At 62.7% G+C, this 57671-nt stretch carries 50 protein-coding genes (2 of these 50 running past the window's edge); 20 read left to right on the top strand and 30 right to left on the bottom strand.

All coding sequences use genetic code 11. The annotated features are described in order from the left end of the window. Together ACO550_RS14725 and ACO550_RS14720 are read left to right on the top strand one after the other, a co-directional pair. A protein-coding gene (locus ACO550_RS14725) for a response regulator transcription factor (RefSeq protein WP_315598391.1) crosses the window boundary here: on the top strand, positions 1–370 show its 3' portion. 77 nt of this gene lie to the left of the window's left edge; only the last 370 of its 447 coding nucleotides appear in the window; the start codon falls outside the window, past its left edge; its stop codon occupies positions 368–370. Beyond that, positions 367–1026, top strand: coding sequence for a response regulator transcription factor (locus ACO550_RS14720; RefSeq protein WP_315598392.1), 660 nt, complete (start codon positions 367–369; stop codon positions 1024–1026). Before ACO550_RS14725 ends, ACO550_RS14720 begins: the two co-directional genes overlap by 4 nt. A 14-nt stretch (positions 1027–1040) precedes the next feature. Here ACO550_RS14720 and ACO550_RS14715 read toward each other — a convergent pair whose 3' ends face one another. From ACO550_RS14715 to ACO550_RS14705, 3 genes are read right to left on the bottom strand one after another with little or no spacing between them, the layout of a single operon-like run. Next, complete coding sequence (locus ACO550_RS14715; protein WP_315598393.1) at positions 1041–2441, bottom strand: efflux transporter outer membrane subunit; 1401 nt, start codon at positions 2439–2441, stop codon at positions 1041–1043. Continuing rightward, positions 2438–3628, bottom strand: a complete 1191-nt coding sequence (locus ACO550_RS14710; RefSeq protein ID WP_315598394.1) for an efflux RND transporter periplasmic adaptor subunit — start codon at positions 3626–3628, stop codon at positions 2438–2440. The genes ACO550_RS14715 and ACO550_RS14710 overlap by 4 nt, the downstream gene beginning before the upstream one ends. Next, complete coding sequence (locus ACO550_RS14705; RefSeq protein WP_315598395.1) at positions 3625–6825, bottom strand: efflux RND transporter permease subunit; 3201 nt, start codon at positions 6823–6825, stop codon at positions 3625–3627. The genes ACO550_RS14710 and ACO550_RS14705 overlap by 4 nt, the downstream gene beginning before the upstream one ends. A 184-nt stretch (positions 6826–7009) precedes the next feature. On the opposite strand from ACO550_RS14705, the gene ACO550_RS14700 reads away from it, so the two are divergent. From ACO550_RS14700 to ACO550_RS14690, 3 genes are all read left to right on the top strand, one after another. Further along, positions 7010–7684 carry a heavy metal response regulator transcription factor gene (locus ACO550_RS14700; RefSeq protein ID WP_315598396.1) on the top strand — a complete coding sequence of 225 codons (675 nt, stop codon included), beginning with the start codon at positions 7010–7012 and terminating at the stop codon, positions 7682–7684. A gap of 5 nt (positions 7685–7689) precedes the next feature. Then, positions 7690–9078, top strand: a complete 1389-nt coding sequence (locus ACO550_RS14695; protein ID WP_315598397.1) for a heavy metal sensor histidine kinase — start codon at positions 7690–7692, stop codon at positions 9076–9078. Positions 9079–9282: 204 nt separating this feature from the next. Then, positions 9283–9747, top strand: a complete 465-nt coding sequence (locus tag ACO550_RS14690; RefSeq protein WP_315593058.1) for a YaiI/YqxD family protein — start codon at positions 9283–9285, stop codon at positions 9745–9747. A gap of 191 nt (positions 9748–9938) precedes the next feature. On the opposite strand, the gene ACO550_RS14685 is transcribed toward ACO550_RS14690, so the two are convergent. The 7 genes from ACO550_RS14685 to ACO550_RS14655 all read right to left on the bottom strand — a co-directional run bounded on the left by ACO550_RS14685 (position 9939) and on the right by ACO550_RS14655 (position 17175). Beyond that, positions 9939–11327 (bottom strand): aldehyde dehydrogenase family protein, encoded by a 1389-nt coding sequence (locus ACO550_RS14685; RefSeq protein ID WP_315593059.1) that lies wholly within the window; start codon positions 11325–11327, stop codon positions 9939–9941. Between the two features lie 21 nt (positions 11328–11348). Further along, positions 11349–11651, bottom strand: a complete 303-nt coding sequence (locus tag ACO550_RS14680) for a putative quinol monooxygenase (protein ID WP_315593060.1) — start codon at positions 11649–11651, stop codon at positions 11349–11351. Between the two features lie 12 nt (positions 11652–11663). Continuing rightward, the gene (locus ACO550_RS14675; RefSeq protein WP_315593061.1) at positions 11664–12719 is read right to left on the bottom strand and encodes an Ldh family oxidoreductase; all 1056 of its coding nucleotides are present in this window, start codon (positions 12717–12719) and stop codon (positions 11664–11666) included. A 62-nt stretch (positions 12720–12781) separates the two neighbouring features. Beyond that, positions 12782–14245, bottom strand: coding sequence for a citrate:proton symporter (locus ACO550_RS14670; protein WP_315593062.1), 1464 nt, complete (start codon positions 14243–14245; stop codon positions 12782–12784). A 174-nt stretch (positions 14246–14419) separates the two neighbouring features. Beyond that, positions 14420–14839 carry a cupin domain-containing protein gene (locus ACO550_RS14665; RefSeq protein ID WP_315593063.1) on the bottom strand — a complete coding sequence of 140 codons (420 nt, stop codon included), beginning with the start codon at positions 14837–14839 and terminating at the stop codon, positions 14420–14422. 318 nt (positions 14840–15157) lie between these two features. Then, on the bottom strand, positions 15158–16057 hold the full coding sequence (locus tag ACO550_RS14660; protein ID WP_315593064.1) for a GntR family transcriptional regulator: 900 nt from the start codon (positions 16055–16057) through the stop codon (positions 15158–15160). Between the two features lie 122 nt (positions 16058–16179). After that, positions 16180–17175, bottom strand: coding sequence for a tripartite tricarboxylate transporter substrate binding protein (locus ACO550_RS14655; RefSeq protein WP_315593065.1), 996 nt, complete (start codon positions 17173–17175; stop codon positions 16180–16182). 271 nt (positions 17176–17446) lie between these two features. Here ACO550_RS14655 and ACO550_RS14650 point away from each other — a divergent pair, with 271 nt between their 5' ends. Then, positions 17447–18514 (top strand): beta-propeller fold lactonase family protein, encoded by a 1068-nt coding sequence (locus tag ACO550_RS14650; protein ID WP_315593066.1) that lies wholly within the window; start codon positions 17447–17449, stop codon positions 18512–18514. A 145-nt stretch (positions 18515–18659) separates the two neighbouring features. Here ACO550_RS14650 and ACO550_RS14645 read toward each other — a convergent pair whose 3' ends face one another. The 3 genes from ACO550_RS14645 to hppD form a co-directional block, all read right to left on the bottom strand. Beyond that, entirely contained in the window at positions 18660–19856 is a 1197-nt protein-coding gene (locus ACO550_RS14645) for an amino acid aminotransferase (protein WP_315593067.1), read from the bottom strand. Positions 19857–19920: 64 nt separating this feature from the next. After that, positions 19921–21309 carry an amino acid permease gene (locus ACO550_RS14640; RefSeq protein ID WP_315593068.1) on the bottom strand — a complete coding sequence of 463 codons (1389 nt, stop codon included), beginning with the start codon at positions 21307–21309 and terminating at the stop codon, positions 19921–19923. A 189-nt stretch (positions 21310–21498) separates the two neighbouring features. Further along, positions 21499–22572 carry a 4-hydroxyphenylpyruvate dioxygenase gene (hppD, locus tag ACO550_RS14635; RefSeq protein WP_315593069.1) on the bottom strand — a complete coding sequence of 358 codons (1074 nt, stop codon included), beginning with the start codon at positions 22570–22572 and terminating at the stop codon, positions 21499–21501. A 213-nt stretch (positions 22573–22785) separates the two neighbouring features. Between hppD and ACO550_RS14630 the strand changes: the two genes are divergently transcribed. Next, the gene (locus ACO550_RS14630) at positions 22786–23259 is read left to right on the top strand and encodes an Lrp/AsnC ligand binding domain-containing protein (protein WP_315593070.1); all 474 of its coding nucleotides are present in this window, start codon (positions 22786–22788) and stop codon (positions 23257–23259) included. 10 nt (positions 23260–23269) lie between these two features. Here ACO550_RS14630 and ACO550_RS14625 read toward each other — a convergent pair whose 3' ends face one another. The 4 genes from ACO550_RS14625 to ACO550_RS14610 all read right to left on the bottom strand — a co-directional run bounded on the left by ACO550_RS14625 (position 23270) and on the right by ACO550_RS14610 (position 27811). Further along, positions 23270–23611: a thioredoxin family protein gene (locus tag ACO550_RS14625; protein ID WP_315593071.1), complete on the bottom strand. Its 342-nt coding sequence runs from the start codon at positions 23609–23611 to the stop codon at positions 23270–23272. 108 nt (positions 23612–23719) lie between these two features. After that, positions 23720–25519: a dihydrolipoyl dehydrogenase gene (gene lpdA / locus ACO550_RS14620; protein ID WP_485994884.1), complete on the bottom strand. Its 1800-nt coding sequence runs from the start codon at positions 25517–25519 to the stop codon at positions 23720–23722. A 101-nt stretch (positions 25520–25620) separates the two neighbouring features. After that, positions 25621–26349, bottom strand: a complete 729-nt coding sequence (locus ACO550_RS14615; RefSeq protein WP_315593072.1) for an SDR family NAD(P)-dependent oxidoreductase — start codon at positions 26347–26349, stop codon at positions 25621–25623. Positions 26350–26707: 358 nt separating this feature from the next. Then, complete coding sequence (locus tag ACO550_RS14610) at positions 26708–27811, bottom strand: nitronate monooxygenase (protein ID WP_315593073.1); 1104 nt, start codon at positions 27809–27811, stop codon at positions 26708–26710. Positions 27812–28030: 219 nt separating this feature from the next. On the opposite strand from ACO550_RS14610, the gene ACO550_RS14605 reads away from it, so the two are divergent. Beyond that, positions 28031–28447: a PAS domain S-box protein gene (locus ACO550_RS14605; protein WP_315593074.1), complete on the top strand. Its 417-nt coding sequence runs from the start codon at positions 28031–28033 to the stop codon at positions 28445–28447. A gap of 81 nt (positions 28448–28528) precedes the next feature. On the opposite strand, the gene rpoD is transcribed toward ACO550_RS14605, so the two are convergent. Further along, positions 28529–30490, bottom strand: coding sequence for an RNA polymerase sigma factor RpoD (gene rpoD / locus ACO550_RS14600; protein WP_315593075.1), 1962 nt, complete (start codon positions 30488–30490; stop codon positions 28529–28531). 418 nt (positions 30491–30908) lie between these two features. On the opposite strand from rpoD, the gene ACO550_RS14595 reads away from it, so the two are divergent. Both ACO550_RS14595 and ACO550_RS14590 read left to right on the top strand, forming a co-directional pair. Then, complete coding sequence (locus tag ACO550_RS14595) at positions 30909–32090, top strand: ATP-binding protein (RefSeq protein ID WP_315593076.1); 1182 nt, start codon at positions 30909–30911, stop codon at positions 32088–32090. Between the two features lie 155 nt (positions 32091–32245). Next, on the top strand, positions 32246–32809 hold the full coding sequence (locus tag ACO550_RS14590; protein WP_315593077.1) for a lipocalin family protein: 564 nt from the start codon (positions 32246–32248) through the stop codon (positions 32807–32809). Positions 32810–33008: 199 nt separating this feature from the next. Here the strand turns inward: ACO550_RS14590 and ACO550_RS14585 are convergent, their stop codons facing one another. The 4 genes from ACO550_RS14585 to ACO550_RS14570 all read right to left on the bottom strand — a co-directional run bounded on the left by ACO550_RS14585 (position 33009) and on the right by ACO550_RS14570 (position 36556). After that, a complete protein-coding gene (locus tag ACO550_RS14585; protein WP_315593078.1) occupies positions 33009–33998 on the bottom strand; it encodes a tripartite tricarboxylate transporter substrate-binding protein in 990 nt (329 codons plus the stop codon). Between the two features lie 86 nt (positions 33999–34084). After that, positions 34085–34843, bottom strand: coding sequence for an SDR family NAD(P)-dependent oxidoreductase (locus tag ACO550_RS14580; RefSeq protein ID WP_315593187.1), 759 nt, complete (start codon positions 34841–34843; stop codon positions 34085–34087). Positions 34844–34890: 47 nt separating this feature from the next. After that, positions 34891–35571, bottom strand: a complete 681-nt coding sequence (locus ACO550_RS14575) for a fumarylacetoacetate hydrolase family protein (protein WP_315593079.1) — start codon at positions 35569–35571, stop codon at positions 34891–34893. 31 nt (positions 35572–35602) lie between these two features. Further along, complete coding sequence (locus ACO550_RS14570; protein ID WP_315593080.1) at positions 35603–36556, bottom strand: NAD(P)-dependent oxidoreductase; 954 nt, start codon at positions 36554–36556, stop codon at positions 35603–35605. Between the two features lie 125 nt (positions 36557–36681). On the opposite strand from ACO550_RS14570, the gene ACO550_RS14565 reads away from it, so the two are divergent. After that, positions 36682–37824, top strand: coding sequence for a citrate/2-methylcitrate synthase (locus ACO550_RS14565; RefSeq protein ID WP_315593081.1), 1143 nt, complete (start codon positions 36682–36684; stop codon positions 37822–37824). A gap of 6 nt (positions 37825–37830) precedes the next feature. Here ACO550_RS14565 and ACO550_RS14560 read toward each other — a convergent pair whose 3' ends face one another. Beyond that, positions 37831–38328 carry a hypothetical protein gene (locus ACO550_RS14560; RefSeq protein ID WP_315593082.1) on the bottom strand — a complete coding sequence of 166 codons (498 nt, stop codon included), beginning with the start codon at positions 38326–38328 and terminating at the stop codon, positions 37831–37833. A gap of 386 nt (positions 38329–38714) precedes the next feature. Between ACO550_RS14560 and cqsA the strand changes: the two genes are divergently transcribed. Beyond that, positions 38715–39974, top strand: a complete 1260-nt coding sequence (gene cqsA, locus ACO550_RS14555; RefSeq protein ID WP_315593083.1) for an alpha-hydroxyketone-type quorum-sensing autoinducer synthase — start codon at positions 38715–38717, stop codon at positions 39972–39974. 49 nt (positions 39975–40023) lie between these two features. Further along, complete coding sequence (locus ACO550_RS14550) at positions 40024–41325, top strand: ATP-binding protein (RefSeq protein ID WP_315593084.1); 1302 nt, start codon at positions 40024–40026, stop codon at positions 41323–41325. A 66-nt stretch (positions 41326–41391) separates the two neighbouring features. Here ACO550_RS14550 and ACO550_RS14545 read toward each other — a convergent pair whose 3' ends face one another. Then, positions 41392–41925, bottom strand: coding sequence for a fumarate hydratase (locus ACO550_RS14545; RefSeq protein WP_315593085.1), 534 nt, complete (start codon positions 41923–41925; stop codon positions 41392–41394). A 162-nt stretch (positions 41926–42087) separates the two neighbouring features. On the opposite strand from ACO550_RS14545, the gene ACO550_RS14540 reads away from it, so the two are divergent. Further along, the gene (locus ACO550_RS14540) at positions 42088–42798 is read left to right on the top strand and encodes a glutathione S-transferase C-terminal domain-containing protein (protein ID WP_315593086.1); all 711 of its coding nucleotides are present in this window, start codon (positions 42088–42090) and stop codon (positions 42796–42798) included. A gap of 160 nt (positions 42799–42958) precedes the next feature. Continuing rightward, positions 42959–43654 carry a phosphatase PAP2 family protein gene (locus ACO550_RS14535; protein ID WP_315593087.1) on the top strand — a complete coding sequence of 232 codons (696 nt, stop codon included), beginning with the start codon at positions 42959–42961 and terminating at the stop codon, positions 43652–43654. 33 nt (positions 43655–43687) lie between these two features. Here ACO550_RS14535 and ACO550_RS14530 read toward each other — a convergent pair whose 3' ends face one another. From ACO550_RS14530 to ACO550_RS14520, 3 genes are all read right to left on the bottom strand, one after another. Then, on the bottom strand, positions 43688–45190 hold the full coding sequence (locus ACO550_RS14530; RefSeq protein WP_315593088.1) for a phospholipase D-like domain-containing protein: 1503 nt from the start codon (positions 45188–45190) through the stop codon (positions 43688–43690). 225 nt (positions 45191–45415) lie between these two features. Next, entirely contained in the window at positions 45416–47017 is a 1602-nt protein-coding gene (locus tag ACO550_RS14525) for a GMC oxidoreductase (RefSeq protein ID WP_315593089.1), read from the bottom strand. Continuing rightward, a complete protein-coding gene (locus ACO550_RS14520) occupies positions 47014–49002 on the bottom strand; it encodes a preprotein translocase subunit YajC (protein WP_315593090.1) in 1989 nt (662 codons plus the stop codon). Before ACO550_RS14520 ends, ACO550_RS14525 begins: the two co-directional genes overlap by 4 nt. Before the next feature lie 220 nt (positions 49003–49222). Here ACO550_RS14520 and ACO550_RS14515 point away from each other — a divergent pair, with 220 nt between their 5' ends. The 3 genes from ACO550_RS14515 to ACO550_RS14505 all read left to right on the top strand — a co-directional run bounded on the left by ACO550_RS14515 (position 49223) and on the right by ACO550_RS14505 (position 52649). Next, the gene (locus ACO550_RS14515; protein ID WP_315593091.1) at positions 49223–51631 is read left to right on the top strand and encodes a xanthine dehydrogenase family protein molybdopterin-binding subunit; all 2409 of its coding nucleotides are present in this window, start codon (positions 49223–49225) and stop codon (positions 51629–51631) included. Further along, positions 51613–52071: a (2Fe-2S)-binding protein gene (locus tag ACO550_RS14510; RefSeq protein WP_315593188.1), complete on the top strand. Its 459-nt coding sequence runs from the start codon at positions 51613–51615 to the stop codon at positions 52069–52071. Before ACO550_RS14515 ends, ACO550_RS14510 begins: the two co-directional genes overlap by 19 nt. 122 nt (positions 52072–52193) lie before the next feature. Further along, a complete protein-coding gene (locus ACO550_RS14505) occupies positions 52194–52649 on the top strand; it encodes a hypothetical protein (protein ID WP_315593092.1) in 456 nt (151 codons plus the stop codon). Positions 52650–52657: 8 nt separating this feature from the next. Here the strand turns inward: ACO550_RS14505 and ACO550_RS14500 are convergent, their stop codons facing one another. Further along, on the bottom strand, positions 52658–53101 hold the full coding sequence (locus tag ACO550_RS14500) for a thioesterase family protein (protein ID WP_315593093.1): 444 nt from the start codon (positions 53099–53101) through the stop codon (positions 52658–52660). Positions 53102–53171: 70 nt separating this feature from the next. Continuing rightward, a complete protein-coding gene (locus tag ACO550_RS14495) occupies positions 53172–54137 on the bottom strand; it encodes a helix-turn-helix domain-containing GNAT family N-acetyltransferase (protein WP_315593094.1) in 966 nt (321 codons plus the stop codon). A gap of 261 nt (positions 54138–54398) precedes the next feature. On the opposite strand from ACO550_RS14495, the gene ACO550_RS14490 reads away from it, so the two are divergent. Next, complete coding sequence (locus ACO550_RS14490) at positions 54399–56255, top strand: hypothetical protein (protein ID WP_315593095.1); 1857 nt, start codon at positions 54399–54401, stop codon at positions 56253–56255. Between the two features lie 45 nt (positions 56256–56300). Here the strand turns inward: ACO550_RS14490 and ACO550_RS14485 are convergent, their stop codons facing one another. Then, positions 56301–57008: an FCD domain-containing protein gene (locus tag ACO550_RS14485; protein ID WP_315593096.1), complete on the bottom strand. Its 708-nt coding sequence runs from the start codon at positions 57006–57008 to the stop codon at positions 56301–56303. A gap of 91 nt (positions 57009–57099) precedes the next feature. Here ACO550_RS14485 and ACO550_RS14480 point away from each other — a divergent pair, with 91 nt between their 5' ends. Beyond that, on the top strand, positions 57100–57671 hold the start of the coding sequence (locus ACO550_RS14480) for an aminotransferase class I/II-fold pyridoxal phosphate-dependent enzyme (protein ID WP_315593097.1). 655 nt of this gene lie beyond the right edge of the window; only the first 572 of its 1227 coding nucleotides appear in the window; it begins with the start codon at positions 57100–57102; its stop codon lies beyond the right edge, outside the window.

Genomic DNA, 57671 nt, shown 5'->3' with positions numbered 1-57671 from the left:
CATCCGCGCTGCGACTTCCCGACTGGTCCGTTCGCTGGGTTGGGAGGCGCATACCTATGCGTCCGCACAGGCATTTCTGGACACGGCGAGCGACGTCACCGTAACGTGCATCGTGTCGGACGTCCAGATGCCCAGAATGAGTGGGCTCCAGATGCTGCGCGCGCTGAACGCGCAGGGTAGCGAGGTTCCGGTAATATTCATCACCGCGTTCTGCACTGAAGCCATCCAGCGCGAGGCAATGCGTGCGGGCGCCATGGCGTGCCTGAGCAAGCCGGTGGACGGCGCGAAGCTCCAGGTTTTCCTGGAGGAGGTGGCGTCGGGTTCCTTTTCCCATCGCCAGCAGACGCCCCGGGACGAAAGCGAAACATGAATACAGCAAGCTCATCCGGCAACGGGCAATCGATGGTCTATGTGGTTGACGATGATGAATCCATGCGCCGCGCGGTGTCCATGCTGCTCCGCTCGGTCGGCTACCAGGTCGAGGCGTTCGCGTCGGCGACGGAATTCCTGGCGGCGCCACGGCCGGAGTTGCCCAGTTGCCTGATCCTCGATGTGCGCCTCAAGGGCCAGAGTGGACTGGCCGTGCAGGAGCAGTTCGCGGCGAGCCGGATGCAGATCCCCATTATCTTCATGACCGCCCACGGCGATATCGCCATGTCGGTCAGGGCCATGAAGGCTGGTGCGATGGATTTCCTGGCCAAGCCGTTTCGCGACCAGGACATGCTCGACGCCGTGGAAAACGCGCTCGCGCGTGACGAGGCCCGCCGCCAGTCAGATCGTTACGAGGCCGATTTGCGGGTCCGCTATGACGAACTCACGCCGCGCGAGAAAGAGGTCATGGCGTACGTGGTGCGCGGCTTGCTGAACAAGCAGATTGCCGGGGAACTGGCATTAAGCGAGATCACCATCAAGATCCACCGCGCCCAGGCCATGAAGAAGATGGGGGCGCGCTCGCTGGCGGATTTCGTGCTCAAGGCCGAGGCGCTGGGCATCGTGGACTCGGCCCGGCATGACGCCGGGGCATAGTCTCTCCGTGGCGGCTAGTTTCCGGGTGGTTCGGATGCCGTCCAACCACCGCCCAGTGCGCGAAACAGCGAGACACTGGCTGCCAGCTGCCGGCGATGCACGGCTTCGAGTGCGCGTGCGTTGCCCAGCGTGGTGGCTTCCACCACATTGACATCGAGGTAGGCCGCGGCGCCCTTGCGGTAACGGTCGGTGGCCTGTTGCAGCGCACGCTGCGAAGCATCGACCGCCGCTTGCTGGCTGGCCGCTTCAGTGCCGAGTATGCGGGTGGCGGCGTAGTTGTCTTCCACATCCTGTACCGCCTTGAGCACGGTCTCGCGATAGTCGGCCGCGCTGGCATCGAAGCGGGCGCGCGCACTGTCCACCCCGGCCTGGCGCTTTCCGCCGTCGAAGATCGTAGCCGCGATGGCCGGCCCGACCGCCCAGAAGCGGCTTGGCGCGGTCAGCCATCCGGCCAGCCCGGAACTCTCCAGTCCACCGTTCAGGTTGAGCATCAACGTTGGGAAGAATGCAGCGCGTGCCACGCCGATCTGCGCATTGGCGGCGGCCACGCGCCGTTCCGCCGCGCTGATGTCGGGGCGCCGTTGCAGCAACGCGGACGGCACCGCGGCGGGTATCGGCGGTAGCTGCATGACGGTATCGGCGGTGGCGGCAGGCACCTCGAAGGTGGTGGCCGGTTCGCCAACCAGCGTGGCCAGTGCGTGAAGCAACTGGGTGCGCGCAAGCTGCAGGTCGGCCAGTTGCGCGCGCGTGCTGTCAAGCTGCGCCTGTGCCTGTGCGACATCACCCTCGGCGGCAATGCCGCCCCGATAGCGGTTGGTCACCAGTTGCAGCACCGACGCATAGGCCTCCACGGTGCGCTGCAGTAGCGCCGCCTCGCGATCGAGCGAGCGGATCCCGAAATAGTCGATCGCAGCCTCCGCCTGCAGGCTCAGCCGCACCGCGCCCACATCGTCGGCGCTGGCCTGCGCGCGGGCCTTGGCGGCATCAACGTTGTTGCCGATGCGCCCGAACAGATCGGGTTCCCATGTGGCACCGAGCCCGATCAGGTGATCCGGCGTGGTCTTGCCCGCCAGCGAGCGACCGACCACGTTGGCCGACACATGCGTGCTGGTGACACTGGCCGAGGCCCCGATGGTCGGAAAGTAATCGGCCCGCGCGGCATCTACCTGGGTGCGGGCATCACGTAGCAGCGCGACAGACCGGATCAGCGTCTGGTTGGAGACGTCGATGCGGTCGAGCAGGGCATCGAGCGTAGGGTCCTGGTAGGCGCGCCACCAGTCCGGGGCAACCGCCTCGTGTCCGGCACCGTGCGCTTCGTGATAGGCGGCCGGCAGCGGAAGCTCCGGGGTCTGATACGGGACAGTGGCGCACCCGGCCAGCCATGCACAGGCCAGAAATATCGCGGCACGCTTCATGCTGCATCTCCCTTGCCGGATGCCGGCGCTGCCACGCGCACCACAGTGCCTGGCACCAGCGCGTCGTCGGGATTGACGACCACGCGCTCGTTGTCGCCCAGTCCGCTCAAGACCTCGACATGCGAGCCATAGTCGCGCCCCAGCGTGATATGGCGCAGCGCAAGCTTGCCATCGGTGCCGACCACGGCCACGGTCGGGCCGCCTGCGGGGAACATCAGCGTATTGGCGGGCAGGTCCAGCCCGGTGCGGGCACTGCCGATATCGAGATGCACTTCGGCGTAGGCGCCAGGCAAGATTCGTCCGTCCTGGTTGTCGACATCGAGCTCGACGCGCAAGCTGCGCGTGACCGGATCGATGGCGCCGGCGGTGCGCGAGACTGTCGCGGGGTAGCGCTGGCCCGGTGTCTGTGGCAGGGTCAGCCATGCCTGGGTGCCGGGACCGATCGCCGCGCTGGCATTCTGTGGTACTTGCGCAAATACGCGCAGACGGGCACCGGCCGAGATATGAAACAGCTCGCGGCCCTGGTTTGACGTACTACCAGCGTCGATCAACGCGCCCGTATCGACGTTACGCGCGGTGATCACGCCGTCGAACGGGGCACGAATCTGCGTGTAGCTGGCCAGCTGGGCCAGTCGCGATGTATTGGAGCGCGCGGCGGCCAGCAGCGCGGCCTTGGCCTCCATGTCCGCGACTTTCTGGTCGGTTTCCTGCTGGGCCACCGAATTCGATGCCTGCAGGTCCTTCCAGCGTTGTGCCGTGGTCCGGGCCAGCGCATAGTTGGCCGCCGCCGTGGCTTCGTCTGCACGCGCCTGGCGCAACTGGTCGGCGACCTCGGGCGCATCGATCTCGGCCAGCAATTGCCCCGCCTTGACCGAGGTACCGATATCGGCGTACCAACGGCGCAGGTAGCCGCTGACGCGCGCGTGAATGGCGGCATCCTCGAACGCGCGCACATCGGCCGGCAAGGCGATGTCATGGACCGCCGAGGCGGCACGGGGTTGCACCACGCTGACCAGCGGAATCTGCGCGGCCTGTGCGCGTTGCTGCAACACCGTGTGGCTACGCCAGCGTGGCACGATGCCGGCGGTCAGGGCCAGTGCCACCAGTACGCTGGCCATGGCCAGTACCGCGATACGCGGGTTGCGGCGCGGTGCGCGCGTGGTGATGTCGGAATCGGTGCGGGTCATACCAGACCTTCGTGAAGTGGAGGGTGTTGTGGGGTGGGTTGGCTACGTTTGGCCAGCCACGCATGCAGCGCGGCAAAGAACACCGGCACCAGGACCAGCGTGGCCACCGTGCCGAATGCCAGCCCACCAATCACGGTGCGGCCCAGCGGTGCATTCTGTGCGCCGGCACCGCCCGATCCCAGCGCCATCGGCACCATGCCGAACAGCATGGCCAGCGCCGTCATGGCTACGGGCCGGAAACGATCGCGGCCAGCCTGGTATGCCGCATCGAGCGCGGATTTGCCCTCGGCCAGCAGTTCGCGCGCGTGGCTAACCACCAGGATGCTGTTGGCCGTGGCAATGCCCACGCACATGATGGCGCCGGTCAGGGCCGGGACACTGATCGTGGTATCGGTCGCGAACAGCATCCAGGCCATGCCGGACAAGGCAACCGGCAACGCACCGACAATGGCCAGCGGGTCCAGCCATGACTGGAAGTTCACCACCATCAGCAGGTAGACCAGCACGATCGCGGCGGCCAGGCCCATGATCAGTCCCGCAAACGATGCGTGCATGGTTTGCACCTGGCCGCGCACCACGATGTCCGAGCCGGCCGGCAGCGACGGACGTACCTGATCGACAATGCGCTGGACGTCGCCGGCCACGGCACCCAGGTCCCGGCCGCGCACGGCGCCAAACAGGTCGAGCACCGGCTGCACGTTGTAGTGCGACACCACGCCTTGCTGGTTGGCCCGCGCGATGGTGCCGAACTGCCCCAGTTGGCCGGACCCACCTTGGCTGGTGGTGCTGGCGCCGAGGCCCAGTGGGATGTTCGCGAGGGTTTGCAGCGAGTTCATCGCGTATTGCGGGACCGAGACCGCCAGCGGATAGCTGACACCGTTCTTCGGGTTGAGCCAGAAGTTGGGTGTGGTCTGTCCGCTGCCCGACAGCGCGATCAACAGGTTCTGCGCCACCTCGCGTTGCGACAGTCCGGCTTGCAAAGCCCGCGTGCGGTCGATACTGAAGGTCAGTGCCGGCTGGTCGGCTGGCTGCTGTATATGCAGGTCAGCCAGTCCCGGCACACCGGCCAGGCGGCGCAGCAACTGGTCGGCCACCTTGCGGTTGCCTTCGACATCCTTGCCCACGATCTGGATATCGATTGGCGCGGGCAGGCCGAAGTTCAGGATCTGGCTGACCATGTCGGCCGGCAGGAACGAGAAGCTGACGCCGGGGAATGCCTTCTGCAGTGAGGTATCGAGCTGGTCGACCAGCACGCTGGAGCGTCCGGCATCGGGCTTCAGGGATATCAGGATCTCGGCGTCGCCGGGGCCGATCGGGAGTGCGGAGTCATACGTCAGGTTGATACCGCTGACCGGCAGGCCGATATTGTCGACGATGCTGGCCACGTGGTCGGGACCCACCACGCGCCGGATCTCGCTTTCCACCTGATCGGTGATGCGTGCGGTTTCCTCGATGCGCGTGCCGGTACGTACGCGCATATGCAGGCGTATCTCGCCGCTGTCGACCGATGGAAAGAAGTCCTGGCCCAGGAATGGCACCAGCGTCAGCGAGCCGGCGCAGGCCAGCGCGAAGATCACTACGGTCCGGCGCGGCGCGGCCAGTGCGGCTGCCAGCAAGCGCGAGTAGCCGTTGCGCACCTGCTCGAAGCCGTGCTCGAAGCGGGCATGTGCGGCGCTGAACCAGCGCGCCACAGGCCCGCGCGCACGCGGTGCCGAACCCTCGCCACGCAGCAGGTAATGCGCCAGCGTGGGAATCAGCGTGCGCGACAGGAAATAGGACGCGATCATCGAAAACACCACCGCTTCGGCCAACGGCACGAACAGGTAGCGCGCCACGCCGCTGAGCAGGAACATTGGCAGGAACACAATGCAGATGCAAAGTGTGGATACCAGCGTCGGTAGGGCGATCTGCCCCGATCCGTCAAGGATGGCCTGTTCCAGTGGCTTGCCCATTTCGCGGTGGTGGGCAATGTTCTCGATGGCCACGGTGGCGTCGTCCACCAGAACGCCAACCGCCAGTGCCAGGCCGCCCAGCGTCATGATATTGAGCGTCTCGCCCAGCGCCGCCAGCGCGATCAGCGCGGCCAGCACCGACAGGGGAATCGTGACGGCAATGATCAATGTGGCGCGCCAACTGCCCAGGAACAGCAAGATCATGGTGGCGGTCAGGCAGGCCGCGATCAGCGCCTCGTGCAACACGCCGTCGATGGCCGACACCACGAACACCGACTGGTCGGACAGCGGCTGCACCTGCAGCGACTTCGGCAGGCCGGCGGTGATATGCGGCAGCAGGGCGTTGATCTGCGATACCACGGTCAGCGTGGACGCGTTGCCGGTCTTCTCGACTTCCAGCAACGCGGCGCGCTTGCCATCGTGCCGCACCACATTGGTCTGCGGCGCATAGCCATCGCGTACCTGCGCCACATCGCGTACGTACACGGTGCCATTCGGGCCGCTGCGCACGGGCAGGTCGTTGAGGGCCGCCACGGTCTGGGTGCTGCCGTTCAGGTCCACGCGGTACTCCAGCGCGCCAATCTTGGCAGTACCTCCGGGCAGGATCAGGTTTTGCGCATTGATGGCATTGACCACATCGAGCGGCGCCAGACCGCGTGCCTGCAGTGCGGGAACATTGAGGTCCACCATCACCTGGCGCACCTTGCCGCCATAGGGCAATGGTACCGATGCGCCCTGTACCGTGGCCAACTGGGTACGGATAAAGCTGTTGCCAAGGTCGTAGAGCTCCTGCTCGGGCAGCTTGTCGCTGCCGAGCGCCAGGCGCAGGATCGGTACCGTGGACGCGTTGTAGCTCAGGATCAGTGGCGGTGTGGCGCCCGGCGGCATCGCTTTCAGCAGCGATTGCGCACCGGCGGTGGCCTGGGCAATGGCGCGATTGATATCGGCGCCCGGGTGGAAGAAGACCTTGATCACGGCCACGCCGGCCAGCGATTGCGACTCGATATGCTCGATGTTGTCGACGTCGGTGGTCAGCGAACGCTCATAGCCGGTGACGATGCGTTGCGCCATGTCCTGCGCGGACAGGCCGTTGTAGGTCCACACCACACTGACCACGGGGATATCGATCGACGGAAAAATGTCGGTGGGCATGCGCAGGATGGCCACCGGACCACCCAGCAACAGCAGGATCGCGAGCACCACGAAGGTATAGGGCCGGCGCAGGGCGAGCCTGACAATCCACATTCTTTACTCCTCACGCCCGGCGGCGCATTGATAGTTCGGCAATGAAGCGGATTCTAAAAAGTGGCCCCTCAGTGCAATGGGGTCAAAACGATTACAGTCTTGTCATCCAGGCGGACCGTCACGGTCGCTAATATCGTGACGGCAACAAGGCCGGCGGCACCGCTGGTGGTTGAGGAATGGACCCATGAAGATTCTGGTGATTGAAGACGAGCCCAAGACGGGCGAATACCTGCGCAAGGGGCTGACCGAGTCGGCCTTCGTGGTCGACCTGGCCGTGACCGGCGCAGACGGTCTGCACCACGCCATCGAGGGCGACTACGACCTGATCGTGCTGGACGTGATGTTGCCGGGCATGAGCGGCTGGGATGTTCTCAGCAAGCTGCGCGAGCGCAAGGACACGCCGGTGCTGTTCCTGACGGCCCGCGACGAGGTGGAAGACCGCGTGCGTGGACTCGAATTGGGCGGCGACGACTATCTGGCCAAGCCGTTCGCATTCGTTGAGTTCCTGGCGCGGGTGCGTACGCTGCTGCGCCGGGGGCCGGTCCGCGAGGCCGACCGCATCGAGGTGAGCGACCTGGAGATCGACCTGATCCGCCATCGCGTGATGCGTGCCGGCCAGCGCATCGACCTGACGCCGCGTGAATTCGCGTTGCTGCATTTTCTGGCCAGGCGCAATGGCGAAGTGCTCAGCCGCACGCAGATTGCATCGCATGTCTGGGATATGAACTTCGACAGCGACACCAATGTGGTGGACGTTGCGATCCGCCGGCTGCGCGCCAAGATGGACGATCCGTTCGCCCCGAAGTTGATTCATAGCGTGCGCGGCATCGGCTATGTGCTGGAGATCCGGCAATCGTGAACCCGATGCGTTCACTGACGGCGCGGCTGGCGCTGGCGTTCGCATTGATCGCGGGTTGTGCATTCGCGGGCGTCGGCTTCTATCTCTATCGCGCGCTGGCCATGCAGATCATCGAGCGCGACGACTCCGAACTGCTGCGCAAGGCGGTGCGCACGCGAGGCGAACTGGCAGAGTTGGTGACGCCACCTTCGACGCAAGGCGACCCGTGGCAGGAAATCCGCGGCATCGTGGCGGGCAATGAGGAATTTGGCCTGCGGCTGCTTGACGCCAACGGCGCCGTGCTGACAGGCGCTGGCCCGGCAGCCGGGGCGATACCGGACCTGCCAGTGCTTGCAACCGGAGTCGTGCCCGACCAGACCGGCATCCGCACCTGGAGCAATGGCCGCGACATTCCGGTACGTGGGCTGGCCATGCTGGCGCGGACCGGCTCCAGCGCAACGCCGCTAAGGGTGGAGCTCTATCAGGTGGCCGCGTCACGCGTGGCCTTGCTGCGCGACTATCGGCTCAAGCTCTGCCTTGCCGTGGCGCTCGGCGCGCTCGGTGCGGGTTTGCTGGGCTACGCGGCATTGCACGCCGGCATGGCGCCGCTGCGCCGGATTGCGGCTGGGACCGCGGCCGTCACGTTTGCGAGCGGCGTGCTGCCGGTGGACCCCGCGAGGCTGCCGGCCGAACTCGATGAACTGGCGCGCGCGCTACAACGGATGATCGACCGCCTGCGCGAGCGCTATGAGCGCCTGTCGCAGTTCTCGGCGGACCTGGCCCATGACTTCCGTACACCGATTGGCAACCTGCTTGGCCAGACGCAGGTGGCGCTGTCGAGCGACAGGTCGGCCGAGGAATACCAGACGCTGCTGGCGTCGAATGTCGAGGAATATGAGCGGCTGTCGCGCATGATCGAAAACATGCTGTTCCTGGCGCGCGCCGACAATGCACGCGTGGCGATGAAGGTAACGGAACTCGATCTGCGCGACGAACTGGCCCGCCAGGCCGACTACTTCGAACTGCTGGCCGACGCGCGCCAGATCTCGATCCGGGTGGACGCGCATGGCATGCTAGGCGCCGATGCCACCTTGTTCAGGCGTGCGCTGGGCAATCTGCTGGCCAACGCCGTCAGCTATTCGCCAGACGGCGCCACCATCGCACTGCGAAGCCGGCAGGTTGGTGCGACGGTGGAAATCGAAGTCACCAACCCCGGCCCGGGCATCGCGGCCGAGCATCTGCCCCGGCTGTTCGACCGCTTCTTCCGCGGCGACCCGGCACGCGCGAATTCAGGTGAGTCGTCGGGCATCGGCTTGTCCATCGTCAAGACCATCATGGACCTGCACAATGGTGACGTACAGGTCGAATCGGTGCCAGACGGGTTGACGACGTTTCGGCTGGTGTTTCCGGGGTAGTTGATGTTCTCCCCTCTCCCGCGTTTGCGGGAGAGGGGCGGGGGAGAGGGCCAGCGGCTCAAAATGCGATCAGCGGCAAGCAGAACCTCATGCCCTCTCCCCCAACCCCTCTCCCGCGCGCGGGAGAGGGGAGCAGGTTTGCGGATTGGCCGCGGGCAGCGCGGTAATATACGCCGTCCCGCTCTTAGAACTGGAAATACCGCAATGCAAGTACTGGTTGACGCAGACGCCTGCCCGGTGGTCGTCAAGGAAATGTTGTATCGGGCCGCGCAACGTGTCGGCGTTTGCGTCACGCTGGTAGCAAACCAATACCTGCGCACGCCGCCTTCGCGATTCATCAAGTCATTGCAGGTGCCGGCAGGCTTCGACGCCGCCGATAACCGTATCGTCGAACTGGTCGACATCGGTGACCTCGTGATTACGGCCGACATCCCGCTTGCCGCCGCCGCGATCGAAAAGGGCGCCCAGGTGCTTGACCCACGTGGCACATGGTTTAGCCGCGAAAACATCCAGGAGCGGCTGACGATGCGTGACGTGATGGACCAGTTGCGCGCGTCCGGCATCGATACCGGCGGCCCGGCGCCGTACTCGCCCCAGGACAGCAAGGCATTTGCTGGCCAATTGGACCGTTTCCTGGCGCGCCATGTGTCGCCGGGGGCGGGTGCCTAGTTGTTTGCCGAAATCGCGATGGTTGGCCAGATCTGATTGCAAGTCAGAAAATCCGCTCAAATCCGCTCAAATCCGCTCAAATCCAAGCGAATCCGCTCAGGAATCCGGGAATCCGCTCAGTATCCGCTCAACTTGAGCGGATACTGAGCGGATACTGAGCGGATTCAGGTGTCAGTATCAAGGCCTGACCTTCAGATCACCGCCGCCCAATAGGTCCGCGTATTCGTAAACTCGCGAATCCCGGCGGATGCCAGTTCACGCCCGTACCCTGACTTCTTGGTCCCGCCGAACGGCAGGCGCGCGTCGGAAGCTGTGATGGCGTTGATGAATGCGGCGCCGCTTGTCACGCTCCGGGCCACGGCCAGCGCGCGCTGGGTCGACCCCGCCCAGACGCTCACTGACAGCCCGAATGGCGTGGCATTGGCCAGGCGCACTGCGTCGGCATCGTCCCTGGCTACCGCGATCGCGGCCAGCGGGCCGAACGTCTCTTCATCGAACGCGGCCATGCCCGGTTGCATATTGCCGAGGACCGTCGGCGCGTAGAAGTTGCCGGGGCCATCCATGGCCTTGCCGCCTGCCAGCAGCACGGCGCCGGCATCGAGCGAGCGGCGGACCTGCTGGTCCAGCGCGTCACGCAGGTCGGGGCGCGCCAGCGGTCCCATCTGTGTGGCAGCCTCATTCGGATTGCCGACGACCAACGCCTTGGTGGCCTGGACGAACCGCTCGGTAAATGCCTTGGCGATGCCCTCCGAGACAATGAAGCGCTTGGCGCAGACACAGCTTTGGCCTGCGTTATGGAAGCGTGCCTTGACGGCGGAGGCAACGGCGGTATCGAGGTCGGCATCGTCGAGTACGACAAAGGCGTCGGACCCGCCCAGCTCCAGCACGGATTTCTTCGACGCCCGGCCGGCGGCCGCGCCCACGGCAGCGCCAGCGCGGTTGGAGCCGGTCAGCGTGACTGCGGCAATCCGGTCATCGTGGATCAGTCCGTCGATCACCTGCGGCACCTGCGGTTCGGCCACCACCAGCGTCGTGACCAGGTGCCTGGGCAGGCCCGCATCGACGAACAGTTTTTCGAGTGCCAAGGCACAGCCGGTGACATTGGGCGAGTGCTTGAGCAGCACACCATTGCCGGCGGTAATGGCGGGGATGGCAAAGCGCATCACCTGCCAGACCGGGAAGTTCCACGGCATCACGGCCAGTACCAGGCCGATGGGCTCGTAGCTGACCCACGCGTCCACGCCGTCGATGCTGGCCTTCTCGTCGGCCAGGATCTGTTCGGCGTGGTCGGCATAGTAAATGGCCGTGACCGCGGACTTTTCCAGTTCACCGGCCGCTTCGGCACCCACCTTGCCCATTTCGGTGGTGATCAGTTCGGCAAACGGTTTGCTCTGGCGACGCAGTTCGTCGGCCAGGCGGCGCACCGCGGCAACGCGTTCCGCGAGCGGTTGCTGGCCCCATGCCAACGCGGCGGCATGGCCAGTGCTCACAGCGGCTTCGATTTGCGCGGTCGTCCAGCCTTCGTAGGTCTGGAGCGTGGCGCCGGTGCTCGGATCATAAGTCGTGATGGTGTTCGTCATGGTCGTGGCTATCCTCGGTTCTCAGGCGTGATGGAAGAGCTGGTTGCAGATCGTATTGACCTGGCTCCCCTTGACCACACAGCGTTCGGCTGCCTCGCGCCATTTCGCGAAATGAGGCGCGGCGCGATGGGCGTCGATGGCGGCCGCATCGTCATACAGTTCGTAAAACATGAAGTGATGCGGATTCTTCGAATCCTGCGTCACGTCAAAGTACTTGCAGCCAGCTTCGTCCTCGAAGGTACGCGTGGCGTTCTCCTTGATGGCCGCCAGGAATTCTTCGAGGCGTTCCGGATAGACATCGAGGGAAACAATCAGGGCGATCATCGCGGGTCCTTGTCAAACGTTAAGAAGGGCAGGCAGGTCCGTGCCCGTTTCGGTGCCGAGCTTCACCATGCTCTGCCACGTGTTGTCAGCCAGCGAGATGCCTGCCTCGCTGTAGAGGGCGGTATTACGGTCTTCCAACTCGCCCGGGAAGAAGATCTCTTCGATGCCGTGCGCGGTTGGAACCGCCTTGATCTCATCGATCAGCGCTTCCATGCGCTGTTCGAACTCGGCAAGCGGCATGGTCGACTTGATGTCGATGGTGATCAGCAGGTGGCCACAGCCGCTCGGACGGTCAGCCTCATAGGGACCCGCGACATGCGATCCGAACTGGCTGCCGGTCAGCACACCCGCGAGCACATCCATCATGAATGAGATGACATAGCCCTTGTGGCCAGCCATCGGCAGGATCAAGCCATGAATGGCGTCCTTGGCATTGGTCGTCGGGACGCCGTTCTCGTCGGCGGCCCATGTGTCCGGAATCTCGACGTCGCGTTCCGCCGCAAGATAGATCTTGCCGCGCGCGACCGCGGTATTGGCAATGTCCATCACGGCAACGCCACGGCGTCCCCCGGGGGCGGCGATCGACCACGGGTTGGTGCCGACGGTCTTGGTCTTGCCACCCCATGGCGCCATGGCCGGGCTCGCGTTGGTGGCAAGGATCGCCACGCAACCCTGCTGGGCCGCCATGCGCGTGAAGTAGGCGGCGGTGCCGAAGTGATTCGAGTTGCGAACGCCAACGGCGCTGATGCCGTGCTGGCGGGCGCGCTCGACGCCAAGCTCGACGGCCTTGGCGGACAGCACCTGCCCAATGCCGTGACGACCATCCATCACGGTCACTGCGCCGCCATCCATGACGATCGCGGGTTCGGTCACGGCGGTCATCACGCCGCTGCGCAGGCGTTCCACGTACCAGGGCAGCCGCAGCATGCCGTGCGAGGAATGGCCCCATAGTTCCGCCACGACCAGGCTATCGGCCAGAAGATGCGCGTCAGCGGCGGGAACGCCAAGGGTTTCGAGGACCGCTGTACCGAAACGGGTCAGTTCCTCGGCTTGAATGGTAGTAGGCATGTCAATCTCCAGGTCATGCAATGTTTGGTGTGCGACGGGTGTGCGGCAAGTGGCCGGGCGCATCAGATCGGATAGGCGCCGGTGAGACCTCCGGCGACCAGCATCACCACCCCGACAAGAACCGCGCGCCAGATCGTCTTGCGGGCGTGTTCGCCAAGCTCGACCTTGGCCAGGCCCGCCAGCAGCAGGAACGAAGGCACCAGCGGGCTCGACTGATGCAGCGGTTGCCCTACGATGGCCGCACGGGCCATCTCGACCGCCGAGATGCCATAGTGCGAAGCGGTCTCCGCCAGGATCGGCAACACACCGAAGAAGAACGCGTCGTTGCTGGTAAAGAACGTCATCGGGATGCTGATCACGCCGGTGACGATGGCCAGATGCGGTCCCCACGATGCCGGTATGATTGCGACCAGCCATTTCGCCATGGCTTCGACCATGCCGCTGCCGCTGAGGACACCGGTCAGCACCGTAGCGGCGAATACCATTCCCACCACGCCAACAATGCTCGATGCGTGGGACTTGATCTGATCGGCCTGGTCGGCCACGCGCGGAAAATTGATGACCAGCGCGATCGACACGCCCAGCAGGAATACCACCGGCGAGGGAATGACTTCGACCACCAGCAGGGCCATCACGGCGAGCGTCAGCAGCGCATTCACCCAGGTCAGACGTGGCCGGGCGTGAGGGCGCTGGATAAGATGTCCATCGCTGGAAATCGGCGCCGCAAAATCATCGGCGGCCGATGCTACCGATGCTGTCTCAGTAGACGCATCGATACGTACCGCGCCGATGGCACCTGGATTGGGAAGCGCCATGGCGGCGCTCGGCACTGCCACGTATCCGGCCGATGCAGCAGCCGCGCTGCTCCGACGGCCAGTCCCCAGGAAGCCCGAGTCTTGCTGAATTGCGAGATGCCCAATGCGGGCCCGCTCGGCGCGGCCCAGCAGCCACGCGAGGAACAGCAGCGCACCAACGGAGATGGCAATGGCGGGTGCCATCGGCACGAAGATGTCTACCGGGTTGAGCTTGAGCGCGGCGGCGGCACGGGCCGTCGAGCCGCCCCAGGGAACCGTGTTGAGGATGCCATTGGCTGTTGCCGCAATGCAGGTCAGCACCCACGGGTTCATGCCGAGACGCAGATAGATCGGCAGGAACGCCGACGTGACAATGATGAACGTGGTCGAGCCATCGCCATCGAGTGACACGATCGCCGTCAGCAATGCCGTACCGATTGCCAGGCGCACCGGATCGTTGTGTACGAACCGCAGAATGGTCCTGATAAGCGGATCGAACATGCCAACGTCGATCATCATCCCGAAGTAGATGATCGCGAAGAACAACAGGCATGCGGTAGGCGCAACCGTTCGGATCGACTTGATGATGGCGTGCCCGAGGTCGAGACCGCCGCCCGCAATCAACCCGAAGATGATCGGGACCAGGATCAGCGCAGCCACCGGCGTGAGCCGTTTGGCCATGATCAGTGTCATGAATGCGGCAATCATGCCGAAACCGAGAATTACCAGCATCGTTGTCTCGCGTCGTTGTTATGGACCGGGTCGTAGCTTGCCTGCATGGCTGGCCGGGGATGGCCAGCGAGGCGCTGCGTTGGTGGGGGCGGTCGGAATTTCAGGGTGAAGGACGCCTGCGCCCCGAGTTAAGTCGGGGGCGGTCCTTTGCTACATGGCCTTCGGGCGCGGGACTCAGTCCTTGCCGTGTTCCGCTGCCACCGGATTGGTGGTGCCCGATTCAGTCAGCGTGCGCGTCGCGTCGACAGTGGCGTAGATCCACATGATCTTCATCGGCTTCGTCTTCGACAGGTTGCGGAAGCGATGATTGACGTTCGGCGGAATGAACGTCACGTCGTGGGCCTTGAGCTGGTATTCCAGTCCGTCGATATCGAGGATCGCCTCACCTTCCATCAGGACCACGCTTTCCTGGCAATTGTGGCTGTGGAAAGGAATCTCCACGCCGCCGTCGAACGAGGTGTAGCCGGTAATGAAGCTGGTCGTCCCGAGCTCGCGCGACACCAGCGGCGTGGTGCGGGCACCGCCACCACGCTCATGCGTGGGCAATGCTTCAGGCTTGAGAAGAACGGCGCCGGAAGGGGTCTTGGTAGTCATGCTTTGTCTCCGATCTGGAAGATGTCGTCAAACAGGTTGCCGTGACGGCTCCCTTTTGTGGCGTTGATGCGTTGCATTGATTATGGTTTTTTGTGATCAGAGAATGCAAAGTGGATTGCGTAAGAGTTTACCCGTAGGTGGATGGATTGAAGTGCTTGTGAGTCGACGGGACGCGACGTTGACGCTACCTCAGGCCAAGAAGTGGGCAGCGCAGGGTAGGGGAAGGAAGCGTAGAAATGAAAACGCAATCGCGAAGTTGCGATTGCGTATCGAGGGCGCGGAAGTAAATTGCCCTATTTGATCAAAAGAAACAGTCTGTCAGGCGGCGCTCTTGAACACGGATTTGCTGCGGACCTTGCGCTGTCGTGCGCCCTCAAGGTGCTCTCGCATCAGGCCGGCGGCCTTGAGCAGGTCCTGTGCCGCAATTGCGTCCAGGATCGCAAGGTGTTCGATGGCCTGTTCCTGGCGCGGCTTCCGGTCCTTGGCCTGGCCGTATTCGACCAGCCGGCGCAGCGAATCCATACGCTTGATGGACTGCACTAGGAAACGGTTGCCGGACCACTTGGCAATGGTCTCGTGAAAGCGGCTGTTCGACTCGAACAGTTCGATGGGCGTCATGGTCTTGTATCCACCATCGACAATGGCGCGCTGCTGCCGCTGCAGCGAGGCCAGTTCAACCGGGTCGGCCCGGAACCACGGGCTCAGCAGGCCGGTCGGCTCCAGTGCAGTGCGGTAGAGATAGCTTTCCTCATAGGCCTGCGGGGAATCGATCATCGGAAGAAAGGTCCAGCCATGGCCGATCGAGCGCTCGACCCAACCTTCTTCCTGAATCCGGGAAAGCGCCTTGCGCAACGTGCTGCGGGCAACGTCGTACTGGCGCATCATGTCGGCTTCGGTGACAAAGTCGGCAAGCGCACCGCTCAGGCGGTCTTCCGCAATCCGGAGGTGAAGGGGGTCGTCCGGCTCCTCCGACAGTTCCTGCGCAATGCCCGACAGCTGGGCCGCATCCTTGCCGAGGAAGAAGCCGCGGTTGTGGTCGTGAACCACGGCGCCGATCTCCACCAGATAGCGCAGCGCCACGTTTACCGGCGACCGGGATACCCCAATGCGTTGGGCCAGCACACTCTCGGCCAAGTGGTCGCCGGCGCGCAGGCTGTCCATGCGGGCCAGTGCGACGATTTCCCGTGCGACACGCGTTTGCAACTGAGAGAGATTCATGGTTCGGCAGGCGGCAGAAAATAACGTCGCCGGTGGGGTCGAACCAGTCGGCGGCATGGTTACGGATGGCATTTTGCCATGCCGCCCGACAATCGCACAGCAAGCACCCGCTTCAGCCGGCTTCAGTCGATCCGCATGCCCAGCTGCTGGATAAGCTTTGACCACTTGTCGTTTTCCCGCCGAATCAACGCTGCGAACTCGGCCGCGCTGCCTGCCGTGGGCTCATAGAGCTGGCTGCGCAGCTTGTCGGCGTTGCCCGGCTCCCTGAGTCCGGCGAGCAATGCCTGGGCCAGCTTTTGTGACGCGGCTGCGGGAGTGCCTTTCGGTACCACGGCGCCGGCCCATGATGTGGCTTCGTAGCCGGGCACAGCTTCCGCCATGGCCGGGACGTCGGGCAAGGCGCTGGCGCGCTTGGCGGAAGTCACCGCAATGGCTCGCAGCTTGCCGGCCTTGATGTGCGGCAGCGCAGCAAGCGGATCGGCGATACAGGCGTCCACTTCGCCGCCAAGGACCGCTACCACGGCCGGCGCCCCGCCCTTGTAGGGAACGTGCACCAGATCGATCTTCGCCAACGACTTGAGCATTTCCCCGCCCAGATGGTTGCCGCTGCCGTTGCCGGCCGAACTGTAGGTCAGCTTGCCCGGCTTTGCCTTGGCCAGTGCAATGAATTCCCGCAGATTCTTCGCCGGAACGTTGGGGTTCACAACCAGGATATTGGCTACCGATGCCATCCATGCCAATGGTTCGAAGTCGCTCACCGAGTAGCCAGGCTTTGAATACAGGTGCGGATTCAAAGCCATGGTCGACAGATTGACGAACGTCATCGTGTAGCCATCGGCCGCCGCACGCGCACCGGCAACAGTGCCGATATTGCCGGCGGCACCTGGGCGGTTGTCGATGATGATCGACTGCCCCAGCAGTTCCTGCGCCTTGCCCTGAATGGTGCGGCACAACAGGTCTGCGCCGCCGCCAGCGGCCTGCGGGACGATAAAGGTAATCGGCTTCGACGGGAACGTGCCTTGCGCCCACGCCGCGCGCGGCGAAAGCAGGCCAGCCAGCGGGGCCGCGAGGATGCCTTGCACGATGGCGCGCCGACGCATGTCGATGAGGGATTTCATGCCATGTCTCCTGTTTTGTGGATCTTGTTTGCGTATAGCTTTTTATGATCATAGAATGCACTAACGCTGGCGGCAACATATTTGCTGGGGAGATTCGGGAAATGTGTAGTCTTACGCTCAATACCTGCATGAAACTAGGGTAAACATGGTTGATAGTCGATGCCGGTCAGTGGTCGTAAGGCCTCGGCGTGCATAGTGGAAAAATTGCGTTTATAGATTCCCAAGTGCAGTGACTGCGCTGGATTGCCAAACATGAAAAACAGGAGGGGACGTGCCGACAATCGCCTATACAGGCTGCCGTACTACGGCGAAGCGCAAGGCAAGGGGGCGTGGCATCGAAGTCTTTGCCGTGGGAGACGGCGGGGAATGGAACCACGCGCAAACCATTGGGGGGCTGGTCAATCCATCGTATCTGCTGGTCGATCAGCAGAGATTGCTGCTGTTCTGTGTCCACGGCGACCAGGAGCAGGTCAGCTCATTTCGCATCGATGCGCGCGATGGCAACTTGACCGCGCTGAACACCCAGTCCACGGGAGGGAAGAATCCTGTGCATCTTGGCCTTACACAGCATGGCGACTGTCTTGTGGTGGCCAACTACGCAAACGGGACTGTCGCGGCGCTTCCGGTCAAGCGCGACGGAAGCCTCGGCGCTGTGTCCGACTCACTGACCTTAATTGCCAGCCCGGGTCCGCATGCAAGCGAGCAGCGCGGCCCGCATCCCCATCAGGTTTTGCGTATCGCGGGGACGGACCGCTTTATCTTTCCGGACAAGGGGGCGGATGCCATATGGTTCGCCGAGTTCGACGGCGCGTGCCAGGGCTGGAACCGCGAATCGCTGCAGCGGGTCAGCGCCCGGCCGGGCGCGGGACCACGCCATGGGGCGCTGCATCCCACCATGCCGCTGCTGTACATCGTGAATGAACTCGACTCAACGCTAGCCACCTACCGCCTCGATGCTGCAGGGCATTGCGAGCTTCAGGGTATGGCCAGGCTGTTGCCGGCAGGTTATGCGGGGGCCAACCAGTCCGCCGGCATTGTTCTCGACCAGAAGACTCAGCGGCTATTCGTAAGCAACCGCGGTCACGACACGTTGTCGGTCCTGGATATCGATGCGGGAAACGGGTTGCCGAATTTGACGGGCTGGGTGCCAGGCGGGGGAGCGACGCCGCGATTCATCACGAGTGACCCGGCGCAACGCAACCTGATCGTGGCCAACGAGGGCTCCGACACGATCACGATGTTTGCGATTCACGGAAAGGACAAGCGCGAGGCCCTTGGTGCGCCACGATGCGTGGTATCGACCGGCAGCCCGACTTGCGTAGCGTTCTTTGAGGTGTAGTTCTCCCCTCTCCCGCGAGCGGGAGAGGGGCGGGGGAGAGGGCCAGCGGTTCAAAATGCGATCAGCGGCAAGCAGAACCTCCTGCCCTCTCCCCCAACCCCTCTCCCGCGGTGCGGGAGAGGGGAGGCAACCATTACAACTACATTCAAGCCTTCAACACTTGCCCAATCGCATGGGCTACCACGCCCACGTTGCGTTCGTTCAAGCCGGCCACGCACATACGGCCCGAGCGAAGAACGTACACGCCGTGTTCGTTCTTCAGGCGGTCGACCTGGTCGGCCGTCAGGCCTGTGTACGTGAACATGCCGCGTTGCGTGATATAGCGCGACAGCTTTTCGCCGCTGACATGCGCGCGCAGCTGGTCATGGATGGCCTGGCGCATGCTTGCGATGCGCTGGCACATGGCCGCCAGTTCCGCTTCCCAGCTCTTGCGCAGTTCCGGCGTGGTCAGCACGCGTGCCACCACGCGGGCGCCGTGCGTGGGCGGGTTGCTGTAGTTGGCGCGCACGGCGCCGGTCAGTTGGCCCAGTACGCGGCTGGCTTCGTCGGCGCTCTGGCAGACTACGCTCAGTCCACCGCAACGTTCGCCATACAGCGAGAAGTTCTTCGAGAACGAGTTGGCCACCAGGCACGGCACGTTCTGACGGGCCAGTTCGCGTACCGCGAAGGCATCGTCGTCCAGGCCGGCACCGAAGCCCTGGTAAGCCATGTCGACGAACGGCAGCAGCTTGCGGGCCTTCAGTACGCCAATCACCTGGCGCCACTGGTCTTCATTGAGGTCCACGCCGGTCGGATTGTGGCAGCAGGCGTGCAGCAGCACGATGCCACCTTGCGGAATGGCTTCGATAGCCGCGAGCATGGCGTCGAACTTCAGGCCACCGGTCTCGGCATCGTAGTACGGATAGCTGTTGACCTTGAAGCCGGCACGCTCGAACACCACGCGGTGGTTTTCCCAGCTCGGATCGCTGATCCACATCTCCGCGGTCGGGAAATAGCGCTTCAGGAAATCGGCGCCCACGCGCAGCGCACCGGAGCCGCCCAGCGTCTGCAGCGTGGCGATGCGGCCTTCGGCGCGCGCGGCGCAGTCTTCGCCGAACACCAGTGCCTGCACGGCCTGGCGGTAGGCCGCGATACCGGCCATCGGCAGGTACGGGCGCGGGCCCATGTCCGACAACAGGGCGGCCTCGGCCTGCTCCACGGCCTGCATCACCGGCAGGCGGCCTTCTTCGTCAAAGTAGATGCCGATGCTCAGGTTGACCTTGCTGGTGCGCGGGTCTTGCTGGAAGTCCTCGTTAAGCGAGAGGATCGGGTCGCCGGGAAAGGCTTCGATGTGTTCGAACATGGGATGCGTCTGGCTTCTGGTTCAGGGGCGGCGGCCCGGGTCGGGGCCGCACAGGACGATCGGATTACTGGATCTGGGCACTGGCGGCCGGCAGGGCCGAACCGGCATTTTTTTGCCGGAGGCGATAGCTTACGCCAAGAACGGCAAGCCAGACCGGAATCAGGTACACCGACAGGCGCAGGCCCGGCGTCAGGAACATCACCACCAGGATGCCGGCCAGGAATGCCAGCGTCAGGTAGTTGGTCAGCGGGTAGCCCAGGCTGCGGAACGTGGTGGTCTGGCCGGCCTGGCGCTTGGCGCGGCGGAACATCAGGTGAATGATGCTGATCATCGCCCAGTTGATGATCAGGGCGGACACCACCAGCCCCATCAGCAGCTCGAAGGCCTCGCCGGGCATGAAGTAGTTGACCAGCACGCAGATACCGGTGGCAACCGCCGATACGGCCAGCGCGGTCAGCGGAATGCCGCGACGGTTCACGCGCAGCAGGGCACGCGGGGCGTTGCCTTGCTGGGCCAGGCCCAGCAGCATGCGGCTGTTGCAGTAGACGCCGCTGTTGTAGACCGACAGCGCGGCGGTCAACACCACGATGTTGAGCACGGTAGCAACCAGATCGCTGTTCATCGCATGGAAGATCAGCACGAACGGGCTGCCGCCGGTGACCACGTTCTGCCACGGATACAGCGACAGCAGTACGGCCAGCGCACCAACGTAGAAAATCAGGATGCGGTAGATCACCTGGTTGGTGGCCTTGGGAATGCTCTTGCCCGGGTTGTCGGCTTCCGCCGCGGTAATCCCTACCAGTTCCAGTCCGCCGAACGAGAACATGATCACGGCCATTGCCATCACCAGTCCGCCAAAGCCGTTCGGGAAGAAGCCACCGTGCTGCCACAGGTTGGCCACGCTGGCTGCGGGGCCGGCGTTGCCGGAGACCAGCAGGTAGCCGCCAAAGCCGATCATGCCGACGATGGCAACGACCTTGATGATCGAGAACCAGAACTCCATCTCGCCGAACGATTTCACGCTGGCCAGGTTGATGGCGTTGATGATCAGGAAGAAAGCCAGCGCCGAGATCCACGTCGGGATGCCGGGCCACCAGTACTGGACGTAGATGCCCACGGCCGACAGTTCGGCCATGCTCACCAGGATATAGAGCACCCAGTAGTTCCAGCCGGACATGAAGCCGGAAAAGTGGCCGCAGTATTTATTGGCAAAGTAGCTGAACGAGCCGGCAACCGGTTCATCGACAACCATCTCGCCGAGCTGGCGCATGATGAAGAACGCGACGATGCCGGCGAGGGCGTAGCCGAGCAATACGGAAGGGCCGGCAAGCTTGATGGTCTGGGCAATGCCCAGGAACAGGCCGGTGCCGATGGCGCCACCCAGCGCAATCAGCTGGATGTGACGATTCTTCAGGCCACGCTGGAGCGTGCCTTGGCTATCAGGAGCATGCATGGATTTGTCTTTCCTCTACCCATTCTTGTGGAATGGCATCGCGCCTCTATCGGACGGGCGCGTTCAAAAAAGCGCCGGCGCGGGTAGCGCCGGCCGCAGGGTTTGCGCCGGCAACCCGCAAGGATACCGGCACAGGCTTGGAAAAGCAGGGGATTGGTGATGGCCTGGATCAAATCCAGGCCTTTTGCGTCACACCTTCAACGTGCCACGCTCGATCTGGTCGCGTTCGAGTGATTCGAACAGCGCCTTGAAGTTGCCTTCGCCGAAGCCATCGTCACCGGCGCGCTGGATGAATTCGAAGAACACCGGGCCAAACGCGGTCTTCGAGAAAATCTGCAGCAGCAGGCGCGGACGACCGCCTTCGGTCGTGCCGTCCACCAGGATGCCACGCGCCTTGAGCTGGTCAACGGGCTGGCCGTGACCGGGCAGCCGGGTGTCCAGCGCCTCGTAGTAGTAGTCGTTCGGCGCGGTCATCAGGTCCACGCCGGCCATTTGCAGGCTGTCGATGACTTCGAGCAGGTTGTCCACGGAGAACGCAATGTGCTGGATGCCTTCGCCATTGAACGCCATCAGGAATTCCTCGATCTGGCCTGCGCCCTTCGACGACTCCTCGTTCAGCGGGATGCGGATCTTGCCGTCTGGCGCGGTCATCGCCTTCGAGGTCAGGCCCGTGTATTCGCCCTGGATATCGAAATAGCGAATTTCGCGGAAGTTGAACAGGCGTTCGTAGAAATTCGCCCAGTAAGCCATGCGGCCACGGTAGACGTTGTGCGTCAGGTGGTCGATCAGCTTGAGGCCGTGGCCCTTGGGGTGGCGGTCCACGCCTTCGATGTATTCGAAGTCGATGTCATAGATCGACTTGCCGTCTTCGAAGCGGTCGATCAGGTAGAGCGGCGCGCCGCCGATGCCCTTGATGGCGGGCAGGCGCAGTTCCATCGGGCCGGTGGCGATCTCGATCGGCTGGGCGCCCAGCATCAGCGCGCGGTTGTAGGCCTTGTGTGAATCCTTGACACGGAATGCCATGCCGCATGCGCTCGGGCCATGTTCGGCGGCGAAATAGGCGGCTTCACTGTGCGGCTCGTTGTTGATGATGAAATTGATGTCGCCCTGGCGGTACAGCACCACATCTTTCGAGCGGTGGCGGGCTACCAGCGTGAAGCCCATTTTCTCGAACATCGGCTCAAGAACGTTGGGCGTGGGCGAGGCAAATTCAACAAACTCGAAGCCCATTAGTTGCATCGGGTTTTCAAAGAGATCGGCCATGGTCAGTGCGCGCGGGGGCGTAAGTGGGGGTAAGCGGATGGAAATAATATTTCGGTGGAGCCGCAGCGCAGGAGCTTTGGGGGGCGCTTCAGGTGCTGCTCAACATGGGGAAATTGTAGATGGCACCCGGCTAAATAGGATTTCGTAAAGGACGCAGGGAAACCCTGAAATATGAGATAAGATTTCGTCCAACGGCTATTTCAGGAAACCAAAGTGCAGAAAGACGACCTTGATCGCACCGATCGCCGCTTGCTGGGGGTGCTACAGGAAAACGGGCGGGCGTCGAACCTGGAACTGGCCGAGGCCATCAGCCTTTCGCCGGCTCAGACATTGCGCCGCCACCGCCGCCTGGAGGAGGGCGGCATCATCAAACGCTACGAGGCGCGGCTCGACAGCACGGCGCTTGGGTTTGGCGTGACCGCGTTCATCCACGTGACCATGGAGCGCGGACATATCCGTGACTTGTCGAAATTCAAGGGGCTGGTGGCAGAGCTGGCGCAGATCCAGGAGTGTTTCTCCGTGACCGGCGATATCGACTACGTGCTGAAGGTGGTGGCCCGGGATCTGAAGTCGCTATCGGACTTTCTGCTCGATACGCTGATGCGTATCCCGGGCGTGAGCGGCGTGAAGTCGAGCGTGTGCCTCGACGAGATCAAGTGCACCAGCGCCATGCCGCTGGAGCCATAAGCCATAGGCGTCAGCGGTCGACCGGCTGGCTGTCGATCTGCGCCATGGCGTCGGCAATCTCGCGCGCGCTGCCCGGCCGCACCAGTCGTGCCACTTCCTGACCGTCGCGCAGGAACACCAGCGTCGGCCATAGCTTGACGCGGAATGAACGGCCCAAAGGCCGGCCGCTGCCGTCTTCCACCTTGATGTGCCCAAGGTCGGGATGCTCGCCGAACGCCGCTTCAATCAGCGGTTGCGCGCGCTGGCAGAAGCCACACCATGCCGTGCCGAACTCAAGCACGGTGGCGCCGCGCAAGGCATCGATCTCGGCACGCGACGGCTCGGTAGTGGCAAAGGTATGGGTCATGCTCATTTTGGGATGGGCTCCGGGTGGCTACTGTCAGTCGGGTAGCCACCATTCTGCCAGCACGATCGATCACGTGCAGCGGCGTGGAATGCGGAGCCCATCGCACTAAATGCGCTACATGTTCAACGCCCGCTTCTGCACCGCCAGCGCGGCTTCGCGCATGACCTCGGACAACGACGGGTGCGGATGGCTGATGATGCCGATATCTTCCGACGCCGCCTTGAACTCCAGCGCCGCCACGCCTTCGGCAATCAGGTCCGAGGCATTGGCCGAGATGATATGCACGCCCAGCAGTTCATCGGTCGTTGCATCGGCAATCATCTTGATAAAGCCGTCGGGGCGGCCCAGGCCAATTGCGCGGCCGTTGGCCATCATCGGGAACTGGCCGGTGCGATAGCTACGGCCTTCGGCCTTGAGTTGTGCCTCGGTCTTGCCAACCCAGGCAATCTCCGGTTCGGTGTAGATGACCCACGGAATACAGTTGTAGTCGATATGGGGCTTCTGGCCGTCGATGACTTCGGCCACCATCACGCCCTCATCCTCGGCCTTGTGGGCCAGCATCGGGCCGCGTACCACATCGCCAATCGCGTAGATGCCGGCCACGGCGGTGCGGCACTGGTCGTCCACGGGAATGAAGCCGCGCGCATCGGCGGACAGCCCCACGGCATCGAGCCCAAGGTTGTCCGTGTTCGGCACGCGCCCGATGGAAACGATCAGGCGGTCCGCATCAAGTTTCTGGTCGGCGCCGGCCTGGTCCTTGTAGGCAATGCTCACGCCTTTGGCCGTGGCCTTCACTTCGCCGATATTCACGCCCAGATGGATGGTCAGCCCCTGTTTCTTGAACAGCTTGGCCGCTTCTTTGGCAATGGCTTCATCAACGGCGCCAAGGAATGCCGGCAGCGCTTCGAGAATCGTCACTTCGGCACCGAGCCGGCGCCAGACCGAACCGAGTTCCAGGCCGATCACGCCCGCGCCGATCACGGCGAGCTTCTTCGGTACCGAATCGAACGACAACGCGCCTTCGTTATCGGACACGATCTTGTTGTCGACGGGCACATTGGGCAGGTGACGCGCCTTGGAGCCGGTGGCTACGATCACATTGCGCGCGGTGTACGACTTGCTGTCGGCGCCTTCGATGGCGTCGACGGTGACTACGCCATCCGCGGCACGGCCCTTGAACTTTCCGTGCCCCTTGATCCAGGTGACCTTGTTCTTGCGGAACAGGAACTCCACGCCGCCGGTAAATTTGTCGACGATGGCTGCCTTGCGCTTGATCATCTGCGGCAGGTCCAGCGAGACGCCCTTGACCTGTACACCATGCTCGGCCATGCCGTGCAGCGCGTGTTCGAAGTTTTCCGATGAGGCGAGCAGGGCCTTGCTGGGGATGCAGCCGACGTTGAGGCAGGTGCCGCCAAGGCGCGGCTTGCCGGCTTCGTCCTTCCATTCCTCGATGCAGGCCACGGTCTTGCCGAGTTGTGCCGCGCGTATGGCGGCAATATAGCCGCCGGGTCCGGAGCCAATCACGATGACGTCGAAATCCGCCTTGGCGGAGGCTGCGGCACCGCCACCAGCCGCTGCCACTGGCGCCCCGGCCGGTGCTGGCGTTGGTGTCGGTGCGGCAGCGGGTGCGGCGGCTGGCGCGGCCGCGGCCGGAGCCACTGCGGTTGCCTTGCCTTCGGTATCCACCACTGCGATTACTTCATCGGCATGTACCGTTGCGCCATCGGGCTGCACGATTTTCGCCAGCACCCCATCTTCCGGGCAAGGTACTTCCAGCGTGACCTTGTCCGTTTCCAGATCCACCAGGATCTCGTCGCGCTTGACCGCTTCGCCGGCTTTCTTCTTCCACTGGAGCAGCGTCGCTTCCGAGACGGATTCGGAAAGCTGGGGCACCTTCACTTCGATCGCGGCCATGGGTTGTCCTTTGGGTTTCCGTGTGGCGAAAGCTTCCAGTCTAGGAGAGCACGCCAGAGCCTACGTTACGGAAACCCTAGGGTTTACCCTTTTAGCCAACCTTAGTGGCCCGCGCTCTGGCCACCGTCGACGTGCAGGATTTCACCGGTCACGAACGGCGCCGATTCCAGGAACAGCACCGCTTCGGCGATGTCGCTCATTTCGCCCATATGGCCCATCGGGTGCAGCGCGCCCAGGGCCGCGTGGGTTTCCGGTGCGTGCATCGGCGACTTGATGATGCCAGGCGCCACGGCGTTCACGCGGATGCCGCGCTTGGCGTACTCGATTGCCAGCGACTTGGTTGCCGCATTGATCCCGCCCTTGGTCAGCGAGGCCAGCACCGACGGCACGCCATCGATTGCATGATCGACGAGGCTGGTGGTAATGCTCACCACATGGCCGCTGCGTTGCTTCTCCATCTCGGCGATGGCGAGTTGCGTGATGAAGAAGAAGCCGGACAGGTTCACGCCAATCTTGGTGGCGAAGTCCTCAGCGGTGTAGCTCGTGAAGGGCTTGGCGATGAAGATGCCGGCGTTGTTGACCAAGGCGTCGACGCGGCCGAACTTTTCGACGGCTTGTGCCACCACGCGGCGCGCGGTTTCGGGGTCGGCAATATCGCCCGGCACGGCGAGGATGTTGGCGTCATCGGTCTGCTGGATGCTGCGGGCTGTAGCGACCACGCGATAGCCGCGTTGGCGATACGCCTTGACCAGTTCAGCGCCGATGCCTTGCGATGCGCCCGTGATGATGGCGACTTTCTGGGTAGCTTGGGTGGTTTGCGTTGTGCTCATGATTAACCTCTGTGTATTGGGATTGACCTGGCGTCTTGCCAATCGAACCGACGTGGTCGATGGGTGGAAATTTAGGTGACGGACCGCGATTGATGAACGGCTGCGGCGCACAAACACTTGTGCGTGCCGGTAACAAGTGCGCAAGCAGAGACGCTGGCCCGATGCGGAACACCGGACGAAGACAAAAACAAAGAGGGAAATCAAGGCGCGGGTCGGCACGGCGGGGCGTGCCGATGGGCAGCGCAAGGCTGCCGAAAGGAGGAAAGGGGGAGGTATGCGTGACGACGGCCTGCGGCAACGATGTTGCGGCAGGCCCGTGCGCGAACGTGCGGGAAGCCGGGTCAGGCCCGGCTGCAGGTCAACGCAATGCTGTCTGCAAGCTGGCGAGTTGCCCGATCGTCTCGTGCAGTTCCGCCTTCAACGCATGCATCAGCTCGGTCGCCGGCAGTGCGCGTGACAGCGGTACTGCCTGGCCGGCCCATTGCGCGGCGAATGCCGCCGAACCCTTGGCCTTGGCCGCGGCGTGCAGTGCCTTGCCGGCATCGTAGGTGATCGGGTAGTCGGGTACCGCGGGTGCACCGGCGGCGGTGCCTAGCGCGGTAAATCGATTGGTAAAGCCGCGCGCGGCACGGCCGGAAATCGCCTGCGTCAACGTGGTGGGCGGGGTTTGGCCCGAGGTGAGGGTGGTGCGATACGCCGCGTCGGCTGAGGTTTCCGGACATGCCACGAAGGCTGTGCCCATTTGCGCGGCCTGTGCCCCCAACGCCAATGCGGCGGCAATGCCGGCGCCATCCATGATGCCGCCGGAAGCAATCACCGGCAGCGTGGTCTGGCGGGCCAGTACACGCACCAGGGCCATCGTGCCGAGCCCTTCGTCGAGTTGCTTCGGATCGAACACGCCACGATGCCCGCCCGCCTCGATGCCTTGCGCCACGATGGCATCGACGCCGGCGGCTTCGATCTGGCGCGCTTCCGCAAGCGACGTCGCCGAAGCCATCAGGTAGATGCCGGCGTCATGCAGTGCCTGGATCTTGTGCGCATCGGGCAGGCCGAAATGGAAGCTCACCACTGCCGGCTTTTCCTCGACGAGCATTTGCAGCATGGCCTCATCGGTCTGGAACGACTGGTAGATCTCTCGCAGCGACGCCGGTGGGGTGGCGCCAAACTCCGCAAATACCGACGCCAGGTAACCAAGCCAGGCCGATTCGCGTTCGCTATCGGCTTGCGCCGGCACATGGCAGAACAGGTTCACATTGAGCGGGCCGCTGCTCAACGCGCGCGTGTCCTGAATGGCCTTGCGCGCCGCTGCGGCATCCATCGCCCCGACGCCAAGCGACCCAAGACCACCGGCATTGCTGACAGCCGCGGCCAGCGCGGGTGTACTGACGCCAGCCATTGGCGCCTGGATGATGGGCGTGGTCAAGCCAACGCGACTCAGGAATGACGGGACTGACGTACTCATTTTGCTTTCTCCGGCGAGCATCAAGGCAACGTGGGTGCAATTCAACATCCCAACGCTTCAACGTGGTTGAAGTTGCGAGATGGGTTTCATCTCAAAATGAGATGATTATTAATGATTCAATCTCGATTTCGGAATGATATGCCAAGCCGGTTGTTTTGACTTGTTCCGCGGTGTATCAAGTCTTATATCGCCGCCGCGCGAATCCTGACACACAAAGCCATGACCACACCCACAGACGCAAGCACCCTGATCATCGAGCATCTTGCCGATGCGCTGATCTATGCCGGCACGGACGGCCTGATTGCAGGCTGGAACAAGGCAGCAACAGGACTCTTTGGATACGGAGCCGACGAGACGATAGGGCAGAGCCTCGACATCATCATTCCCGAGCGATTGCGGGCGGCCCACTGGAAGGGGTATGACGCTGCGATTGAAACGGGCAAGACCCGTCTGTCGGGCAAGCCGACGGTGACGAAAGCCATCCACAAGGATGGTCACTCGATATATGTGGAGATGACGTTTGCGCTGGTGCTAGATGCCAATGGCAAGGCCATGGGATCGGTGGCGGTTGCGCGTGACGTTACCGAGCGGGTAGAGCGTGAGCGCAACGCCCGCGCACAGCCGGGCAGCCAGTAGCTGCAGGTGCGTGTCTGTGAAGTCTGCGAGGTTCCCGGGAGCGGCCTGAGGGGCGCGCTCCCGGATTCGCTCTGACTTTGCTTAACGCTCGAGGAAGAGCCTCAGCTTGTCCGCGCGACTCGGATGCAGCAGCTTGCGCATGGCCTTGCTCTCGATCTGACGGATCCGCTCGCGGGTCACGTCGAACTGCTTGCCAACCTCTTCCAGCGTGTGATCCGAGGCCATGTCGAGCCCGAAACGCATCCGCAGGACCTTGGCTTCGCGCGGCGACAAGCCGTCGAGTGCCTCATTGATCGCGGCACGCAGATTCGCCTGAATGGCGGCCTCGGCCGGTGAGCTTGCCGAAACGTCCTCGATCATGTCGCCGAGCGTCGCGTCGGCATCATCGCCAACCGGGGTTTCGAGCGAGACCGGCTGCTTGGCGATCTTGAGGATATCCCGCACCTTCTGCTCGGACATCTCCATGCGCTCGGCCAGTACGGCCGGATGGGCTTCCTGTCCCGTCTGTTGCAGGATCTCGCGCGAAATCCGGTTCAGCTTGTTGATCGTCTCGATCATGTGCACGGGCACGCGGATGGTCCGTGCCTGATCGGCGAGCGCACGCGTGACGGCCTGGCGGACCCACCACGTGGCGTATGTCGAAAACTTCCAGCCGCGCCGGTACTCGAACTTGTCCACCGCCTTCATCAGGCCGATATTGCCTTCCTGGATAAGATCCAGGAATTGCATGCCGCGGTTCACATACTTCTTGGCGATCGAGATCACGAGACGAAGGTTGGCTTCGGTCATCTCGCGCTTGGCCTGCCGCATTTTCTTTTCCGCGGCACCCATCTGGCGATTGATCTGCTTGAGCTGCTGGAGCGGCAGCGAGACGCGGGTCTCGATGTCGATGAGCTTCTGCTGGGCCGACTGGATCGCCGGCAGATGGCGCTCGAGCGCCGGGCCGAATTCCTGTGACGTGGCCGCCGTGCGGGTGGTCCACTCAAGGTCGGTCTCGTGGCCCGGGAAGACCTCGATAAATGCCTCGCGCGGCATGCCGCAGCGTTCGACGGCAATCTCCAGAATGCTGCGCTCGATCGTACGCACCTCGGTTACCTGGTCGTGAACACTGGCACACAGGCGGTCGATGGTCTTGGCGGTAAAGCGGATCGGCGCCAGTTCGCTCTGGATCTCCGAGCGCATTTGCACGACGGCCGCGGCGCGGGCTTTGCCGGCAACCGGGGCATCGGGCAACTGCTCGAACAGTGCACGCACCCGCGCGAAGATCGCAAGGCTGTCGGTCGTGAGTTGCTCGAGGCGGGCTGCGTTCGCTTTTTCCGAATCGCCGGCACCCGTTTCGCCGTCGTCATCGTCCGAGTCTTCGTCGTCGGAGGCGTCGGCTTCCACCTGGGTGTCATCGGACTCCAGTGCCTCGTCGCCTTCGCTTTCGGCCACGTCGACGGTGATGCCATCGACCAGTTCGTCGATACGCAGTTCGCCGGCAACGATGCGGTCTACATCTGCAAGAATCGTGGCGACCACGGACGGACACTGGGCGATCGCCTGGATCATGTCCTGGAGACCACCTTCGATGCGCTTTGCGATCTCGATTTCGCCGGCGCGGGTCAGCAGTTCGCTGGCACCCATCTCGCGCATATACATCCGGACCGGATCCGTGGTGCGGCCGAATTCGGAATCGACGGTCGACAGTGCAGCTTCCGCCTCTTCGTCCGCTTGATCGTCGGACGCAGCGGCAGGCGCAGCGTCGCTCAGCAGCAGCGTTTCCGCGTCAGGTGCCTGCTCATATACCGACACACCCATGTCGCTGAACGTGCTGACGATGGTTTCCATCGCCGCCGTTTGCGTGAAGTTGTCGGGCAGGTGATCGTTGATGTCCGCATGGGTGAGATAGCCGCGCTCGCGGCCGAGCGCGATCAGCGCGCGCATCTGGCGCTGGCGCTCCTCGTCCTGGTTGGCCAGGGCCACGCTGTCCAGAGGTGACGCAACCGCCTGCGTCTTGCCTGCTGGCTTGCGGCGGCCAGCCTTAGGGGTGACCGCACTCATGCGGGATGCTGAATCGTCGCGAACCGGATTTGCCAATACATTCTCCTCGACAGTTTGGCCGACGATCGTCGCTGACTTGACGACCGGGTCAAGCGTGTCGGGATGCGAACGAAATCGTGGAATGACGCACAGATTCGCACAGATCGTCGGGGCGCGTACGCCGCTCGCGAATTAATCTGTGCGCAAAATGGGGAACCGCACATCATACCGGACGTCGTTGTGCGACGCAATATCTGATTGCTGGTGCTTCGGTGATTCTGGCGTTCCCGATTGTGTCGATGGGCAGAGTGAAAGTCTGGTTTGCCACACTGTGGCCGCAGGGACCGGCCGAAGGGCGGCGCGGTAGCGGGCTGACCGGGTGATAATGGCGCCTTGTCCGCCCCCTGAACCCTGGGGACGGGCGTTGCTTGCGACCCACATGTCCGACACCCATTCAAGCCACGACACCCGCCTTCAAGAAATGACCCGGCTGCTGGCAGACGTCAAGGCGAGCGAGGCGCGCTATCGAACCCTGTTTGAATCGATCGACCAAGGCTACTGCATCATTCGCGTGCTGCTCGATGGCGCCGGACGGTGCTACGACTACGTTTTCGAGGAAGTCAACCGGTCGTTCGAGTACCAGACCGGTCTGAGCGGTGCCGAAGGGTGTTCCATGCGCAGCCTGGCCCCGGGGCACGAAGAGCATTGGTTCGAGGTCTACGGGCGCATCGCAGTGACCGGCGAAGCCCAGCGGTTCGAGCTCGCCGCTACGGCGCTGAAGCGCTGGTACGACGTCTACGCTTACCGGATCGGCGAGCCAGAAGAATTGCGGGTGGCCATCCTGTTTCACGATATCTCCGCCCGCAAACGCGCCGAGATGGCGCTGAACGAAGCGGATCGCCACAAGAACGAATTTCTTGCCACGCTCGCCCACGAGCTACGCAATCCACTCGCGCCAATCCGGACCGGGCTCGACATCCTCAAGTTGTCCGAAGGGAATCCGGCGACCACGTCGAGCGTCGTGCAGATGCTCGAGCGGCAGGTCAGGCACATGGTGCACCTTGTTGATGACCTGCTGGAAGTGTCGCGTATCTCGCGCGGCGCAATCGAACTGCGCAAGCAGCGCATAGATCTGGGTGCCGTGCTGCAAAGTGCGGTCGAGACCAGCCGGCCCCTGATAGATGCGGCGCATCACCAGCTCCGGGTCGAGGGGCCAGGATTGGAGATCTTCGTCGACGGCGATCCGGTACGTTTGTCTCAGGTAATTGCCAATCTGCTCAACAACGCCGCCAAGTACACCGATGCCGGCGGCCGAATTGAACTGAAAGCCTTTTGCGACGGTGATAGCGCCGTCGTGACGGTCCGCGACGACGGCATAGGTATTCCTGAACAGATGCTGCCGAAGATCTTCGATATGTTCATGCAGGTTGATCGCCATCAGCGCGGGCAGGGTGGGCTCGGCGTCGGGCTGACGCTGGTGCGCACGCTTGTGGAGATGCACGGCGGCACTGTGGTGGCGCGCAGCGAAGGCCTTGGCCGAGGCGCCGAGTTCACCATCCGGCTGCCACTGGCCGATGTCAACGGTCGCGTGGCCGCGAACACCGCCGCGCGTATCGAATAGCGCCAACGAGGTTCCTTCTTCGTCAGGCACGTCCGACATCCATGTCGGCATTCGTCCGATTCTTGAGCGCCGCGCCGGTGTTTCAGAATCGGTGGAATGAGCGATCGCCTTATCCTTATCTATCTCCGATCGCCCCGATACGATGGAGGTGCTGCGTGAAACGATCACTATCGCCGCTGGCTGCGGCAGGTATTGCCCTGGCGGGTGCCGCGTTGGCGGCCAGCGCATACAGCAAGTTCTCTCCCGGCAAGCGCGGCAATGCGGCCGTACCCGAGCCGGCCAAGCCCGTGGACCTCGATCGCTACCTTGGCAAATGGTACGAATACGCGCGCTATGAAAACGGTTTCGAGCGCGGATGCGAAGGCGTGACAGCCGAGTATGCGAAGCGCGACGACGGACTGATCTCGGTGCGTAATACATGCCATGAAGAGTGCGCCGACGGCAAGTCGCGCACGTCGGAAGGCCGTGCCCGCGTGGTGCCGGGCAGCGATGGTGCCAAGCTTGAAGTATCGTTTTTTGGACCGTTCTTCTTTGGCAACTACTGGGTGCTCGATCATGGCGACGACTATTCGTGGTCGATCGTCGGCGAGCCGTCGGGCCGCTATCTGTGGCTCCTTACACGCGACGCCGCTCCATCGCGCGAATTGGCGGATTCGCTCGTGGCCCATGTGGCTGAACTTGGCTACGACACCTCGCTTCTGCGCATGACGATGCATTGAGATTGCAGCTTGCCAATGGTGTTCTCCCCTCTCCCGCGCGCGGGAGAGGGGCGGGGGAGAGGGCCGGCGCATCGAATGCTACGGTGCTGGATCAAACCAAGACACTACCTTCTGTTTGCACTTGGGCGTGGCTCGCGGCGTTAGTGGTTAAACAACCCGCAGCTTCGTGCTTCGTTCTTCGTTCCTGGTTTGCCGCTGCTTACTCGGCCTGGATATTGGCTTCCTTGACGACCTTGCCCCATTTGGCGAGGTCGGACTTGATCACCGCTGCGTATTCCTGCGGCGTGCCGCCCTGGACTTCGATACCTGCGGTTTCCAGCTTGGCGCGGACTTCCGGAAGCTTCAGTGCGGCGTTGATCTCGGCATTCAGTTTGGCCACGATCTCCTTCGGTGTGCCGGCCGGTGCCAGGAAGCCGCCGTTGGTGTTGGCGTCATAGCCCTTGAGGCCCTGTTCTTCGGCCGTCGCCACATTGGGCAGCGCCTTGGAGCGTTTGCGCGTCGACACGGCCAGCGCACGTACATTGCCTGACTTGACCTGTTCCAGAACGGCGCTGATGGTATCGATGTAGAGGACCGTGCGACCGGCAATCAGGTCAGGATGGGCTGCCGACGAGCCCTTGTAGGGCACCAGCAGTACCGGCGCACCGCTGACCATGCGGAACATTTCGGCGGCCATTTCCTGTGCGCTGCCGCGACCGGACGTTGCCACCTTGGCTTCGGCCGGATTGGCCTTCATCCACGTCACGAGTTCCGGCACCGTCTTCACCGGCAGCTTTGGATAGGCCGCGAACACCAGCGGGATCTCGTGGGTATAGACGATCGGTTCGAAGCTCTTCTCCGGGTCCCAGCCCAGGTTCTTGAACAGGAACTTGTTGATATTGTGGCTGCCGCCCACGATGCCGATCGTGTAGCCGTCGGGCTTGGCGTTGGCAAGCACGGCGGTGCCGAGGTTATTGGAAGCGCCCGGGCGATTTTCGACGATAAAGGGCTGGCCGAACTTTACCGAAAGCTTCTCGCCAACCACGCGCGCGATCAGGTCGATGCCGCCGCCGGCCGGTGCCGGGACGATGATCGTGACCGGACGGGTCGGATAGTTTTGCGCCGACGCCTGTCCGGGCGCCATCATCAGCGCCGCGCAGCCGGCCGCGGCGCCAATCAGGGTAGTGAATCTGGTGGTGGTGAATCGCATGGGGTGTCTCCGTTTGGATGCTGGTCAACTCGAGTCAACTCTTTGGGCGCCCTGGAGCGTGATGTGCCAGGGCGCGGGGTCTGGCTTCAGCCGCGACCCACGAATGGCATGGCGCTGGCCATGACCGTCATGTTCAGCACGTTGGCGTCCAATGGCAGCGAAGCCATATGGCGCACCGCATTGGCCACGTGGCGCGCGTCCATCATCGGCTCCGGCGCGGTGGTGCCGTTGGCCTGCAGCACGCCGCGCGTCATGCGCTCAGACAGCTCGGTCAGCGCATTGCCAATATCGATCTGGCCCGCCGCGATGTTGAAGGCGCGGCCGTCGAGCGCCAGCGCCTTGGTCAGGCCGCTGACTGCATGCTTGCTGGCGGTATAGGGTGCGGTGAACGGTCGCGGCGTTTGCGAGGACACCGAACCGTTGTTGATGATGCGGCCACCTTGCGGCGACTGCCGACGCATCAGTCCGAACGCAGCCCGTGCACACAGGAACACGCCCGTAACGTTGGTGTTGATGGCGTTGAACCACTTCTCCAGCGGCAGTTCGTCGATCGGCACCGCGGGCGCATTGACGCCGGCGTTATTGAACAGCATGTCGAGCCGGCCGAACTCGCGCTCGATGGTGTCGAACAGCGCCTGCACGCTGGCGGGGTCGGTCACGTCGGTCGGTACGGCCAGCGCGGTCTGGCCGCGTGCAGCGGCTTCGGCTACCAGGGTCTGCAGCGGGTCGGCGCGGCGTCCGGCCAGCACCACGGTCCATCCATCTTCAAGAAGGGACAGTGCGGTCAGGCGACCGACGCCACTGCCGGCGCCGGTAACCAACGCAATTTTCTTGGGAGCATTCACTGCATTCACGGTTGTCTCCGGAGGTTCTATCAAAGTTCAGGTTGCCGTCACGCGACGGTCAGCGATATTTCGCCAATGCCGGTCACGCTGGCATCGATGACATCGCCGCGCTGCAATGGGCCAACGCCCACCGGCGTGCCGGTGAAGATCAGGTCGCCAGCCATCAGCGTTACGGAATGCGACAGCATGGCGATCAGGTCGGGAACGGGCCAGATCAGGTCGGACAGGTCGGCACGCTGACGCGTGGTGCCGTTGACGGCGAGGCAGATCTCGCCGTCGTGCGGGTGGCCGCATGCCGCTGCCGGCACGATTGGGCTGCAGGGTGCCGAATGATCGAAGGCCTTGGCTGGTTCCCATGGGCCGCCAACCCGCTTGGCTTGCTGTTGCAGGTCCCTGCGCGTCATGTCGAGTCCTACCGCGTAGCCCCACACATGTGCCGTTGCCTGAGCCGGGTCGATGTCGCGGCCACCTTGCCCTATCGCGACCACGAGTTCGACTTCATGACAAAACTCTTCCGTGCCAGGCGGATAAGGCAGCGCGCCTTTTGCCTGCACCACGGCGGTGGCCGGTTTCATGAACCATGCAGGCATCTCGGTCGGCGCCGGCTCGTTCGCGGTCCAACGATAGTTGCGCCCGATGCAGAAGACCCTCGCGATCGGGAACTGCGCCTTGCTGTTGGTCACGGGCAGCGTGCTGGGAGCCGGTACTGGCAGAACGAATTCCATCATGACGCTCTTGAAGTTGGATACGTTCGCGGGTTCAGGTGGTCAGGCTCATGGCCGGGCGCTTGCCGGCCAGCCCGTCGGCAACGCTGTCCAGCACCATGCGGATCATGGCCGCGCGCGTTTCCCAGGTGGCGCTGGCGCGATGGGCCTGCAGCGTCGTGCGGTCCGACTGGCGCAGCGCCAGCGGCACGCGCGGTTCGTCCACGAATACATCGAGGCCTGCGCCAGCGATGCTGCCCGCCTCGATGGCCTGTGCCAGGTCCACTTCATTGACCAGACGTCCACGCGCCACGTTGACCAGGAAGCCGCGCGGGCCCAGCGCATCGAGTACTGCGGCATTGACGATGCCTTCAGCCTTGTCAGCCGCCGCGCATAGCACCAGCGCATCGCTGTCGCGTGCCAGATCGACCAGATCGGATACGAACTCATGCGGCAGGTCGTCCATGCGTTGCAGATCCGTATAGCGGATCGGGCAACCAAAGGCCGCGGCCCGCGTAGCCACCGCGCGTCCCACGCGTCCCATGCCAACAATGCCAACCCGCATGCCGCTGAAGCGGCGCGCCAGCGGAATGGCCGACGGCTGCGGGAAGCGTTCCCACTGGCCGTCACGCACAAAGCGATCGCCGGCGCAGATATTCCGGCATGCGGCAATCAGCAGGCCGATGGCCAGATCGGCCACGTCTTCGGTCAGTGCCCCCAACGTTGCGGTGACGGGCAGGCCGCGTTCACGGCAATAGGCCAGGTCCACCGCATCGGTGCCAACGCCATTCACGGCTACCACCTTCAGCGCCGGCAACTGCTCGAGCATCGCGCGGGAAATCCCGGTATGTCCGCCGGTAATCACGGCCTGGATCGACGGGCCATGCTGGGCCAGCCAGGTGGCCTGGTCTTCAATCTCGAAATACTTGTGCACTTCGTAGAGTGCTGCCAGCTCTTCATTGGCGGCGGGAATCAGGATGGGATTCAGTTGCAGGATCTGCGGCTTCATGGGCTGTCGTGGCTGTTTGAGCTTTCGTGGGCGGCTGGAATGTGGAACTCATGGTAGTTAATAGTTGATTGTCAATGCAATATTGATATATAAAATCAACATAAATAAGTGCGAGCGAGTCAAATATGGGTTCCTGGATGTCGATGGACGAGGCGTGCACGCGGCTTGGCGTGCGGCCGCAAACCGTCTATGCGTACGTAAGCCGCGGCAAGATCGAAGTCATGTCCGACCCGGCCGATACGCGGCGCAGCCTTTATCGTGCCGAGGATGTCGCGACGCTTGCCCGGCGCAAGCAGGCCGGCCGCAAGCACGAGACGCTGGCCACCAACACCTTGTTCGGGGCGGAGCCGAGCATTCCGACTGCGATCTCCACATTCGTGCGCGAACGGTTGTACCTGCGCGGCCAGGATGCAGTGGCCCTGGCGGCGACGGCCACGCTGGAAGAGGCCGCGCAATTGCTGTGGGACTCAGGGCAGCCGGTGGATTTTTCGTCGTCGGTGAAGGTGGCGCGACCCGGCCGTGTGGCGGCATTCCGGACGCTGGCCGAGCTCGCGGCCACCGGACACTCCACGCACGGTCGTATGAAACGGGTGTTGCAAGTGGAAGGGCAGGAACTGGTCGGGCAACTGGCCAATGCATTTGGCGCCCAGCCGGGGCAAGAACCGCTGCACCTCCGTTTCGCACAAGGCTGGGGGCAGACGCCAGCGGTGGCAGAACTGCTGCGGACGGCAATGGTCCTGCTGGTGGACCACGAGTTGACGAGTTCGGCGTTCGCGACGCGCATTACGGCGTCGACCGGTGCATCGCTACCGGCTTGCCTGTTGTCCGGTCTGACCACGCTGTCGGGGCCGCTGCATGGCGATGCCTCGGGCCGCGTCAAGGCGCTGTTCGATGAGCTGGAACGGCAGGGCGAGGATCAGGTGATTGCCCATTACCTGTCCACCGGACAGCCGCTGGCGGGGTTCGGACACCATCTGTATCCCGAGGGCGATCCGCGTGCGACCACGTTGCTGGCCATGTTCGAGCCGCCGGCAGTGATCGCACGGTTTATCGGGAAGGCGACCCGCCTGACCGGCCTGCAACCCAATATCGACGTGGCACTGGCGGCGCTGTCCACCCACTATGGGCTGCCTGACGATGCCGCATTCGGGATGTTCGCCACGGCGCGCAGCATCGGGCTGCTGGCGCATAGCCTGGAACAACTCGGAGTCGGTCAGGTCATCCGGCCGCGCGGCCGCTATGTCGGCGTGCTTCCGGACAAGGGATGAATCTGATCAGCGGATCTTGCCGAATCCTTCGGCGGCCCAGCGCGAAGCGCTATCCCGCGTCAGCTTGAAATCCGGTCGCACCTTGACCGTCGCGAGCACATCGCCAAACGGGCTGATGGCCGTCAGGGTGCCAAACGGCTCGAATTCGTCCGGCGTGACAACTAGCCTGACGGTTACTGCATCCGATCCCACATCGACGGTAAGCTGCTTGTTGAGTTGCGCGTGCAATTGCTGCTCGTGCCGGCGAATGACTTCCGAAGCCGTCTTGACCAGGGTCTGGTGGGCGGTTGCATCCAGCGGCTTCGGATCGACCTTGTTGCGTCCCATCGTCCATGGTCCGACCAGCGCGGGTTCGGCGCTGCCATCCCTGATCATTTCGACGGCCCAGCCATCGCCATCCTCGTTCTTGATCACGCGGGCGGTCCAGCCTTTGTCGCGCCAGAGCCTGGGCTCATGGATGCGGGAAGAGTCGTCTTCCGAGAAATTTTCGTCGCTTTGATACATGCAGCTTGCACCGGTTCATTGAGGGGCTTCCCGCCGCGAAGGTCGAATGCAGGGGAGGGGGCCTCGGAAAGACCGCGATTTTAGCCGACTCGGCGTTGCGGGCCTGCTACCCCTGGCGGTCGATGGCAGGCCAGCCGCCTGGACGATGAACGCGGTGCGCGCGATGCCGATCGCGAACGTTGTAACCGTCGTGGTGCTGTCGTTGCGTCGTTATTTCATCGTTGTTGCGCTCGAACAACGTCAAATGCCCTGATAACAGCGCGCAAAAACCCGAATAAAGAAGGGCGTTTGTCCATATCAAGACGACAAGCCTCAAGCTTTCCAAAACGTCAGTCCAAGTTCATCCAAGTTCAATCATGGTGTGGCCACTAACCGGAGGAAAGTCAATGTCGCATCCCGTTTTGTATTCAAGACCGACAAATTTTGTCAGTCCTGGCGCATCTGCGCCGTTGCCTGCGTGGATTACGACACGAATGGATACCCATTTTGTTGAGCGAATGGGCAAGCTATGGGATGGAGATCATTTGCTTCATGGGCGCACGCCAGGACCCGACGCGCTCCATCTCAGCAGCAACGATTATCTCTGCCTGCTCGGCGAAAAAGCCCTGGTACAGGCACAGGCGCGGGCGTTGCTCGACGAACAGCCGGAACTGCTGATGTCGTCGGTGTTCCGACATGGCGATACCCCGCAGCAGCGGGTCGAGCGCAAACTGGCTGCGCTGATGGAAGCCGAGGACGGGCTGATTGCCCAATCAGGCTGGGCGGCCAATGTGGGCCTGGTGCAATGCATTGCGGGGCCCGGCGTACCGGTCTATATAGACATGAACGGCCATGCCTCGCTTTGGGAGGGCATCAGCGCCGCCGGTGCGCAGGCGGTTCCGGTTCGCCATAACGATCATGCCCACACCTTGCGCCAGGTCGAGCGCATTGGTCCTGGCGTGATCATGGTGGACTCGGTCTACAGCACTACCGGCAGTGTCGCCCCCATCGAAGAATACGTGCGCATTGCAGAGGCCACCGGCTCGGTGCTGGTGGTCGACGAATCGCACTCGCTGGGCACCCACGGACCGTGTGGCGGCGGACTGGTGCGTGAGCTTGGGTTGTCCGGCCGGGTCCATTTCCGGACCGCCTCGCTGGCCAAGGCGTTTGGCGGACGCGCCGGCTTTGTTGCCTGCTCGACCGCTTTCAAGGACTTCTTCGCCGTGGAATCCCGTCCTGCCATTTTCAGTTCCGGGCTATTGCGCCACGAGGTTGCATGGTTCGATGCCGCAATCGACTTCATTACCGCGGCCGACGACCGCCGGGAAACACTACACGCGATCACCCGATCCACCAGAGCCGCAATCTCGGCGCTTGGCTACAACATCAGCGATGGTTCCGAGCAGATTATCGGCCTGGAGGCCGGGACCGAGCCCCAGGTCAAGTTGCTGCGCGATGCGCTGCAACGGCACGGGATATTTGGTGCGGTCTTTTGCGCTCCCGCTACCCCCAAGAATAGGGCATTGATGCGCCTAACGCTGCATGCGAAACTCACCTCCCATGATATCGGTCGCCTCGTGGACGTTCTGGAAACGATCCGTGACGAAGTGCGGCTGGATGAATGGTCATCGACGCGCCGCGCACGGCGCGGATCCCTTAATGCATAGGCGCATAGGCGGGCCAATGCCTGAGTCCCTCTGGGAGTTGTAACTGGAGATGGAAGCAACGCAAGAGCAAGCAAGCGGGCATTCGGCAGGAGCACGGCTGGGCCGCTATATCTGGCGTACGGTGTTCGAGACCGCCTCGCGCACCACGCTGCTGGACGAAGAAAGCGTCGCGCGGCTGCGCAGGATCCAGATGGTCGGAGCCCTGGGTGTCATCGGACACCCGCTCTACTATGTCATCTGGTCCTACGTTTTTCCGCAGCCATATGAAAATATCTGGCTGCGGCTGGTCTGCACCGTGCTGTTTGCACCGCTGTTGTTTGCATCGGTGTTCTCGCAGAAACGCTGGCTGCCGGCCTACGCGCTGTTTGCCATTACCGTGGGCATGCCGTTCGCCTTTATCTTCTTGTACCTGGAGAATCACGGTTCGCTGGTATGGGCCGAATCGGTGATTATTGCGGTGGTGATCCTGTACCACTTCAGCGTTGCTTTCGCGACCTTCGCGCTGCTGTCGGGCGCCGTGGCGGCGGTTGCCATGTTCCTGGTGGCCGGGCACTCGATGGCGGGCATCCCCTGGGAGCCGGTGCTGTTGCAGTTGCCGATCCTGGCGTTCGTGATCGCGGTGCTGATCGTGATCAAGCTCGATCGCCAGATACTGGTGGAGCAGAAGCGGCGCGGCATGGCCGTGGCGCTGGCCACGGTTGCACACGAGTTGCGCACGCCGTTGACCAGCCTCTCGATGACCGCGAATGGCCTCACGGCGCGGCTGCCCATGGTGCTTGCCAGCGACGCGCCACAACGCGAGGCCCTGCTCGATGCCGTGGCGCGGATTCAGTCAGATATTGCCCACGTTAGCAACAGCATCGAACTGCTGGTGGCCAATTCCAAGGATCCAAACTCCGCCAAACAGGATCTTTTCGACGTCGGCCACTCGATCCGCGAGTGTATTGGCAGATTCCCTTTCGGCCCCCTGGGGCACGAGATCGTCTCGATCGATGCGCCGGAGCCGGCTTACGTCATGGGGAATGCCCAGCTGTTCGAACTGGTCATTACCAACCTGACCAAGAATGCGCTGGAAGCGATCAGGCGTGCAAGCAAGGGAGATATCCAGATTCGGTGCGAAGTCAGGCGGAATGCCATTCATGTCCTGTTCCGCGACACCGCAACTGGGGTGCCCCCGCACGTACTGGCCCGGATGTTCCAGCCGTTCTTCTCATACCCGGCGCATCGCGGCACCGGCATCGGCCTGGCTTTCTGCAAGGACGTGCTGCAGAGCTGGGGCGCGACCATTTCTTGCAGTTCGGTCGAGCACGAGTTCACCGAGTTCGATATTCGCTTTCCGTATCCGCAGTAATAAACCCGACGCACGAACGAAAAAAAGGGGCAGCCGAAGCTGCCCCTTTCTTATTCCAGCGAGTCTTTAGACTGCGGTAGCGGCCACGGGCGCTGCCGGTGCCGGCGTGGCCGGAGCGGCGGCCTTCACGCGACGAACCTTTGCGGCCGGCTTGGCTGCAGCCTTCGGTGCAGCAGCGGCCTTCACCGGCTTGACAGCCTTGACAGGCTTGGCGGCGACTGCCGGCTTGGCTGCCTTGGGAGCCTTCACGGCCTTCACAGCCTTTACGGTCTTGGCGGCCTTGGGCGCAGCCTTCGGCGCGACAGCGCGCTTCGTGGCGGGCTTCGTTGCAGCCTTGGCCTTGGCTGCCGGCTTGGCCTTGGCAGCTGCCTTTTCTGCAGCCAGCGCAGCGCGGGCCGTATCCTTCAGCTTCTTCAGTTCGGCACGTGCCTTGATGATGGCCTTCTTGCCGGCCGCTGCCTGCTTGGCGAGTTCTGCGCGCAGCTTGTCCAGTTGCTTCTGCGCGGCCTTGGCCTCGCGATCCAGGACGCTGGCCTTCTTTGCAGGCACTGCGATTTTCTTCGTTACGCGCTTGGCGGTGGCGATCTTGTTTGCGGCCATGAAGTAGTTCTCTGTTATTGGTTTCAGATGGGGCCGGAGTGTAGCAGTGAACGACCATGAAAACCATTACCGTCGTGAAATCAACTGTCGCTTTGAAATTACACTTTCTTCCAGAATAGCGAGGAGAATCGATTCACGACGAAGTCCTGGGAGTTCGATGCCATGCTCAAGCTCTATTCCTATCCCGATCTTTTTGGCGTAGCCGACAACAATCCGTTCGGTCTCAAGGTGTTCGCATTCATGCGGTTATGCGGGCTGGAGTTCGAGCATTGCCATGTCCTGGACACCTCCCAGGCACCAAGAGGCCAACTGCCTTATCTGACGGATGGCGACAAATCAGTTGGCGACAGCGACGCCATCATGGCCTACCTGACCGGGCGCTATGACCTGACGCTGGACAAAGGTCTCTCGGTCGGGCAAAGGAATCTCGATCTGCTGGTACGCCGTACGCTTGACGACCTTTATTGGCCGATGAGCTATTCGCGCTGGCGCGACGACCGATTCTGGCCAGCTTTTCGCGACGCCCTGCGTGCAACCCATCCCGACATCACACTCGAAACGCTGGAAGGCGCGCGGGAGTACAACCGCCAGCGATATCACTTCCAGGGGATTGGGCGTTATGCCCCGGAGCAGGTCTATGAGCGAGGCATTGCGGACTTGCGCGTCGTGGCCGACCTGATCGGCGAAACGGGATACGTGTTCGGCGCGCAACCCGCATCGATCGATGCCGCAATCTACGGGTTTGTTGCGAATATCTTTTACTACAAGATTGACACACCATTGCGGCAATACGTGCTGTCTCGCCCGAATCTGGTGCGTCATTGCCAGGGCATTCACGCGCGCGTGATGGGGGCGCCGGCGCCGGGAACGTGATTCATGGTTGACTCAAAAGATTAAGCCTGGATTAAGCAGTGTGCGTGTTCCAACATGGTCGTCCGCCAGGCATGGTCGTCCGGCGCCCGTGTTCCTATACTCCAAGGCCTGCGGAACGCCTTGCCCGGAGTTGGCAAGAAGCGAAATATAAAGAGGGGACATGAACCGATTCGACGACAGCGTATTGCACTTTCTCAACCAGTTTGCATTCCGCTCGGAGTTCGTCGATCGCATGGCGATGGCCATGACCCAGTTCTATCTGCTACGCGGTGTGCCACTGGTGGCGCTGCTATGGTGGCTCTGGTTTCGCGAAACCGACGTCAGAAGCCGCGAGCGCAATCGGGAAATCATTGTCACCACCATCGTGGCCGCTTTGCTTGCATTGGCCGTCGGGCGCCTGCTTGCTCATTTGATACCGTTTCGTCTGCGGCCTTTTGCCAATCCGGCGCTGGGCCTGCATTTTCCGATGTCCTCGGAAGACCGGATTCGCACCTGGAGCGCGTTTCCCAGCGATCACGCCATGCTCTGGTTCGCCGTTGCCACAGGCGCGACGGTAGCGTCGTGGCGGGTGGGTATCGTCGCCCTTTGCTACACGTTTTTCGGCATATGCCTGTCACGTGTGTATGTGGGCCTGCACCACCCGACCGACATTCTCGGTGGGGCGGTGATCGGCATTGCGCTTTGCCTGCTACTTAACCTGACCCCATGCCGCCACTTGATTGCGGCCCCGATACTAAGCCTTTCCCGACGGTACGAGGCATTGTTCAATACGGCGATGTTTCTGCTCAGTTTCGGACTGGTGACGCATTTCGACGAGGTGCTGATGCTGGGCTCGGCGATTATCAGGGGCAGTTGAGCGCTGAATGCCTGGGGGATCCAGCAACCACGCTCAAAGCAGCCACTCGATCGGGAGTATCGAGAGAACAAAAACAGCCGCGCGCTGATACCAGGTCGAGTTGGGTTCGGTGTCATAGCGAATCGGCTGGTCGCTGGTTTGCCTGAGCCAGTAAAGACGGTGGTTACTGTCCAGGCGCACTTCATAGGCGAGTTTCGGTGCCAGGTCCCACAGCGCTGCTTCAATGCGCGCGGCCAGTTCCGGGCTATCGATAATGAAGCCGAGTTCGGTGTTCAGGTTGGCCGAACGTGGGTCGAAGTTCAGCGAGCCCACGAACACGCGCTTGGTATCGATCGAAAAGGTCTTGGCATGCAGGCTGGAGCCGGAACTGCCGAACATTCCGACGCTGTAGTACTTCTGCGCGGTTTGGCCTGCCGCACGGCGCAATTCAAAGAGCGAGACGCCGGCATCGAGCAACTCGGGGCGTCGCCTGGCGTAGCCGGAATGGACGGGTAGCACGTCGGTGGCTTCGAGCGAATTCGTCAGGATCCGTACCTTTACGCCGCTGGACACGAGTTGGCCGAAAAACTCGGTGCCGGCGGCACCGGGCACGAAGTACGGTGAAACCAGGTCCAGTTCGCGCTCGGGGTTGCCAAGGACCGTACGCAGTTGCGAGAAGATCAGCTGGTCCGGATCGGCCTTGCCGAGAATCTTGGCTGGATCATCGCTGACAAGCGTGGTGTTCGCCCAAAGCAGTGGCAGGTCACCGCGCAGCAGCCGATCGACATCGGTGACCTTTTCCAATGCCTGCACGTACTTCTGGCTGGCAGGGTCGCGCAACATTTGCCGCAGCGGTTCGTCGATTGAATCCTCGGGCGCCGTGGTCACCAGCAGTTCCACGGGGTAGGCCGACCGGCTGGCCCAATACCGGTCGAAATCCAGCGCGATGGCGCGCGCGGCAGGTCCGATGGCCAGCACATCCAGATCGGCAAACACCACGCCGTCAGTCGCCCCAAAATATTCGTCGCCGATATTGCGACCGCCCACGATCGATGCCACGCCATCGGCGGTCAGCGATTTGTTATGCATCCTGCGGTTCAAGCGCCGGAAATCAGTCAGGAAGCCAAGCTGCTTCGGCCAGCGCACCACGAATGGATTGAACAGGCGAACCTCGATATTTTTGTGCGAGGCCAGCGAGCGCAACGTGCTGTCGAGCGACGACGGTGCTCCGTTGTCATCGAGCAAAAGCCGGACGCGCACGCCACGATCGGCGGCATCGCGCAATTCCTTGAGCAGCAGGTTACCGGTGAGGTCGTTGCGCCAGATGTAGTACTGCACGTCGAGCGTGCGTTGCGCGGCGCGGATCAGGTCGACGCGCGCGGCGAAGGAATCGAGCGGGTCAGGTAGTGGATCGATGCCGGTATGGTTAGGGGACTTGGCGGTCTCCCGGGCAATCGACTGACCGAGCGGCGTGGCCGCGGTGGCTTCAGGTGCAAGCGTCGCCGTCTGCGTTAGCTCGCCACGCGGCGGCAGGTTGCAGCCAGTCACCAGCAACATGCCACAGCACGCCAGCAGCCAGCACCGCCAAGGATGAGAACCGTCGCGTTTCGGGTATGGCGTTGTCTTCGTCATCCGCATCCGGTCACCGAGGCCGGTGATGATCGTTGGGATGGACAGGATACCTGCGGCGACACCAAGCAGCCACGAGCGTCGGCGATAGATCACGTAATGGGTGACTTATGGTGCATTTATCTGGTTTCCTGACCTTTCCTAAGCCCTTTCCTATGCCGCCTCCCCCAGCAGCAGCGCCACATTGCGTTCCGCCAGTGCGGCGATGGTGCGAGACGGATTCAGGCCCAGCGCGCGCGGTACGACGGCGCCGTCCATGACGTAGAGGCCGGGGTAGCCAAATACCCGGCCATGCGAGTCCACCACGCCGTCTTCTACCGACTTGCCCATCCGGCATCCTCCCAATGGATGCGGGGTGATCAGGTTATGCAGCAGCCTCCAGGTCGGGGGCACCCATGGATCGCCGCCGGTAGCTTCCGATAGCCGCCGGTGGGCCTCGATCATGGCTTCGATGACGGGCACCGACTGTTTGTACGACCAGTTGAGTTCGAGGGTGTGGCGCCACGGCGCATACCATTTGCGGCATAGCAGAAGCTGGCCGTCGCCCGGGTCTACGCCCTGGCCGAACCACGGCATCATGGTTTCGAGCGGGTCGCCATCGTCGATGAGTCCACCGATTTCCTTCCATAACGCGCGCAGCTTGCCGCGAGGCATGCGCTGGATCTGGCGGCGAATGTAGTTGCGGGCGATGTTCGGAATGCCACCGTCTTCCACGAACAGTGACTGGCCATTGGGACCGCGGTGATTCAGCAGGTCGATCACGGCCGAGATGGTGACGCCGTGCGCCGGCGATACGCGCCGTTTCTCATAGAAGGCTGGCGTGACGAAATCGCCGTTGTGTGCCCAATGGTGTCCCAGGTGACGCGACAGCGCGGGCAGTGTGCGATGTTCGTCCCTGCAGCGCAGCAGCAGTTCGGTGCTGCCGATGGAGCCCGCAGCCAGTATCACGCGTGTGCCAGTGACTTCGCCCGGTACGCGTCGTCCAAAACTGGGCTGGATCTCGTCGAAGGTCACGCGCCAGCCTTGCGCCGAAGGTCCAATTTTCTGGACCAGATGCAAGGGCCAGATCTCGGCGCCATGGCGCTGCGCCACCGCGAGGTAGTTGAGATCGAGCGTGTTCCTGGCCGACACCTGGCAACCGACATCGCAATTGCCGCAATGGACGCAGGTTCCTTGCCATTTGCCGTGTGCGTTCAGGAATCGCACCGAACGCCCGTCCTCGCGCGCGTTCGGCAGATCCGGCCGCCAGTCAGGGGAGAAACTGACCGCCAGCGGTAGCATGCGGAAGCGGTCGCCCCAACCGCATGCCTGGGCGGCGTCGCGCACGAGCCGGGCACGTTCGCTCATCTGCTCTTCGGGTACGGTCGCGACCGAGAGCATGGCGCCGACCGTGTCGTAGTAATCCTTGAGGCCCGCATACGTGATGTCGTCCGGCCAGCCCTGCGCAAACGTTTCTGGCGGCGCCTCGACCGACACGTTGGCATAGATCAGCGAGCCGCCACCCACCCCGGCGCCGGCAATCACCCAAACATCGGAAAACGTACGGATATCGGCCCAGCCGTTGAAGCGTTGCGGACGCTTCTGGCTCCAGAGCCACGGATCGTCGTCATCGCGCGGGTAGGTATGGGGCATCCAGCGCCGGCCTCGTTCCAGCACCAGCACGCGTTGCCCGGCCTGTGCCAGCCGGCACGCGGCCACGGCGCCACCAAAGCCGCTGCCGATCACGATTGCGTCAAACGCCGGCGTGCGCTTCATGGATGCGCTCCATTGCGCGGGATGACGATGGGCGGTTCGATCAACTGCATCGAGTCTGGCGGTACTGGTTGCCCGGCCGTCGGGACGAAGCGGGGTCCGCGCGATGCGGTGCTGGCAACCAGTCGCCACGTGCGCAGCAGTCTGGCGCGCTTCTTCACGCCCTTGCCCAGCTTCCAGCGCCGACATACCTTTTCCAGCTTGAGCGGATAGATGGTCAGCGCCTCTGCATCGATGCGCATGCGCAGGAAACACTTGTAGTCGGCAATGGCCTGCGACGAGAACACTTCCTCCGCATGCAGACCCCAGAAGCGGTTGGCCAGCACCATCCATATGCCAAACAGCAGGCCACCGAGAATGCCGCCCACCAGCAAGGTTTCGATCAGCAACAACGGCAGCAATAGCGCATCGTCGGTGCCCAGGCCAATGACATGCACGTTGAGGCGAGCCAGGGCCCAGAACAGTGCAACCGCCAGCGCCACATGCAGAAGTCCATGCAGTGCACCGACCAGTCCGGGTATGGAGAGGGCGCGCGGAAAGCCCCGGATCGACAATGCGGCAAAGAGTGCCGGTATCGCGATGGCGATAAACACCGAGGCCGGGCTGTTCGACATCACGTGCCAAAGCGCGCAAACCGCTCCGCCAACATGACCGGGCGTCATGGTGCGCGCCGCCAAGGCATCGATGATGCTGCGCTGGCCGTCCACCGGTGCGGATGCCCAGCTCGCACTCTGCAGGATCCAGCCGAACAGGAAGTAGAGCGCCGCGAACAACGCGCACAGGCCCACATTGCGGATTGGCAATTGCCAGGCGCGGTTGCGCAATCGGCGCGAGGTGGCCATATCGGGATACGGCTCGCCGGCCATGGCATAGTGCTGCTTGTTGCGGCCAATGGCGATGGCCGGTGGCGAGGTGGGCAACTGATGCGTGCCATGCAGGAATGCACCACCGCCACCGCAGGTCATGCGTTGGGGGCCCTTGGTACCTGGCAACGGCGTGTAGCGAACGTAGTGGTGATTGTCGCCGGCCAGTACCACGGCAAGATGCTCGCCAAGCAATTGCTCGATCTTGCTGAGGCTGCGGAAGCGCGGCGTCCTGGTCTCCATGATGTGCGGCCGTCGCGCAGCGCGTGACAGCCGTTCCATCTCGTCGATCCAGCTTGGTTCGGGCGTGCACAGCACCACGCGATCGTCGGGCGACAACTGCGCGTGCATGGCCATGAAGTACTCGTATTGCCGGCGGTCCATCTCGGAATCGAGTTGCAGGTCCAGGCCCCAGATCCACCAGCCGTGCGGCAACTTCAAGACGTAATAGCTCGTGCGTTGCGCCGTGCGCCAGACCCCCAATGGCTCGCCGGAACAGAACAGCTGCGCAAAGCCACGCAGCCCGTCGTACCAGTCGTGATTGCCGGGGGTGGCCACCATCAACGGCGCGTCCGGTATTTCGATTGGCGTCTCGCTGTTGGCCGACGGCTCGGTGTCCACCGGCGCCGGAAATGCCGCGCGGAACGGATCGACGAAACGGGTGCGGTATCCCTGGTCGGCCGGCGTGGGGTAGACCTGGTCGCCGCCGAGCAGCAACACACTGGCGCGTGGCAGCGTAAGGTCTTGCGCTTTCGCTTGCAGACGCACCGCCTGGCTGGCACATAGCGCCATGGAGTAGGTCGAGTGCCAGCCGTCGCCGGTATCGGCCAGGTAGTCCACCCATACGCTGCCGTCCGCATCCGCCGGGACGTTAATGGCCGGATTCGCGCTGGCCGGATTCAGCGCGGCCTGTACCGCGCGTGCATCCGCGAAAGCGCCAATTGTGCGGGCCGCCGTTACGCGCAGTGCCGTCATCAGTAGCTGGACCGGACTCAGCCAGTTGACCATCGGCTCCTGCGTATACAGCTCGACGCGAGTAGCGGTAGAACCTGCGGCATCCTTGGCCGAAGCCGGCGCGGTTGCAGGGGCTGCCGAGGCAGGGGGCCGAACGTTTTCCGCAAGCATCGTCAACCTCCCCGTCGCGTCTGCATTCCTATTTCAAACTGATTGTCATGAGAATTGATTCACGCCGGATTTGTGGGGCGCGTGGCACAGTGGCTCGCGGTTATCGCAGGCATCACCTAATATAGGTGATCAAAAGCCGCAGTCATGCCGATTTGCAAATCGGCGACATTTGCAGGCAAAGCGGGGGTGCGGGGTCGAGCGCGGAGCACTGATTCTGGTCATGCTGAGTCGCAGATCATTTCTCCTTGGTAGTGCGGGGGCAGCCGGTGGCGCGCTGGTCGTTGGCTGGCTGGCCCTTCGTCCTGACGATCGTCTCGACGGCAGCGACGTTCTGAAGGCCGCTGCAGACCACGTGCCGTTGAACGGCTGGGTAATCATCGGCACCGATGACAGCGTCACCGTGGTCATGAGCAAGTCCGAGATGGGGCAGGGCATCCATACCGGCGCGGCCATGCTACTGGCCGAGGAGCTCGGCGCCGACTGGTCGAAGGTGCGCGTAATGCAGGCGCCCATCGACGCCATCTACATTAATCGCGACAATCTCGGCGCCGGATTGCCATACCGGCCCGACGACCAGCGCGATCACGTGCGGCTTGTCCGAGACGTCCTGTACAAGGCCTCACGCTACATCGGTTCGATGGTCACCGGCGGCTCCACCAGCATTGTCGATTTATGGGAGCCGATGCGGCATGCCGGTGCATCGGCGCGCGAGATGCTATGCACCGCCGCGGCGCGCCAATGGTCGGTGCCGGTGGAGGAATGCGTGGTCAAGGCGGGCACCGTGCTGCATGCGTTTTCGGGCAGGACGGCAACGTTCGGCCAGTTGGTGACACAGGCAAGCAAACTTTCGCATCCGTCGCGGCCAACGTTGAAGGACCCTTCCACCTACACCTTGATCGGCCGCAGCCTGCATCGCATCGAGGCGCCGGGCAAGCTCAATGGCAGCCTGCGTTTCGGTATCGATGTTGTAAAAGCGGAACTGGCGCGCGATGTCGGCACTGGCCGGCCACTCGAACTGCTCTACGCGAGCGTGTTGATGTGTCCCACGCTTGGAGGACGGCTCAAGTCCCACGACGTGAAGCTAAAGAGTGTGCCGGGCGTGCACAAATGGGTTCCGGTGGATGGCTACAACGGCGGCACCGGAGGCATTGCGGCAATTGCCGACAACCCGTTTATCGCGATGCGCGCACTGTGCGATGTACGCGTGGAGTGGGACCACGGCCCGGCCGCCAAGCTCAATACCGCCGATGTCATGAAGACATTGACGCAAGCGCTCGACGACACCGGTAACAGCAAACTGCACGAGGTCGGCAATGCGGAAGCCGCTCTGAAGCACGGCAAGGTCTTGCATATGCAGTACGAGGTGCCGTACCTCGCGCATGGCGCGTTGGAGCCGATCAATTGCACTGTATTGGTCGAGAAACAACATGCAACGGTCTGGGTATCGACGCAGGTCCCCCAGGTGGCACGCCGCGCCGTTGCCGAGGCACTGAACTTCGGGCATGACCAGGTGACCATTCACGAGCGGTTTCCTGGCGGCGGCTTCGGCAGGCGGCTCGAGGCCGATTATGTTGCGCAGGCCGCAGCCATAGCCGCACAGATGGAAGGCCGGGCAGTGCAGACCATCTGGTCTCGTCCCGAGGACATGACGCATGACTTCTACCGGCCCGCATGTGTCGCAAGATTCAGCGGTGCACTCGACGCCGATGGCAACCTGTCGGCATGGTCGGCCGTAACGGCCAGCCAGTCTGTCACTGAACAGGTGCTACCGCGCAGCTACGGCGTGCCAGAGATTATCGCGCGCCATTTGCCGGACGGGACGATGGGCGAAGGCGGATTCGACCAGGCTTATGAGTGCCCGAACATCATGATCCGCCACAGCCGCGTCGATCTGCCGATTCCCATTGGATACTGGCGCTCGGTGGGGCATTCACACCAGGCGTTTTTCGTTGAATCATTCCTGGATGAAATGGCGGCGGCAGCCGGCAAGGATCCGATCGAGTTTCGCCTGGGCATGCTGAAGAAGCCGGAGCACGCACGGCATGCCGCCGTGTTGCACAAGCTGGTCGAGTTCGCCGGCTGGAAAAAGCCACTGAAGTGGAAAGATGCATCGGGCACCGAGTTCGGGCGCGGCATGGCCATGCACGAGTGTTTCGGCAGCGTGGTAGCCCAAGTGGCCGAGGTGCGCAAGGATTCGACCGATGGCTATCGGGTGACGCGCGTGTTCTGTGTCATCGATTGCGGAATCGCGGTCAATCCGGATCTGGTGAAGCAGCAAATGGAAAGCGGCATCGTGTTTGGCTTGTCAGCGGCCATGCAGCAAGCCATCACCATTCGCAATGGCCAGGTGCAGCAGCACTACTTCAGCGAGGTGCCGCTGATCGACATGGAAAACTGCCCCGATATCCGCACCCACGTCATGGAAAGCCGTGAAAAAGTACCCCATGGCGTTGGCGAGGCGGGCACGCCGCCAATAGCGCCCGCGCTGGCCAATGCGGTATTCGCGCTGAAGGGGAAAGAGGCGAAAGACCGCGTGCGCTCGTTGCCCTTGGTGGCGCCGCCGAAGTTGCCCGAAGACGAGGCCCTATGGGAGGGCGACAGGTGGTGCAAATGGTGCAAATCACTGTAAACGGCAAGACCGTGACCGTGCAATCGGCGCCGGAGACTCCGCTGCTGTGGGTGCTGCGCTGCGAGCTGGGACTGACCGGTACCAAATTCGGATGCGGCATCAAGTACTGCGGCGCCTGCACGGTGCTGGTGGGAAATCACCCCCAGACAACCTGCCAGGAACCCGTCAGCAAATTGCGCGGCGCGTCTGTGACGACCATCGAGGGGTTGCAAGGCAAGGTCGCCGACGCATTGCGCAAGGCGTGGATCGATTGCGACGTGGTGCAATGCGGCTATTGCCAGAGCGCGCAGTTGATTGCGGCGGCAGCGCTGCTGCAAGCAAACAGGTCGCCGAGCGACCTGGATATCGATCAGGCAATGAAGGAGATTTCCTGCCGGTGCGGCACGTTCCCGCGGATTCGCCGCGCCATCCATCAGGCTGCCACGGCGCTGCGCGGGTGATGCGGCATTGGCCGTATTGGCTGTTCTGGCCGTATTGTCAGCCTTGCCCAGATACAATTCGACACTCAAGTGCCAGTCGGCCGCTTCCGTAAGAGTGATCTCTCTTCCATTCAGGAGCGATCATGACAACAGTCGGAAATTCAGCTAGCGCCAGTGCATACAGTGCGGCCCAACCAGCAACCAACACCTTGAGCAGCGATATCAGGGAAGGTCACTTGAAGTCGGCCATGCCGTTGTCCGAAGCATGGGCGCCGCAGTTCATGGTGAAGGGTGACTTGAATGGTGACGCGCAACTGAGCCAGGACGAATTTGTCGACCTGCTGGCCAAGGCGTCCGTCGCGGAAGACAAGGCGCGGGAACTGTTTGCCCAGTTCGGCGGCACCGAAAAGCAGGGCATCACCGTCGATCAGTTTTTCGAAGGTATCAAGAACAGCAATGCGCGTGGTGAAACCACGTTCTCGAAGCTGACGGATTCGGTGATGTACGACAAACAGGGCAAGGTGGACGAGTCCGGTTTGTCGAGCTTCCTTCAGGCCGGCGCCGCATTTGCGGAGCAATTCTGGGGAAGCCGCCGCTAGCGCTGCATTCACTCGATCCAGTTGATCTTCGGAAACCGTGCCGCGAATCCATCCGGCATGGGTATCACGCGCTTGCTGGCGTAGTCGAAGAACACGAAGCCCGATTTGGCCATGGCAATCAACGCACCGTCCTGCGGCCGGGTAATGCGGAAAATGATGTCGCCACCGTATTTGTTGAAATCCATCACGCCTACTTCAAACAGCAACTGGTCGCGCGCATGGGCTTCGTTGCGGTACATCGTCGCCAGGTCGGTGACGATGATGCCGGCGCCGTTGATCTGGTCGCCTTCGCTGCCGTATTGAAATAGAAAACGGGCGCGCGCCTCCGAGATCATCGAGATCATCGAATCGTTGGCCAGGTGGTTGGCCCCGTTGATGTCCGTGACGCGAACGGTCAGATGGGTGGAATAGCAGAACTGGTCGACGGGCAGGTCGAGCTTGATACGGGCCATGGTACGGAGCGGACAGCTGGGATCGCAAAAGTCCTATATGTTAGTCGATCCGGGCTGCCGCATTCCAGACCTATCGGCGGCGGACAAACCGTTGTTCAACGACCCTGGTTCCCCATTGATCGCCTTCGGCTTCCGAGTCCAGAGTGAAGCCGAAGGCCTCATACAGATGACGCGCCGAATCCAGGCCTTTGAAGGTCCACAGATAGGTCTCAACGAAGTGAAGGTCGACAAACTGCATCGCTCGTGACATCAGGCGCCGGCCAATACCGGTGCCGCGCAACGAGTCGTCCACGATAAACCAGCGCAGGTGTGCGATGCCTGTCTCATGGTCTCCATCGATCGCCAGGGACGCCAGTGCGCGGCCGTTCTCGACGTACAACCAGAGCGCCTTGCCTGTTGACGGTAAGGACGCGGCAAAGTCGGCCAGCTCCGTCGCAACTTTCTTCTCGAAGTAAGCGCCGAAGCCCCAGTGTTCCGAATAGAAGCGCGCATGAAGGCTTGCCACATCGCCAATGCAACCCGGCTGATAGCCTTCGACAATCGGCATGGGTTCGTTTTCTGCCGAGGAGGGCTTGCCGTCGTTATCCCGGGACAGCGCATCGGCATACAGCGCCAGCGAGCGCAGTAGCGTCTGCTGATCGGCGGGGACCATGCGCCGCAGCGCATTCGAAACCTGATCGGTAGCGAAGCGGTCGATTCTCTTGCGAAGCTTCTGGCCTTCCGCGGTCAGGTACAACTCGGACAAGCGGTTGTCTTCGGAGGAAGTACGGCGCTCAACCAGGCCATCGGATTCCAGCTTGGCGACTTGCCGGCTGGTATTCGATTTGTCGAGCCGCAGCGTCTTTCCCAGATCCTTTGCACTGATACCGGGTGCCATGCCGATTTCCAGCACGGCATGGACTGCCGAAGGCGCGAGGTCGCTTTCCGCCAGGGTTGCCCGCATAAAGCCAAGTTCACGGACCAGTTTGCGCGAGAAATCACGCAGTTCGAGAATGGTTGTATCCCGGGAGGTGCCGGGAATGTCCACGAGATCCATGATTGCCCTCAAGCCTGTAAGTTGCGTACCGCAACCAATATAGTTGCGGTACGCAACTGAGTCAAGCGGGCAATCAGGCAACCGTTGAGACTGCCTGATCGATTCGAGCAAAGCTTCGTCGCATTGTTGCTACATACCCCACTACAAGGGCGGGACGCAAGGATCACCTGTCTGGTACGGTCGCATCGTCGTTGGCAGGTCCATTGAAGTCCCAGTAGCCGGGCACACGCCGAAGAAACAAAAAAAGAACGAGGGGAATGCATGAAGGGGAGAAGTCTGCTGGCGGTCATGGCGGTTTGCGTCATGGCGTCGGGATGCACGCGCGTTCAGGAAGCCATCATGTCCGTGCCGGACAAGATCAACGCCGCATATCCGGTGGTGCCCGAGGTTCGTATCGTCCAGGAGCGTCTGCAGACACTTACCGCAGGCGATTCGCAGGCAGCAAAAGCCTTGCTGGCCCAGATTGATGCACGGATGAAGTTGCGCGCCTTGAATTGCGCGAAGAATGTGCAGATAGGCCGTTTCGACAGTGTCGCGTCCGTTCGGGCCAAGACGTTGGATGTTGCCTGTTTCCAGGAACAGGACGCGTCACTGCAGGCGTTCTACGGTATGCGCACGGTTGGCGCACTACTGGCATTGCCGCCATTGCGGCCAGCCAGGCCGCTGGGGCAGGCACGTCTCGTCGCCGGTGGCAAACTCAAGTATGTCGAGTCTGCCGTGGTGGCTTCCCGGGCTGGTGTGGGTGTGCTGCGCGATTCGTCTGGCGAAGGCGTTCTCATGGCGTTTCCGGAGGGGCAAATCATCGCCACGCTTCCGCGCAGGTCCTATGGCAGCGATGCCATCTCACCGAATGGCCGGGTAATTGCCACCGGGGCGCAGCAGCAGGGACTCACGTTCCTGGATGCTGAAACAGGTGGTCGGCTCTGGGAGTTTGCCGAGGGAGGCCGGCTGGTGGACTGGCTCGCGCCACTGCAAAGCGTCCTGCTCTCGCTTCGCTCCGGTGAACTGATGCTTGGTGACGGCGTGTCGGGGTCGGTTGAACCGCATCCGCTGGCCGGCCGTAGCGCCCTTGGCATTACGCTTGAAGATAATCCGGTGCGGGTTCTGGTGGGTTCCGCTGCAAGCTGGAGCGTGGCGGAGCACGCACGCACACCCGAAGGTATTCAGGCGACTGTGATACGAAAGATTTCCATCGACCGCAACAGCGGCGGCAGTCCGACTTCCGAAGCCGTGCCGATGCGGGCAGGCAAGCTGCTCGTCTATCCGTCGGCGGGGGACATAGGCTGGCTGGATCTGAAGACGGGGGACGTGGGTAAGTGGCGCACGGCCCCATATTTCCACCAGGCATTGGCCAAGCTCGACGAAACGCATCTGCTGCTGGTGTCGACAGATGGAGGCCAGCGCAAGCTATGGTCGCTCGATGTCGATGCGCAGACGGTAACGCCAGTCGACACGGAGCCTGCAGTCAGCTACGTGCGTGGCCTCGGACGGCGCAACGGATTCCTGATGCGCGGGGCCGACGCGTGGATTGGTGATCAGGTCACGCCAAGCGGGGAAGTGGCAGACCTGCACAAGGTAGTGAGCGAGTATGCCTTGCAGCAGCAGTTGCGCAAATTGCAGCAGATGATCGATGCTGAAAAGGCCTCGCTCGCGGCAACCTCGATTCCGTCTACTGGCATTGGAGGCCCCACGGTCGCCTTGCCTGGCTTGGCCGGCGTACCGCCCAACGCGCAAGTGCATATTGTCGGTGTCTATGAGGGCAAGGGCGATGCCGGCCGGCAGGCCGGCTCGCATGTCAAGCGCGATGTACGCGTGGCGGTGCGTTCAGGTGGCCGTCCGATCGTGCTTGCACTCGCGTCATACGAACCCGTCAACTGGATCGTGGAGAATGCGGGGACGCCGATCGCCGCGGTATTGCTGAGTGGCTATTACCCTTCCAGTGTGAGCGGTGCGGGCAGTGCCACGGTTATGCGAATCGGATCCGCGTATGCGTACTCGCGTACCGGCGGCAACTACGACGCACTGCGCAACAATATCGTGCAGTACACCGGCGCACGCGAAATCCGTTCATTCCAGGGCGCCTATTCTGGCGCCGAGTTCAGCGTGGGAGGCATCTGATCGGGCAGGAGCTCCCTGTCAGGGCAGTCGGCGCGTCAGTGTATGTCACCAGCGCGCCAGCTTCTCCAGAATGGAGGCGCGGATATTGTCGATATGCTCGGCGGTGCGCGCGGCCGCTTCGGCGCCGTCGCCGCGCTCCAGGGCGCTGAGCATGTCCAGGTGTTCATGGCACACCGGCCCAAGGCGCCGATCGAGCCGCTTGAGCGAGAACATGCGTGTCTTGCGTCGGACCTCGGCAATGATGCCGGCCAGCATCTCGTTGTCGCAGTATTTGCAGATCACGCCGTGCAGATCGGCGTCGAGCACCTGATGTTCCGGATTCCCGGGCTCGTTATGCTCAAGCAATTCCTCGACGCGCTGACGCAACCTTGCCAGTTCGGCCTTGGGAATTTGTCCGGCGGCGCGTGCCGCGGCGTCGGGTTCCAGCAGGCGGCGCACATGCAGCGCTTCCAGGATTTCCTGCACCGTTACCTGCCGGACGAAAAGACGGCTGTTCGCGCCGCGCTCGAGCAGCCGTTCGCCTTCGAGGCGATGCAGGGCCTCGCGTAGCGGCGTGCGCGAAAAGCCCAGTTGCACGGCGAGCGCCCGTTCCTGGATCGGGTCTCCGGGATGGAGTTCACCAGAGACCAGCAGGTCGAGCACGGCCTCGTACGCGACGTTGCCAAGCGCGCGTTCCTTCGGCAACTCGTCGTCCGGTAGCGCCTCTGTCTCCACGGCGGACCCTGAATAGGCAAGATTGGTTTTTTTCGTCATGCGGCGAAGTATGGCACGGGGTTTGCTTGAATGCCAGTGGTATACCAATGGCATTCACTCGGAATGCCGTCATGGAACACACGCGATTTTCATGCCGACTACTTCTGCCGCACCCCGACTCTCCCAGCGCCTTGCCATGGCGCGTCCTTCCGCGACCGGCGCCATGTCTGAAGCCGCCAGACGGCTTGCCGACGCGGGCCAGCCGGTCATCAGCCTGTCCGAAGGCGAGCTCGATTTCGATACGCCCGCCCATATCCAGCTGGCCGCAATCCACGCCATGACGGCTGGGCAGACGCGCTATACGAGCGTGGCAGGCACGCCCCAACTTAAGGCGGCGATTGCACGAAAACTGGCACGCGACAACGGCTTGCACTACGACGATGCACAGATCATCGCCGGCACCGGCGCCAAGCAGATGCTGTTCAATGCGCTGCTGGCCACCGTCGATGCTGGCGACGAAGTCGTGGTTACGGCCCCGTACTGGGTCTCTTACAGCGATATGGTCCATATCGCGGGCGGCACCCCGGTGCTGGTCACGGCCACGCCGGCCGACGACTTCAAGCTCACACCGGCCGCGCTGCGTGCTGCGCTGACACCGCGCACGCGCTGGCTGATGCTCAATTCCCCGTGCAACCCGTCGGGGGCGCTGTATTCGGCCGACGA

This window comes from Cupriavidus sp. (assembly GCF_057315035.1).
This window is presented reverse-complemented; position numbering and strand designations above follow the sequence as displayed.

Coding starts and splice junctions, on each gene's coding strand:
- ACO550_RS14720 (WP_315598392.1), top strand. CDS start 367: ATGAATACAGCAAGCTCATCCGGCAACGGGCAATCGATGGTCTATGTG.
- ACO550_RS14715 (WP_315598393.1), bottom strand. CDS start 2,441: ATGAAGCGTGCCGCGATATTTCTGGCCTGTGCATGGCTGGCCGGGTGC.
- ACO550_RS14710 (WP_315598394.1), bottom strand. CDS start 3,628: ATGACCCGCACCGATTCCGACATCACCACGCGCGCACCGCGCCGCAAC.
- ACO550_RS14705 (WP_315598395.1), bottom strand. CDS start 6,825: ATGTGGATTGTCAGGCTCGCCCTGCGCCGGCCCTATACCTTCGTGGTG.
- ACO550_RS14700 (WP_315598396.1), top strand. CDS start 7,010: ATGAAGATTCTGGTGATTGAAGACGAGCCCAAGACGGGCGAATACCTG.
- ACO550_RS14695 (WP_315598397.1), top strand. CDS start 7,690: ATGCGTTCACTGACGGCGCGGCTGGCGCTGGCGTTCGCATTGATCGCG.
- ACO550_RS14690 (WP_315593058.1), top strand. CDS start 9,283: ATGCAAGTACTGGTTGACGCAGACGCCTGCCCGGTGGTCGTCAAGGAA.
- ACO550_RS14685 (WP_315593059.1), bottom strand. CDS start 11,327: ATGACGAACACCATCACGACTTATGATCCGAGCACCGGCGCCACGCTC.
- ACO550_RS14680 (WP_315593060.1), bottom strand. CDS start 11,651: ATGATCGCCCTGATTGTTTCCCTCGATGTCTATCCGGAACGCCTCGAA.
- ACO550_RS14675 (WP_315593061.1), bottom strand. CDS start 12,719: ATGCCTACTACCATTCAAGCCGAGGAACTGACCCGTTTCGGTACAGCG.
- ACO550_RS14670 (WP_315593062.1), bottom strand. CDS start 14,245: ATGCTGGTAATTCTCGGTTTCGGCATGATTGCCGCATTCATGACACTG.
- ACO550_RS14665 (WP_315593063.1), bottom strand. CDS start 14,839: ATGACTACCAAGACCCCTTCCGGCGCCGTTCTTCTCAAGCCTGAAGCA.
- ACO550_RS14660 (WP_315593064.1), bottom strand. CDS start 16,057: ATGAATCTCTCTCAGTTGCAAACGCGTGTCGCACGGGAAATCGTCGCA.
- ACO550_RS14655 (WP_315593065.1), bottom strand. CDS start 17,175: ATGAAATCCCTCATCGACATGCGTCGGCGCGCCATCGTGCAAGGCATC.
- ACO550_RS14645 (WP_315593067.1), bottom strand. CDS start 19,856: ATGTTCGAACACATCGAAGCCTTTCCCGGCGACCCGATCCTCTCGCTT.
- ACO550_RS14640 (WP_315593068.1), bottom strand. CDS start 21,309: ATGCATGCTCCTGATAGCCAAGGCACGCTCCAGCGTGGCCTGAAGAAT.
- hppD (WP_315593069.1), bottom strand. CDS start 22,572: ATGGCCGATCTCTTTGAAAACCCGATGCAACTAATGGGCTTCGAGTTT.
- ACO550_RS14625 (WP_315593071.1), bottom strand. CDS start 23,611: ATGAGCATGACCCATACCTTTGCCACTACCGAGCCGTCGCGTGCCGAG.
- lpdA (WP_485994884.1), bottom strand. CDS start 25,519: ATGGCCGCGATCGAAGTGAAGGTGCCCCAGCTTTCCGAATCCGTCTCG.
- ACO550_RS14615 (WP_315593072.1), bottom strand. CDS start 26,349: ATGAGCACAACGCAAACCACCCAAGCTACCCAGAAAGTCGCCATCATC.
- ACO550_RS14610 (WP_315593073.1), bottom strand. CDS start 27,811: ATGAGTACGTCAGTCCCGTCATTCCTGAGTCGCGTTGGCTTGACCACG.
- ACO550_RS14605 (WP_315593074.1), top strand. CDS start 28,031: ATGACCACACCCACAGACGCAAGCACCCTGATCATCGAGCATCTTGCC.
- rpoD (WP_315593075.1), bottom strand. CDS start 30,490: ATGAGTGCGGTCACCCCTAAGGCTGGCCGCCGCAAGCCAGCAGGCAAG.
- ACO550_RS14595 (WP_315593076.1), top strand. CDS start 30,909: ATGTCCGACACCCATTCAAGCCACGACACCCGCCTTCAAGAAATGACC.
- ACO550_RS14585 (WP_315593078.1), bottom strand. CDS start 33,998: ATGCGATTCACCACCACCAGATTCACTACCCTGATTGGCGCCGCGGCC.
- ACO550_RS14575 (WP_315593079.1), bottom strand. CDS start 35,571: ATGATGGAATTCGTTCTGCCAGTACCGGCTCCCAGCACGCTGCCCGTG.
- ACO550_RS14570 (WP_315593080.1), bottom strand. CDS start 36,556: ATGAAGCCGCAGATCCTGCAACTGAATCCCATCCTGATTCCCGCCGCC.
- ACO550_RS14565 (WP_315593081.1), top strand. CDS start 36,682: ATGGGTTCCTGGATGTCGATGGACGAGGCGTGCACGCGGCTTGGCGTG.
- ACO550_RS14560 (WP_315593082.1), bottom strand. CDS start 38,328: ATGTATCAAAGCGACGAAAATTTCTCGGAAGACGACTCTTCCCGCATC.
- cqsA (WP_315593083.1), top strand. CDS start 38,715: ATGTCGCATCCCGTTTTGTATTCAAGACCGACAAATTTTGTCAGTCCT.
- ACO550_RS14550 (WP_315593084.1), top strand. CDS start 40,024: ATGGAAGCAACGCAAGAGCAAGCAAGCGGGCATTCGGCAGGAGCACGG.
- ACO550_RS14545 (WP_315593085.1), bottom strand. CDS start 41,925: ATGGCCGCAAACAAGATCGCCACCGCCAAGCGCGTAACGAAGAAAATC.
- ACO550_RS14540 (WP_315593086.1), top strand. CDS start 42,088: ATGCTCAAGCTCTATTCCTATCCCGATCTTTTTGGCGTAGCCGACAAC.
- ACO550_RS14535 (WP_315593087.1), top strand. CDS start 42,959: ATGAACCGATTCGACGACAGCGTATTGCACTTTCTCAACCAGTTTGCA.
- ACO550_RS14530 (WP_315593088.1), bottom strand. CDS start 45,190: ATGTTGCTGGTGACTGGCTGCAACCTGCCGCCGCGTGGCGAGCTAACG.
- ACO550_RS14525 (WP_315593089.1), bottom strand. CDS start 47,017: ATGAAGCGCACGCCGGCGTTTGACGCAATCGTGATCGGCAGCGGCTTT.
- ACO550_RS14520 (WP_315593090.1), bottom strand. CDS start 49,002: ATGCTTGCGGAAAACGTTCGGCCCCCTGCCTCGGCAGCCCCTGCAACC.
- ACO550_RS14515 (WP_315593091.1), top strand. CDS start 49,223: ATGCTGAGTCGCAGATCATTTCTCCTTGGTAGTGCGGGGGCAGCCGGT.
- ACO550_RS14510 (WP_315593188.1), top strand. CDS start 51,613: ATGGTGCAAATCACTGTAAACGGCAAGACCGTGACCGTGCAATCGGCG.
- ACO550_RS14505 (WP_315593092.1), top strand. CDS start 52,194: ATGACAACAGTCGGAAATTCAGCTAGCGCCAGTGCATACAGTGCGGCC.
- ACO550_RS14500 (WP_315593093.1), bottom strand. CDS start 53,101: ATGGCCCGTATCAAGCTCGACCTGCCCGTCGACCAGTTCTGCTATTCC.
- ACO550_RS14495 (WP_315593094.1), bottom strand. CDS start 54,137: ATGGATCTCGTGGACATTCCCGGCACCTCCCGGGATACAACCATTCTC.
- ACO550_RS14490 (WP_315593095.1), top strand. CDS start 54,399: ATGAAGGGGAGAAGTCTGCTGGCGGTCATGGCGGTTTGCGTCATGGCG.
- ACO550_RS14485 (WP_315593096.1), bottom strand. CDS start 57,008: ATGACGAAAAAAACCAATCTTGCCTATTCAGGGTCCGCCGTGGAGACA.